We start from the raw sequence: 57,671 nt of genomic DNA on the forward strand, positions 1-57,671 counted from the left end.
AGAGGGGCAAACTGCTCCAGAAAGGAAGCAGCAAAAAGCACCGCTTTTGCCGCGCTCAAGATAAAAGCCGTCGTTGGTTGCCTCGAAAACAATGAGATAGGCTTCGAGCAGGTGCGTATGAGCCTGTTCAGGCAGGCGAGGAGCTTCCATGAACCTGACCGTCCTGAGTGACGACAAGCAGGTGGTCGCCCACCCATTCTGCCAGAAAGACAGTCTCCAGATCATGCACGCTCATCGAGCCCAGCTCGGCTTTGAGCCAGTTTTCGTCGCGTTCGAGGATCTTGAGTTCTTCTTCCAGAATTTCGCCGCGAAGAACCAGGAAGCGTGAGGGTTTTTTAGCCTCTTCCTTCATGATGACGCTGACATGGCCTGTGGTTTCGATCTGGGCAAAGTCGATATTGTCGAAGCTGAAGATATTCTGCATACGCAAAGCCGTTGCGATGTCCTTCATGTCGATACGGCTGGCGTTTTCCTTGAAATTGTCGACCAGAAAACGCCCGTTGCGAATAATGGTAATGGGCTCGCCAATAGTGCGTTTGCGCAGGCCCGGAATTTTGCGCGAAAGCCCGTTGAACAGCGCCATCAGGGCAATGCAGAGGATCAGCAGCGCGATGTAATGCAGGATGGGCAGCTTGTCGTTGTAGAGAATGCCCCCCACGACACCGCCCAGAATGAAATTCCCTACCAGATCGACCGAGGTCATCATGGCTATCTGGTTGCGCCCGGTGACATTCAGATAGGAAATGATCAGGGCAAACCCGATAACGAGCTTCAGAATGACCCAGAGATAGAGGGTGATCACGCGAATCCGGTCCTTTTCATTGGCGGTATGACGACTTCAACAGCCTCGGCCAGATCGGGTTGCTAGTGAATACGTTACATTAAAAAACAGGTATCGAAAGAGCCTGATTGCTTGTCAGCTCTTCAGGCAACGTCCTGATTTCAAAAAACAACCCGATCACCCTTTGGCATCCTTTGCTGCACCTCATGGTGAAACCGCCTTATCGAATGGTTGTTCCTGTTTTGTTCTTATGATACGGGCAAAATTGAAAGGGGGGATCACCATGAAAGACAGACCGGGCATGGCCATGCTGCGCGACCGCGTGGCACGTATCGAGCAGCGCTATCACAAGCCATTGGCGGCTCTTTATCTGAAGACGGGTCTGCCCCTTGTCGATGAGGCCCTCAAAGGCGGCCTGCGTCGTGGCGCGATTCATGAGTTCATGGGGGAGGGGCATGATCAGATGCTTTGCGCCCGTCCCACACAATTCGTGGCAAAAATCCTGGCGCAGGTGACCGGCCCAGTGATCTGGGTGATGCCGCCGGATGCGGCTCCGCTGCTGGCGGGGCTGCAGCAGACGGGTCTTTCGGCTGAGCGTCTGCTCTGCATTGAGGTGCATCCGGCGCGTATGGCGGCCACGATAGAAGACGTGTTGCGCAGTCAGGGCGTGGCGGCGGTTGTGGCAGATCTTTCGACCCCACTCTCCCTGACGGCCTCGCGTCGTCTGGCTCTGGCTGCCGAGCCCTCCGGGGTGACCGGTTTTCTGCTGCATCGTCATCAGCAATTCGTGCCGCCCAGCGCCTGCTGGACGCGCTGGCGTGTGGGCGCCGTGGCGTCTCCCCCGATCAGAATGGGGCAACGCGCCCTTTTATCCTTTGCCGAGAATTTCTCGCTGGCCCTGTTGCGCCACCGGGGTGGCGATGCCCTGAACTGGAGGATCGGAACGGATCATGTCCCGCCGTCTTCTTTCTCTCTGGCTGCCGTATTGGCGCACGACGCTCTGGCACAAGGCGCACCCGCAGCGCGATCCGGCCTTGCCGCTGGTTCTGTATGGCCGGGAAAAGCAGGAGCGGAAAATCGTGTCTGCCAATGAAGCGGCTCTTCTTTGCGGCATTCAGCCGGGGCAGATGCTGGCCATGGCGCGTAGTCTCGTTCCCGATCTCGCATCAGAGCCTGTGGCGCCGGAGCGCGATGCGCAGGCGCTGCGTCGGCTGGCTGAGTGGTGCCGCCGCTTTTCGCCGCTTGTCGCGGTCGATGCTGCGGATGGGTTATGGATCGATACGACCGGCTGTGCCCATCTGTTCGAGGGAGAAAGCGCCATGCTGGTGGCCATGGAAGCGACCCTGGCGGCTCATGGTCATCAAATACGGGCTGCTATCGCCGATACGGCAGGGGCAGCCCATGCTCTGGCCCGTTTCGGGTCCGAGACGCTTACGGTTCTGTCTGGGGAACATCTTGTTCAGGCGCTCGATCCGTTGCCCATAGCGGCGCTGCGTCTGACACGCGAAGAAAATGACCGCCTGCATGGGTTGGGCATCACACGGATTGCCGATCTGCGTGACGTCCCACGTGCGGCCCTGACGCGTCGCTTCGGTGTGGAACCGGCGCGGCAGCTCGATTATGCGCTGGGCCGACAGAAAGAACCGCTACGCTTCGACCATCCGGTCGTGGCGCTGCAGGCAACGCGCCATCTGCTTGAGCCGATCGGTACGGCAGAGAGTATCATGCAGGTGATGCAGGTACTGACGCAGGAAATTGCCTCTTTGCTGCAGAAGAAAGGGCTGGGTGCGCGGCGGTTCGATCTGGTCTGTTATCGTGTCGATGATATGACGCAGGCGACCCGTATCGGGACCTCTGCGCCGGTCAATGATCCTGAACGTCTGTATCGACTGCTGCAGGAACGGGTTGAGACGATTGACCCCGGTTTTGGCATAGAGCGTATGAGCCTGCTTGCAGAGCAGGCCGAGCGCTGCGTGCCGGTGCCAGTAGCGGGCGATCTGGCCGGGTCAGGACAGGAAGAAAAAACACAGATTCTCGACTTGCTGGCAGAACGTCTGCGCAACAGGGCTGGCCTGCATGCCGTTTATTATCTGGGCGAGAGCGATGCCCCCTTTCCTGAAGCGGCGCAGCAGCGTCTCGCTGCGCCGTCAGACATGAAAACTCCCTCGCTCTGGCCGCGTCCGACAAGGGTTTTTACCCAGCCTTGCCCGATTGTTCCACCAGATCTGGCAGAGGATTTCAGCCCGAAACGCTTCAGATGGTACGGAAAGACACTGTCAGTATGCGGGGCAGATGGGCCCGAACGGCTTCATGGTGCCTGGTGGCAAAACCCGTCACAGGCTGGCGCCATACGCGATTACTGGATTGTCGAAGTCGAAAGCGGCGAGCGCTTTTGGCTTTTTCGCAATGGCGATGGGGTGCATCGCTGGTCTGGTGACGGGGCGTGGTTTGTCCACGGATTATTCTGATGACGTGGGAAAGCCTGCCCCCCGACGACGCCCTGCGTCCCGCTGATACCGCAGATATTGCCGAAGCCCTGATCCATGCATTGCGCTTTGACGGTCGCCGCCGTGTGCATGATGCGGATGAGTTGATGGCAGGTGTTGTGGCGGCGCGTCTGGTAGCGCATCTGGTGCGCTGCGGCTTTGTGCTTATGAAGCGTGGCGCCATTGCCCCCCATGACACAAGCAATCATCGGCACCCGCTGGCCACCGATGAAGTGTCATGACCACCCCGCTGCATGTCACCTCCTATTATTCGTTTCTAAGAGGGGTGAGTGCGCCTCATGAGCTGTTTTCCGTCGCTCATGCGCAAGGGCATCATGCGCTCGCCCTGACTGATCGCCATTCCGTAGCCGGAATGGTACGTGCGCATGATGCAGCCAGACAAAGCGGCGTCAGACTGATTCCCGGCTGCCGTCTGGATCTGACGGATGGTACCATTCTGTTGGCCTACCCGATGGACCGCATTGGCTGGGGGCAGCTTTGCCGTTTGCTGACCCTTGGTCACAGGCGCGGGCAGCGTGAGGTCTTTTCTCTCGCCTGGCAGGATATCGAGGAGGCAAGCGACCGGCTTGTCTTTATCCTGCTGCCGGATCTGCCCGATGCAAAGGTTCGGTCAGCCCTGCGTCGTCTGGGCCGTCTGACTGGCAGGCGTGTCTATTGTGGCCTGTCACGCCGCAGTCAGGCCGCAGACTGGCAGCGTCTGGGCGCCTTGCAGGATCTGGCAGCCGAGGCAGGGATCGCCACGGTCGTGACGGGAGATGTGCTGTATCACGAGGCGCGTTGTCATGTGTTGCAGGATGTCGTGACGGCAATCCGTGAAAACTGCACGCTTGAAGGTCTGGGCGCCCGACGCGAGAAACATGAAAGCCGCATGCTGTGTTCTCCCGCGCAGATCGCAGCCTCATATGAGGCCTTTCCCGATGCGCTGGGCCGCATTGCTGAGATCGAGGCGCAATGCCGCTTTTCGATGGATGATCTGTGTTATCAATACCCCCGTGAAACCGACAGGCCAGACGAAACCCCGCAACAGACCCTGACCCGACTGGTACGCACGGCTCTGCCACGCCGCTACCCCGCTGGTGTCAAGGAAGCGGTGCAAAAGCAGATTGCCCATGAGCTCGATCTCATCGCCTCTCTGGATTATGCGCCTTACTTCCTGACCGTGCACAGCATCGTGCAGCATGCGCGCGAGTTGGGTATTGTCTGTCAGGGGCGAGGATCGGCAGCCAATTCTGCCATCTGTTATGTGCTGGGCATTACAGCCATCGATCCGCTTCGGTCGGGCTTGCTGTTTGAGCGCTTTATCTCGGCTGAACGGCGTGAGCCCCCCGATATTGACGTCGATTTTGAAAGCGACCGGCGCGAAGAGATCATCCAGTGGATCTATCGTCGCTACGGGCGTGGCCATTCCGCCCTTTGTGCCACGCTGATGCGCTATCGCCCCAAAGGCGCGCTGCGCGAAGTCGGCAAGGTGCTCGGCCTTTCCGACGATGTGCTGGGGCTTGTTTCGAAATATCTTGCCTCGTCTCTGGGTGACCCCGTCTTGCTCAAGGCGCGGGCCGCCGAGCTGAATCTCTCCCTGTCAGACAGGGCGCTGGCACTCACCTTGCGTCTTGCGGGCGAACTGGTGGGCATCCCCAGGCAGCTTGGCACCCATCCGGGTGGTTTCGTGCTGACGCGTGATCGCCTTGATGAACTGGTGCCCATTCAGCCAGCCGCCAAGGAGGATCGTCAGATTATCGTCTGGGACAAGGACGATATCGATATCCTGCGTTTCATGAAGGTAGATGTGCTGGGGCTGGGCATGCTTGGCTGCCTGCGTCGTGGCTTCGACATGCTGAAGGATTATCGCATTCGGCATCTGGACATGAGCTCCGTCCCGCCTGAAGACTCCGAGACTTATGCCATGATCCGGCGTGCCGACACGCTCGGCACGTTCCAGATCGAGAGCCGTGCCCAGATGTCTATGCTGCCACGCCTCAAACCCAGGACATTCTATGATCTGGTGGTGCAGGTCGCCATCGTTCGTCCCGGCCCCATTCAGGGGGACATGGTGCATCCCTATCTTCGCCGCCGCGAGGGGATCGAGACGGTGGATTATCCGCAGCCGGCGTTGGAGGAAATTCTAGGCAAGACGCTTGGCGTGCCGCTGTTTCAGGAACAGGCCATGCAGGTAGCCATCAAATGCGCGGGCTTCACGCCCGGTGAGGCCGACCAGCTGAGACGTTCCATGGCGACATTTAAATTCACGGGTGGCGTTTCGCATTTCAGGACCAAGCTGATCGAAGGTATGGTTGCCAATCACTATGATCGCGATTTTGCTGAACGGACGTTCCGTCAGCTTGAAGGCTTCGGCTCCTATGGTTTTCCTGAAAGCCACGCGGCGAGTTTTGCGCTGATTGCCTATGTCTCGAATTATCTGAAATGCCACCATCCCGATGTGTTCTGTGCAGCATTGCTCAATTCGCAGCCCATGGGATTTTATGCGCCTGCCCAGGTGGTGCGTGATGCGCGCGAGCATGGTGTGACCGTCCATGCCATCGACATCAATGCCTCGCGCTGGGACTGTTGTCTCGAACCTGACCGGGGCAAGTCGACGCTTGCCGTGCGTCTGGGGTTTCGCTTTGTGAAGGGCCTTTCGAACGAGCATGCGGCGAGACTGATTGCCAATCGCTTTCCGGCTTATGATTCACTCGATGATGTCTGGCGACGTGCCGATATTCCGGTTTCCGCCCTTGAGGCTTTGGCAGCGGCCGATGTTTTTCGTGCGCTTGGCCTCGACCGGCGGGCTGCTTTCTGGGCCATAAAAGGATTGGCCGATACGGTATTGCCGCTTTTTGCCGCAGCAGATCGCAAGCTGAACCGCCCGGGACCGGAGGTGGTCGAGCCCGATTATACGCCTCGCCCCATGAGTGAGGGCCGTGAGGTTGTCGAAGACTATAATATTCTGGGCCTGACTTTGCGCCAGCATCCGATGGCGTTTCTGCGCGCGCAACTGGCAGCGCGTGGCATGATCACCTGCGCTGATCTGCGCGTTCTGCGCGATGGCAGCCGCGTGGTGGTGCCGGGTCTGGTGCTCATGCGACAGCGCCCTGGCACGGCCCATGGTGTGATGTTCATGACGCTGGAGGATGAGACCGGTACAGCCAATATCATCATCTGGAAAGACCGCGCCGAAGCCCAGCGTCGCATCGTGATTGGCGTCAATGCCGTGGCCTGCCATGGGCTCCTGCAACGTGAAGGAGAAGTCATTCATGTGGTGATGCAGCGTCTGGAAGATCTGACCCCTCTGATGCGTGATATTGCGGCATCAGAAAATGAAGTGGGTGCAGTGGCCCCCAGATTGAAAGCGCGTGATTTTCATTGAGATGGCGGCAGGAGAAATAATGACCTGACCAGCTTCGAACCTGCTGGCTCAAAAGAGCCAGGCAATCGTGACGATCATCAATGACCATCTCGAAATGGCTCAGGATCGTCGCGCCAGAGCGCCCTGAGTTCCGGTTGCGATATGCTGCACATACTCGCTGATGCTGATGAATTGATGAAGGTTCTGGCGAGTAGAAGCGGGCGCGGTGCAAGGGAGAAGGTGCTGGCTTCTCAGTCATGAGGGAAGTGGTGAAGGGGAGGCTCCAAACCTTCAATACAGCCTGTTTTTGCAGGGTCTTGCACAAGAGCACCCTGTGCAGGCACTGTCATGCCATGCGCTTTTTCCTGCCTTCCCTGACACTTCTTTTTCCCGGTCTGGCAATTGCCGCCGCGGTGCCGAGTCCTGCCGAAATTGTTGTCCAGGCACCCGACTCTGCCTGGCATGATGTGTCGCCAGAGCGTCTTCTGGTCATGAAAATGGGTGATGGCGGCCGGGTCGTGATCGAGCTTGCGCCTGAATTTGCCCCCGTACATGTCGCCAATGTCGTGCGTCTTGCCCGGTCACATCAGTGGGACCGGGGCGCCATTATTCGTGTGCAGGATAATTACGTGGTGCAGTGGCGTGTGCACGATGAGGCTGCGCCTTTACCCAAGGGGTTTGTTACGCAGCCGGCTGCTGAATATGAGCGCCCTCTGGCCGGGCTTGATTACATGACTCTGCCTTACCCTGATCCCTATGCCGCACAATCTGGCATTGCTTCCGGCTGGCTTGTCGGGCGCGAGGGCGAGGAAATCTGGCCAGCCCATTGCTATGGCGTAGTCGGTGTCGGTCGGGAGATGCCCCCTGACACCGGAGACGGGCGTGAACTCTACGTGGTCAATGGCGAAGCACCCCGCCAGCTGGATCGCAATCTGGCCGTTGTCGGACGCGTGCTTGAGGGCATGGAGCATCTGGGCGCGCTACCTCGCGGGACAGGGCCGCTCGGGTTTTATGCTGATCCGCGCCAGAACGTTACGATCGAGAGCGTGACACTTGCGGCCGACCTCCCGGCATCTCTCCGGCCTGTCATGCAGGTCATGCGAACGGACAGCCCGTCTTTTCATGATTATCTGGCAGCCCGCGCCGCACGGCGTGATTCCTTTTTCGTCCGTCCGGCAAAAGGCGTAGCGCTCTGCAATATGCCTGTTCCGGCACGGGAGAAAAAATAAGCTTTGCTCCTGCAAAATCGCTTCGACAGAGGATGTCACGCAAAATCGGGTCGTATGGGATGAGATGCTTCTCGCTGACATGATGAGGGCAAAGTGCTTGCCTTGTGCCGTCTGACCAAAGCCCTCAGCCTCTGGAGGCGGCAGAGAAAAGCGAGGGTAATGAGAGGGCCACATTTTACGAAGGTTTAAAGCATCAGCGTGAGGTCTCGTGGGCAGAACATGATGGCTGTGGCCAAACTGATAGCCGAGAAATACACGGGTGGGCTTCGAGCCTGGCGTGTCGCGACACGGTGCCGTCTCCTGTCTCTGTGCTTGTCACAGCTCAGGCTTGTTGTGAGGAATTATTGGCCCGGCATGTAAAACATGGCCCCTTTTTCCAAATACTTCGAAAAAGCTGAGTCAGTTTTCTCCTTTTGGGGGCAGAACTTTGCAAGCTGGCCTCGCAGCACGTGATTCACGCAAGAAGTTATACTGGATATGAAGCCACTCTTCTGGGTAGGGTTCAAAATCCTCGGGGTGATGAGAGGTATAGGCTTCACAGCCCAGGAATTCGTGGTATCTCACCATGGTTTCAAAATGACTGCGGCCTTTTATCTCGGAAATCTTTATAGCGCTTTCATCAAGAAGGGCTCTGAAAGCATCACCCATGGGGCCACAAAGACAGAGGCCTGGAAGCATCTGTCCATTCTCATCAGGTTCGAGCCATATTTCGTGGACAAGCGACATGTCTGTGCCTGTAATAGGTACAGAATGAGTGCTATCGGCCGCATCCTTTTCGATTTCGGACTCTTTGTCGGTATTGTCGAGCGGGAAGGTCAATACAGATATCTCCTGTGAAGAAGAAATTCCATGCAATACCCGACTATTGCGTGGCCGCAAACTCTACGCTTCCTTGCTTGAGAACGATGTACGGGACGACGGGTGAACTGCGCCGAATGGCACAGTCCGTGCTCTCACGCCTGGTCAACCCTCCGAAATCTTTGCCGACGATCCAGGCACCGATCAAAGTGGTAAGCCACTGATGCAATGGTCGAAGCGGTTGTCGCCTTTAGGTCAGCCTCCGCTGAAAACCGGAACGGAAGGACGCGTGCGGTGGGCTGCCGAGAACGGTATCATGCGGCATGCCGTCTCATCCCATAATGTATGGCGAAAAAGCTCTCTGAAGGCTTCGCGCAAACCCAGAATCTTGACGTCGTGAAAGACTCCATGGGCGTCATGGCATGCGGCAAGACGATAATTGGGAATGCCGGGGGCAGCGTGATGGATGTGGTGCAGCCCGATATTACCGGAAAACCAGTTCAGCCAGCCCGGCAGCCGAAGGAAAGAGCATCCCGTCAGCGCGGCTTCGAATGCACTCCACTGTTCATCCCGCTCCCAGTGAACCCCTTCGAATTTGTGCTGGACCAGAAAAAGCGCGACGCCGATGATTGCTGCCGGATAAATGACACCAAACGTCAGCAGGGCCGTCAGGGTGATACTGAAATGCCAGGCCAGCCCACCGTAGAGAAAGAGAATACAGAGATTGGTTGTGTGCACCCCCAACCGTTCGATCCGCCATGATCGAGGCGTGTCGAACGGAATGCGATAGACAAGAAAGAAAATGACAGGCGGCATGACAAGAAGCGTGAAAACCGGGTGTTTCGACAGGCGATAGGCGAGCCGCTTTCCGGCTGACATCGCGTAATATTCCCGCACGGTTGTGCAGTCCGAATAGATGTCGGAAAGGCGCCCCCGGCTTTCGATATTGTTCCAGTCGCCGTGATGGGCGGCATGGTGGCGGCGCCAGTGATCGAATGGGGTAAAGGTCAGAAGGGAGCATAATCTCCCTACGGCCCGATTGGCCCGGCCGGATCGAAACAGGGAGCCGTGTCCACAATCATGCTGCAGGGCAAAGCTGCGTATCGCCAGCCCACTCGCCAGAGGCAAAAGCAGCAATACCAGATAGAAACCATGCGCGACGCCGAGATACAAAGCCGCATAGCACGCGATCAACCCACCGATCGTCGATACGGATTGGAAGGCGCTGATCCTGTGATCAGGGGACTGGAATGTCTTGATTGAGCGGATATCAGCCGCGCGGCAGGGGAGGAGGGTCGTTTCTGAAGCGATCGATTGCGTCATGGGGCTCGGAATGATGATTTTGCGAAGAGCCCCAGACTGCCTCAGACAGGCATGAGATCACAGACCCGTGATTGTTAAAAAAGACCAATCCAGTCTCATTTATGTAACCGGAATGGGTCATTTATATGAAATATGGAAAAATCGGGTCGCAGGATCCGCTCCGGGGGGATCCTGCTGGGCTGATCCGCTGCCTTACGCCCTGCGCTGGTTATAGACATCCACACAGACGGCACCGAGCAGAACGAGCCCTTTCAGAACCTGCTGATAATCGATGCCAATGCCCAGAATGGACATGCCGTTATTCATGAGCCCCATGATCAGGGCACCGATCACGGCACCGCCCACGCGTCCGACGCCGCCATAGGCTGACGCGCCACCGATGAAGCAGGCCGCAATGACGTCAAGTTCGAAGCCGAGCCCGGCCTTGGGGGTGGCGGTGTTCAGACGGGCAGCAAAAATCAGGCCACCCAGAGCCGCCAGTACGCCCATATTGACGAAGGTCAGGAAGGTGAGACGTTCGGTACGAATTCCAGAGAGTTTGGCTGCGCGCACATTGCCGCCCACAGCGTAGATCTGCCGCCCGATCGTCGTTCTGCTGGTCACGAAGCTGTAGATGCCAATCAAGAGCGCCATGATGATCAGCACATTCGGCAGGCCGCGATAGCTGGCGATGAGTGTTGCAAGATAAACGATGATACCGAAAACGGCGATATTCTTGCCGATGAAAAGTGGCATCGGTTCGACTTCGATGTCATTGCGCTGATAGCGCGTGCGGCTGCGCAGCGACGCCATGACCATCGCGCCTCCTACAGCGATGCCGAGAAGGAGGGAGGTCAGGTTGTAATGACCCAGTTTTGGCAGGAATTCGGGAATGAAGCCGGATGAGAGCTTCTGGAAGACTGTCGAGAAGGGGCCAAGAGACTGACCGCCCAGCAGCGCCAGAGCCAGCCCCTTGAAGACGAGCATGCCCGCCAGGGTAACGATGAAGGAAGGGATCTTGAAATAGGCAATCCAGTAGCCCTGCGCTGCGCCGATCAGCGCACCTGTCGCAAGGCAGGTCAAGGTGGTCACCAGAAAATTGCAGTGCAGCTGCACCATCAGCACTGCGGCGACCGCGCCGGTAAATCCGGCCACGGAGCCGACAGACAGATCGATATGGCCTGACACGATCACCAGCAACATGCCAAGCGCCATGACCACGATATAGCTGTTCTGAAGCACCAGATTGGTGAGGTTGAGCGGGCGCAGCAATGTCCCGTTGGTCATGATCTCGAAAAACAGGCTGATCGCGACCAGCGAGATGAACATGCCATAATCGCGCAGATTATTGCGTATGAAACGCCCCATGGCGCCATGGCTGCCGCCCGGTGTCTGGCCACTGGGTGCATTGCCGGAGGGTTTGTCTTTGCCGGGGGCGGTATAACCGCCCGGAGTCAGAACGTGTTCGCTCATCTGGGTCACACTCCCATGGCGAGGTTGGTCGCCTCGCTGGGTATGGAGGAAATGGGGAGGGGTGTGCTGGTGCTGCGGATAATGGCGCGCATGATCTTTTCCTGCGTGGCGTCTTCACGGGTGAATTCACCGACAAAGCGCCCTTCATTCATGACGCAGATGCGGTCGCAGATACCGAGTAGTTCAGGCATTTCCGAAGAGATCACCACGCAGCCACGACCGCTATCGGCCATCTGCTGGATCAGGGCATAGATTTCGTATTTGGCCCCGACGTCGATCCCGCGTGTTGGCTCGTCGAGAATGAGCACATCAGGATTGGTAAAGAGCCATTTCGAGAGGACGACTTTCTGCTGATTGCCGCCCGAAAGTCTGCCAGCCGCCTGCTGCACGTCGGGCGAACGGATGCGCATCTTGTCACGATAATCCTGGGCGATGCGCAGTTCAGCAATTTCGTCGATCACCCCGTTTTTTGCGATACCACGCAATTCGGCAAGCGAGATGTTGTGGCGAATTTCATTGTTCAGATGCAGACCCAGCTCTTTGCGGTCTTCGGTCACGTAAGCGAGGCCCGCCCTGATGGCCCGGCTGACTGTCGAAACATCGACAGGCTTGTCGTGCATCGTCACCCTGCCGCTGATGCGGGTACCGTATGAGCGGCCGAACAGACTCATGGCAAATTCCGTACGCCCCGCGCCCATCAGCCCCGCAATGCCGACGATTTCTCCGGCGCTGACATGGAAATCGACATGGCGAATGACCTGCCTGTCAGGATGGAGCGGGTGCCATACCGACCAGTCTTCAACCGTCATCAGCTTCTCACCGATCTGCGGTGTATGGGCAGGATAGCGATGTTCGAGATCGCGATTGACCATCAGCCGGATGATCTGATCCTCATCGGCAGGGCCATTGCGGCAGTCGATCGTGCCCACACTGCGCCCGTCGCGTAGCACTGTGATGCGGTCTGCAACGCGGGAAATCTCGTTGAGCTTGTGAGAGATCAGGATGGAGGAAAGCCCTTCCGCCTTGAAGGCCAGAAGCAGGTCGAGCAGAGCCGCACTGTCGCGTTCATTGAGGCTGGCGGTCGGCTCGTCGAGGATGAGCAGGCGCACTTTTTTCGAGAGCGCCTTGGCGATTTCGACAAGCTGCTGTTTGGCTACCCCGAGATGGGTGACAAGGGTTTCGGGGTCTTCGGTAAGACCGACCTGACGCATCAGATCCCGGGCGCGGGTTCTTGCCGTATCGCGATCAATCACGCCGTAACGGCCCGGCGGATGGGTGATGAAAATGTTTTCCTGCACGGAAAGAAGCGGGATCAGCGCCAGTTCCTGATGAATGATGATGATGCCAAGTGCTTCGGAACTGTTGATATCGGCAAAGCGGCGTTCTTCACCGTCAAAGACAATTTGGCCGTCATAACTCCCGGCGGGGTAGACCCCGCTCAGGATTTTCATAAGTGTCGATTTGCCGGCGCCGTTTTCACCGCATAGCGCATGAATTTCGCCCGGTTCGACGGAAAAGCTGACATCACTCAAAGCTGTAACGGGGCCGAACCGTTTCGCGATGGTCTTCATTTCAAGGATCGGGTTCATGGCGCTACTCGATCTGGCTGGCGGTATAGTAACCGCTATCGATCAGGGTGGGGCGGATATTGGTCTTGGTCACCACAACCGGGGTGAGCAGATAGGCTGGTACGATCTTGACGCCGTTATTATAGGATTTCGTGTCGTTCACCGGCACGGTCTTGCCTGCAAGCATGGCATCGACCATGTCAGCGGTTACGGCAGCGAGTTTGCGCGTATCCTTGAATATCGAGGAATACTGGTCGCCTGCCATGATCGATTTGACTGACGGAATTTCGCAGTCCTGGCCGCTGACATAGGCCATTTTCGTGTCGCCGCTGCCATAGCCTACCCCTTTGAGCGACGAGATGATGCCGATTGAAATGCCATCATAGGGCGACAGAACGGCGTCAAGATGACGGTCGGTGTAATAGGCGCTCAGCAGATTATCCATACGCGCCTGAGCAGTTGAGCCATCCCAGCGCAGGGTAGAGACTTTCTCCATGGTTTTCTGACCGGAGGGAATGACAAGCTTGCCGCTGTCCAGATAGGGTTTGAGCACCGACATTGCGCCGTTGAAGAAGAAATAGGCGTTGTTATCGTCGGGTGAGCCGCCAAAAAGCTCGATATTGAATGGCCCCTTTGCCTCTGGCAGGCCAAGAGCCTTGGTGAGTGAACTGGCCTGCAGCACGCCGACCTGAAAATTATCGAATGTGGCGTAATTGCTTACATCGGGTGAATTGCGGATGAGACGGTCATAGGCCACTACCCTGACGCCGCGCTGCGCTGCCTTGTGCAATGTGTCTGAAAGGGTCGTGCCATCGATGGCGGCAATCACGAGCACCTTGTCGCCTTTGGCAACCATGTTCTCGACCTGGGAGACCTGATTGGGAATATCGTCATCAGCATATTGCAGATCGGTACGATAGCCGCGCGATTGTAGGGTCTTCACGATGTTATTGCCGTCGGCAATCCAGCGGGCCGAAGATTTGGTGGGCATGGCAATGCCGACAACCGGCTTTTCTTCAGCCGATACCGTATCAGGTGTTACGATACCGAAAAGACAGGTCGTGGCCAGAGATAAGCAGACAAGGCCAGTACGGATTTTGGTCATGGCGCGAAATGTCCAGGTAACGGTCTGCCGCGTGATCATGTCGCCGCAGGAGCCGATTGAGGGTTTGTGCCGCGAGTGTCGGTTTGTGCAGACACTTCGGCGGGGGAGAACAGCCGGATGACAGCCATCATCGGCAGATAGGCGTCGAATGTTCCTCCAGAACGTCTCGTCACGCAGGGGCGCAGGGTTTCGCCCGAATCGTCACATATCATGATATAATCATCTCATTGTTGTGTGATAAATAACGAAATGAAACGTTGTCGAAAACGTGATTAACGTTTCGTAGGGCTCTGCCAAAGAGGCGCGATCACAGCGCGCGTCCGGAATTACCGCAGATCCAAAGAGGCGGCTCTCTGTAAGGCGCGTTCTGCTATCCGGGTAGAAGAGCGAAGGCTCGTATGCTTTGGCACAAGCTATTGGCGACACGTCGGGTCGAAAATCACGCGAATCGAATTTCCACGAAAAATGATCGGTGTTGGCTTGCGTTTTGCAAACAACTCGCCGTGATCTCTGTTTCAGGAATTTCACTGAAAAACCCACAATATGAATAAGTAATGAAAAGTAATCTAGTTTTATTGTTTATTAACATTTTTTGATGTGTTGCCTATTTTATGGGCGTTTGTTCCGATATTTTTAGCGAATTAGACAACTCTTGAAATGGTTAACGAATGGTGTCAGCAAGGTGTCGATTTTACCAATTTTTCCTTTTGCAAACTCTCTTCATATACTTGATCGTATTGATCTGTATTCCGGGAGTGCAATGACCTAAGGAGCGGATGTCGAGAAATGGCTGCAGATCCTCACACAGCGACACAGCGCTATACGCAGGTGGCTCTCAACGGCGAGGTATGGAGCGCCGTCAATGTCAGCGGGGTGACGCGCTACCAGAGCGGGGCCGTCGTCGTGGATGGGCCGATCGTTCTGGGGGGGGCGACCACGCTCATTGTTACAGCCGGCGCAACGGCATCAGGCGTTCTTGGCGCGGGTACGGGAGGAAGCCCCACAGTGGTCGTAATGAGCGGTGGCACGCTCACAAACTCGACCATCAATAGGGGGAGCGTCACTGTCAGCAGTGGGGGCGTGACCAGCGGCAATGCATTCAGCGGCGATAGCGTGATGCTTGCCGCCGGCGGCAGTTCTGTCGCGGATGATTATTATGCCACAGGGGGAGCGACCGGTGTGGTATCCGCTCTTGCCGGTGCACAGATGACCAATGTCACCTTCACCTCCGGCATGACGCTGAGCGCTTTTGCCGGTGCGACCCTGTCTGACATCAAGGCCGATGCTTCCGCTGTGGTCCTCTCAGGGGGCAAGGCGGTCAATTTCACGACCAGCAACATCACCATCAGTGACTCGGTAGTCACCAGCCATGGTGTGGCAACAGGTGCACTGATCACAGGCGGTGTCTGGAATGCCGTCAATAGTGGCGGTGTTACCTATTATCAGAGTGGCAGTGTATCGATTTCCGGTCCGGTCTTCTTCGATAATGGAACGTTGAATGTCACGTCCGGTGCGGTCGTTGATGGCCTTCTTCAGGGCCAGAACGGAAATCCGACGGTCAACGTGCTTGCCGGTGGGAAGCTGATCAACTCCACGCTGAACAATGGTTATCTCATCGTTCAGTCCGGTGGTTATACCTCCGGCAATAACGGCAACTCGGAACAGACAACGATTTCGGCGGGCGGCAGCTCCGTAAACGATAATTTCTATACGAATTATGGTGGAAATGACTCGGTAACGGTTCTGAGCGGTGGCAGTATTACAGGGGTAAATGTCTCCAACACGACCCTGACGGTATCGAGCGGTGCGACATTGGGGTCATTCCACAACCTTTCAGGTGGTACGATCCAGATACAGCCCGGGGCCAATGTCGGTTCTGCAACAACCATCACCTCCAATCCGGCCACAGCCGACCAGCGCTACAAGCAGGTAACGCTCGGCGGAGAAGTCTGGAGCGCCGTCAATGTCGGCGGCCAGACAGTCTATCAAAGCGGTACGGTCACGGTCAGCGGCCCCATCGTCATGGGTGAGACATCCACCCTCGTCATCACCTCAGGGGCAACAGTTTCGGGTCTGCTTGCTGGTGCTGCCGGCGGTACGCCGACCATCACCGTCATGAATGGCGGCAAGCTGATCAACTCGACGGTAAATTGGGGGAATCTGACGGTTGCCGCGGGGGGATATACCTCCGGCAATGCGTTCAATGCCGATAAGGCGACCTATGCCTCGGGCGCCCAGTCTATCAATGACGATTTCTATGCGACCAATGGGCACACGGCTGTCATTTCTGCTGCCGCCGGCGCCACTCTGACTGGCAGTACGGTCACGTCAGGCATGACCTTGAGCGCCCTCACAGGGTCGCTGCTCACCGGCATCAAGGCCGATCAGCTGGGTGTCGTGATGTCGGGCAACAAGCAGGTCAATTTCACCACCAGCAATATCACGATCGATTCAGGCGTCGTGACCTCGCATTCACTGTCGACAGGGGCCTATCTGACAGGAGGCATCTGGTCTGCCGTCAATAGTGGTGGCGTCACCTATTACCAGAGCGGCAGCGTATCGATCTCCGGTCCGGTTTATCTCGAAAATGCGACGCTCAACGTTATGTCAGGAGCTGTGGTCGATGGTCTTCTGGCCGGGCGTACCGGCTGGCCTGTCGTCAACGTCATGGCAGGCGGCGTGCTCCAGAACTCTACCCTGAACAACGGCTATCTGAACGTAGCGTCCGGGGGTGTCACGTCCAATAATTATGGCAACTCCGAAGCAACGACTATTTCTTCGGGTGGCAAATCCGTCAATGACACGTTCTATACGACCTATAACGGCAATGATTACGTTACAGTTCTGGGCGGGGGATCGATCTCGGGGGTCAATCTCTCGAACACAACCCTCACCGTTTCCAGTGGTGCGACCCTCGTGCCGCCCCTCAATCTGGGCAGCGGTGCAACGGTCACGATCTACGGTGCGGCAGATGTCTGCTTCCTTGCAGGTACGATGATCCGTACGGCAGAGGGTGAAACGCCAGTCGAGGATATCAGGATCGGCGATGAGATCCTGACTTTCGATCCGCAGACACAGGAGGCTGTTCTGCGCTGCGTTACCTGGGTGGGCGAAAAGGAGAAGACGGTCGGCCACAGCCTGTCAGCCAATCTTGCCGATTATCCTGTCCGCATTCTCAGGAATGCTCTGGCCGAGAACATGCCGCACAAGGACCTTCTCGTGACGGCAGAGCATTGCCTGTATCTCGGTGGTGGTTTTGTGCCGGTGCGTATGCTGGTCAATGGGCGCACCATTTTCATCGATACCAGCATCACGACCTATCATTACTATCATATCGAAACCGAGCATCATGCTGTCATCTGGGCTGACGGTGCCCTGACGGAGAGCTATCTCGATACCGGCAATGCCCGGACCTTTGCCCAGCCCGGTGCTGTCAAACGTCTCCCGGGTCAGGCAAAGACATGGGAGCAGGACGCCGCGGCACCGCTGCTTGTTGCTCGTGATGCGGTTGAGCCCCTGTTCAACGACCTGCTTGCACGTGCCATCCATCTCGGGACGGAAAGCCGCGTGGCGACACCGGAAATGACGATGGATGCCGATCTCCATCTCATGACCGAGAAAGGTAAGATCATCCGCAAGCTACGCGAGAACAAGGACCAGGTGACGTTCATGATCCCGCCCGGTACGCAAAGCGTGCGGCTGTGCTCGCGGGCAAGCCGCCCCTGTGACGCGATTGGTCCCTATGTGGATGATCGTCGTCTGCTGGGCGTTCTGGTCGGCAGCATCACGCTGTTCGATGCCACGGAGACGGTGGAACTGACCCGACATCTCTCCGGCGAGGCGCTGGATGGCTGGCTCGGAAGCGACGCCTGCCCCTGCCGCTGGACCAACGGCAATGCCTTGCTCGAGCTCGATCTTGGGGCAAGAGACACGGTCTCCATGCTCGCGATCCAGATTGTGGAGGGCGGCCCCTATCTGGTCGACGCAGATGCCCGGGATCAGGAAATGAGCCTGAGCGCCTGATCGGGAAACGGGGTCTCTTTCCGTGCAAAGAGAGACCCCGGATTATCATGCATTCATTCACCGCCCTCAGGCGGGCGAGGGGTGAAAACCAGCGCGAGGCAGGTTTCGATGGCCATCAGCGCATGGCGATCGACAAACAGACCGAGCAGGGGCCAGTGGCGGCGCAGGGTGAGGCGAAAAGGGCTCATGAGGGGCTTTTTCCTCCGACATAGGCAGGAGAGGCAGAGGCCAGACCCGTCTTGAGCACCTCCTCTTTCATCAGCAGGGCCGCCAGATGGAAGGCGCGTCGTGCATGGGCATAGGGCAGCCACTGGCCGACCATGTTCCACGGCATCCCGTTATTATAGGTCGCGATGGCCAGAACCGGCGCGCCGGTTGCGGCATCAGTGGCGATCAGTTCCTCACTTGCTCCGCCGGGAGCCGGCGGTGGAATGGGCGGCAGGCCGCCGCCCGCTGCACCGGCAGCAAATCCGGCCACGATCGGCAGGGCATTATAATACCATTTGCTGCGGCGCAGATTGGTGATGGCCGCGCTGATCCGCAGAGTGCCGGGTGGCATCATGGCGACAGGGCCTGCAGGCAGGATCTGGAAATCTTCGCCGAGAGTCTTGCGTAGTTCGGCTTCGAAGGCACCCGTCATACGGGCCTGTATGTCGGGCTTGAGCACCGGAGCATTGCGCACGGGGTGCCACAGAACCGGATCAATCACCGCATAACGATAGCCCCCCGGATGCAGGCCGGGCGCAATATAGACAAGATCGTCCGTATGGCCCTTGGGGTGAGTCATCTGCCCGTAGGTTTCCGGTGCGATAAAACCGGTCCGGGTTGTTTTCTGCCCGGCGCAGCCCGCCAGAAGCAGGACGCCGGTGCAGGAGAAGAGCAGGGACACAAGGCGTTGCGCCGGAAGGCGGCAAGAAAGCTGAGGGGGCATGGCGAGTGTTACCTGAGAGAGGGAAAACGAAGCCCCGCATGAAGGCTGCGTCTGATCAGCCTCTGATGCCCGCGTGATTTTTCAGGGTGATGTCCCGACTATATGAAAGCTGAAACAAAGGGCGAATTAACGGGGCCCCGGCAGGAAAACACAGACATCGAGCCCACCTTGCTTACGATTGGTCATGGCAATATCGCCCCCCAGCGCGCGTATGATCGTGCGGGCAGAGGTCAGGCCAAGTCCCACGCCACCGGTCTGGCGATTGCGCGATTTATCAAGACGGAAATAGGGTTCGAAGACAGTCTGCAGAGCCGCTTCCGGCAAGCCCGGCCCGTTATCCCTCACGATGATCGTCGCACTGCCATCCGGCGCCGGTGAAAGCACGATCTGCGGCGCGGTGGCATATTTGATGGCATTCTCGACAAGATTGGAAAATACACGACGCAGCGCATAAGGCGGGCCGTTATATCCCGTTCTGTCTGGTCCGATGAAGCGCACGTCATGACCCTGATCAGTGTAGTCATAGGCGATTGTCTGAAGCAGGTTCGACAGATCGAACATCGTGTTTTCCTCGCGTGAAGCATCGTCACGGAAGAAGGACAAGGCGCCGTCGATCATGGCCTGCATTTCATCGACATCGCGAAACAGCAGCCTCTGCTGGTCCGTATCGTCGATGAATTCACCGCGCAGCCGGATACGGGTGAGCGGGGTCCGCAGATCATGGGAAATGGCTGCGAGCATGGTGGTGCGGTCGGTAACGAATTTGCGTATCTGCGCCTGCATTGCGTTGATCGTTTCCACCACCAGCCGGATTTCACGTGGGCCTTCTTCACTGAGCGGCATCAGGCGGGGCTGTGCACCCAGATTGCGCACGCCATAGGCCAGATGTTCGATCGGGCGTGAGAGCTGGCGCGAAGCGATGGCGGAAACAGCGATGATCCACAGCGTCAGCAGCACGGCTTCGAGACAGAAACGTTCAAAGGCATAGAGACCCCAGAAACGCTGCAGCGCGATACACAGGATCCAGCTTCCGTCGTCGCATTGCAGTGCCGCAAAATAGGACTCGTGAAAAACCGAGCGATCATAAGGCATGCCGGGCAATTGCGAGACCGGATTGTCTTCCTGAAAGACGGCAAGCCTCTCTGGCCGGTGCGCCAGATAGGGTTTGAGAAAATCCCAGCCCTGTTCGATCTCGGCGGGTCGGTACTGTCCATGCAGCAAAGCCGTGGCAATGGCCGAGCCGGAGGGATACCAGCCAAAACGCAGCTGGTCGGTCGCCGCAGCCTGTGTCAGGGCCTGTCGTGACGCGGCAGGGGCAGCCTGGGTCATGCGGATGACGGTGGCTACCTGGGCGGGGAGCCCGGTCTCCTGGATATCCGGTTTGGTCCAGCGGCCGCCAAACAGGAAGAAGAGTTCAATCAACAGCAGGGTGACCCCGGCAGCCAGCGCCACGGTCACGATCAGACGACGCGTGATCGTGTCGTCCAGAAACAGGGTTCGGCTCATGCGCGTCTGACCGTCGTGGCAAACATGTAGCCGCCATTGCGCACGGTGCGAATGAGGCTCGGATTTTTCGGATCGGTCTCGAGCTTGTGGCGTAACCGGCTGACCTGAACATCGATACTGCGGTCAAAGGCGGCATGATCGGGGCCGCGCGCCATGTCCATCAGCTGGTCGCGTGTCAGCACACGCTGGGGATGCTCGGCAAAGGAAAGCAGCAGGTCGAACTCGCCGCCTGACAGCATGACGAGTGCGTTTTCGCTCGACCGCAACTCACGGCGGGCCACATCAAGCTGCCACCCCCCGAAGCACAGGACCGGTCGCGTCGATGGAGAGCTGGGGGCAACCGGGTCCACGGTGCGCCGCAGCACGGCCTTGACGCGGGCCAGCAGCTCGCGCTGGTCGAAAGGCTTGGTCAGATAGTCATCAGCACCGATTTCGAGCCCCACCACGCGATCGGTATGGTCAGCCATCGCCGACAGCATGATGACCGGCAGGCGCGATGTTGTCCGCAGGCGCTGGCAGAGGCTGAACCCGTCTTCGTTGCGCAGCATGATATCGAGAATCACGAGATCGACCGGCTGGGCCTCCAGCAGGGCGAACATGGCCTCACCATCTTCCGCCGTCGAGACGCGGTACTGGTGCTTGCGCAGAAAGCTGGTCAATAGCGTCAGGATATCCTGATCGTCATCGACAACGAGAAGATGCGGCATGGGGGTCATCCCTCGTTCGTATCATGGAGCCAGACCGCCATGATGTCGGGAGCAGACATGATGTTTCAAGATGGAAATAATGCATCGACCGGCAGGGCCTCGTGCTTTGCATGGCGCGTTCGAAACCTGCTAGGACAGGCGTGACGGTGCCTCGCAAGGGGTGAAAAGGGAAGCGGGTCCGGGCAGAGATGCCCCAGTCCCGCGCTGCCCCCGCAACTGTAGGTGATGTCAAACCCCTGCCACGATCCCACTGGAGCTCTTCCGGGAAGGGGGCAGGGATTTCGGGAGACCGGCATCACAAGCCAGGAGACCTGCCGTCATTTCGCTGATTTCATGGACCGGCGGGGTGCCCGGATCGTGACGGATTGCATTTTGTCGAATGCGTCAGGTCGGTGCATGCGCCGGCAATCATCACTGCGCCTTGTTTTCGGCCCCTGTTGCGGGGATGAGCAAAAAGCCCGGATTGTCATGAACGCGCAGCCCAAACCCGTTTTTCATGTCTGTCAGACCTGCGCCTCAGGCGGGCAGGCCCTGCATGATGCCCTGACCGAACTGGCAGATCCTGCTCTGGTCGCGGTCGAGAGCGTGCGCTGTCTCGCTGCCTGCCGGCAGGGCTGCACCGCGACCCTCTCCATGCCGGGAAAATGGTCATGGCTGCTTGGTCAGCTGAGTCCTGAACTCGCGCCAGACCTGCTTGTCTATGCGCAGGCCTATGGTCGCTCGGCATCAGGCACGGTCATGCCCTCCAGACGCCCTGATTCGCTGCGCGATATCATTCTGGGGCGTTTTCCTGCCCAGAATCCTGCTGCTCCTGCCCCACAACATGCCGTTCCGGAAAGCGTCTCATGAGCAAGATTCCTGTCACCATCATCACCGGCTTTCTTGGCGCCGGAAAGACCACGCTGCTGCGCCATCTGATCGCGCAGTCCAATGGTCGTCGCATCGCCATCGTCGTCAACGAATTCGGCTCGCTTGGCATTGATGGCGAGACCCTGCGTGGATGCAGCATTCCGAACTGCCCGGAAGAAGATATCGTCGAACTCACCAATGGCTGCCTTTGCTGCACCGTGGCGGATGATTTCATCCCGACCATGGAGGCGCTGCTCGATCGGCCGCAGCCGCCAGAGCATATCGTGATCGAGACATCGGGCCTTGCCTTGCCCAAGCCTCTGCTCAAGGCGTTCGGCTGGCCGAGCGTGCGCACGCGCATGACGGTCGATGGTGTCATTACCGTTGTCGATGGTCCGGCGGTTGCCGCAGGACGTTTTGCCGATGACCCTGAGGCCGTGGCGAAGCAGCGCGAGGAAGACGAGTCACTCGATCACGACAATCCGCTTGAGGAAGTCTATGAGGATCAGCTCGATTCCGCCGATCTGGTCGTGCTGAACAAGACCGATCTTCTCGATGAGGCGGCACTTGCCAGCGTGGAGGCTGCTCTCGCTGGTCGCAAGCGCCGCGTGCGTGTGATCCGCGCCCGTGAAGGTCAGGTCGATCCCGCCGTGCTGCTCGGCCTTTCTGCCGCTGCCGAAGATGATCTGGCTGCACGCCCGTCCCATCATGATGGCGCTGACGAACACGAGCATGACGATTTCACGAGCTTTGTTCTGCCCATCAGGGAGCAGGAAACTGTCGAGCGTTTCATTGCCCGCCTCGAGCATGTGGCGCTGACGCATGATGTGCTGCGCATGAAGGGCTATGCGCCCATCGCCGGGAAATCGCTGCGTCTGGGTGTGCAGGCAGTCGGCAGTCGCATCCGCCATGCCTTCGAACCATGGGGCAATGCTGCGCAGGGCGAGGGCAGGCTGGTCGTGATCGGGTTGCATGGGCTCGATCCGGTTGCTGTACAGAACAGCTTCGACGCTGGCTGAGCCATGCATCTTCTCTTTCGGGAAACGCATGATCTGGACGGGCAGGCCATGGCCGAGGATCTCGGTCATGAGCCCGCCGATCTCGTTCTGCTGTCTTTTTCCGAAAGTGACCTGCTTGGGCTGAGTGCTGTGCATGGCGCGCAGGACCCCAGCCTGCGCGTGGCCACATTGTCTCGCCTGCGCCACCCGATGTCGGTCGATCTCTATCTTGAACAGACCATTTCCCGGACACGCTGCGTGGTGGTGCGTCTTCTGGGGGGCACCGAATACTGGCGTTATGGTGTGGATGAACTGCGCGCCCTTTGTCGTGCACGGTCCATTCCTCTGGCGTTCATAACGGGAGAGGCCACGCCCAACCCCGCGCTGAAAGCCCTGTCGAACGTCGATACTGCGCAATGGGAGCGTCTCGACGGACTGTTTCGTGAGGGGGGCGCCCGCAATCTGCGATGCGCCCTGACCCTTATGGCCAGCCTTGCCGGGCTGGCGCCGGATGATGGCGCCATTGCCGAGGCCCTGCCGCCCGCCGGTGTCTATCGTCGGCTTGGCACAGAGCGGACAAGCCGGGTTCTGCTGGTATTCTATCGCGCTCACCTGCTCGCGGCCGATCTCGACGGGGTCGATGCCCTTGCCGAGGCGCTTTACGAATCCGGCCTTGGCGTTGACCTGATCTACGTGGCCTCGCTCCGCGCGCCGAGCGTCCTGCCTTTTGTCGATCGCTGGATGATGGAAGAGCCGCCCGAGATCATTCTCAATGCGACCTTCTTCGCTGCGCGTGGCGATGACGGCACCCCATCCCTACTTGAGGCGGCGCAGGTGCCGGTGGTGCAGATCCTGCAGCCGAGTGCGACCTTGGGCGCCTGGCAGAAATCAGGCCGTGGCCTGTCGCAATCGGATCTGGCGATGCAATGCGTGTTGCCTGAACTCGATGGCCGCCTGACCGGCACTCCGATTTCGTTTCGCGACGAGGCAGCACCCGGCCTGCCTGCAAGACGCGTTGCCCATGCACCCGGCATTGCGCTCATGGTGCAGCAGGTGCAGGGCTGGCTTCGTCTGGCGCGTCAAAGCCCGGCGGAACGGCGTCTCGCGCTCGTTCTGTCCGATTATCCCGGTGCAGAAGGCCAGGCGGCCCATGCGGTCGGTCTCGACGGGTTTGCAAGTGTCGAGGCTATCGCGACACTGCTGCGAGACGCTGGTTATGCCATTACCTCTGTCGAGGCGTCCGCCCTGCCCGAGGCGCTTTGTCAGGCGCCGATGCAGCGTATTCTCGAAGCAGGAGCGTACCGCCTTTTATTCGAGGCTCTGCCCGAGGGGTTTCGTGAGAAGGTCATCGCGGCCTGGGGCGCTCCGGATCAGCCCATCGAGGCCCGGTTCGTCGAACTGGGCACTCTGGTGGTGGCGTTGCAACCGGGGCGGGGCAGGGCGAGCGAGCGCAAGGCGCAGTATCACGATCCTGATGTGCCCCCCTGTCATGCCTATATCGGTTTCTATCTCTGGCTGCGCGCAACACGCGCAATTTCGGCCATGATCCATCTCGGCACGCATGGCACGCTGGAATGGCTGCCGGGCAAATCTGTCGCGTTGTCCGAAAGCTGCGCGCCCCCTGTGCTGCTTGGGGGTGTGCCTGTCATCTATCCTTTCATCGTCAATAATCCGGGCGAGGCTTCTGCGGCCAAAAGACGTCTTGGCGCGGTCATGATCGGCCATATGACGCCACCCGTTCAGCGCGCCGGGCTCGATAGCGCCATGGTCGATCTTGAAAGGCTGATCGACGAATATGCCGAAGCCGATGGGTTGGATCGTCGGCGCGGGGCATTGCTGCGGCGCCAGATCCTTGATCGGGCCGCCGATCTCGGCGTGCTGGCAGAAAGCGGTGTGGCTGGCGGCGAGACGGATGAGGCCGAAGCTCTGGCCCGTCTCGACGCCTATCTGTGCGATGTGAAGGATCTCCAGATACGTGACGGGTTGCATGTGTTCGGCTGTCAGCCGCCCCGTCACGGCGCGCTGGTCGAGATGCTGGCAGAATCCGCTCAAGTAGCCTCTGATATCGTCACCTCCCGCCTCGATGCCTGCCCTCAGGCCGAGCGACAGGCGCTGCTTGCCGCACTGGACGGGCGTTTCGTGCCGCCCGGTCCTGCGGGGGCGCCTACGCGCGGGCGTCTGGATGTGCTGCCGACAGGACGTAATCTCACCACCATCGACCCGCGCCTGCTGCCAAGCCGCGCTGCGCTGATTCTGGCGCACAAGACCGCCGATCTGCTGCTGACGCGCCATCTTCAGGAAGAAGGCGAGAATCTGCGTCATCTCGTGCTCGATCTCTGGGGCAGCGCCACATTGCGCACAGGGGGCGAGGATATGGCGCTCGCCTTTCTGCTTATGGGCGTGCAGCCGCTCTGGGATGCGACAAGCGGGCGGATTTCCGGCTTCGAGATCGTGCCGCTCACGACACTTGACCGCCCCCGCGTGGATGTGACCCTGCGTATTTCAGGCCTGTTTCGCGATGCCTTTCCGGGATTGATCGCGCTTTTCGATCAGGCCGCCCGCGCCGTTGCGGCCCGTGCGGAAGACGAGGCATGGAACCCGCTCACCCGTGATCCCGATGCCTCCCGCATTTTTGGCGCGGCGCCCGGCGCTTATGGCACCGGGGTCGAGGCCGCGCTGGCCGAGGGCAGCTGGCAGACCCGCGATGAACTGGGCCAGCTTTATCTCGACGGGTCGCAATGGAGTTATGGCGGCGACCGCGAGGCAGTAGTTGATGCCGAGGGGTTGCGCGCGCGTCTGGGGCGCGCCGAGATGGTGCTGCATATCCAGGACCATGCAGAAACCGATCTGCTTGATGGTGTCGACACTGCCGCGCATGAGGGAGGCCTTGCTGCTGCTGCTGCGATGCTGGGCAACACGCCAAAGCTGCTCCATGGCGATACCAGCCAGCCGGAAACGCCGAAACTGCGCGACGTGTCGCAGGAAGTGGCGCGCATCACCCGTGGCAGACTCGCCAACCCGCGCTGGATTGCGGGTATGATGCGCCACGGCTACCGCGGCGCGGCAGAAATGGCCCGTGGCGTGATGGCTCTTGAGGGCTATGCTTCTACCCTGTCCGTGCGCTTTGACCGACAGATCGATCTGGCTTTTGCCGCCCTGCTTGAAAATGACGATCTGCTGGCATTCTTTGAGACGCATAACCCGCAAGCACTGTCGGATATGAAAAGGCGTTTCGCCTCGTTGCGCGATCGCGGCCTCTGGCAGCCGCGCCGCAATGTCGTTGCGCAGATACTGGAGTCATGAGGCCCCGCAGGAGGAGAGACACGTCATGAGCCGTGTGTTGATGGTGGCAGCGCCCCGCTCGGGTTCAGGCAAGACGACCATGACGCTGGCGCTTCTGAGCGCCTTCCGGCGTCGCGGTCTGTTGGTGCGGGCGTTGAAGACAGGGCCGGATTATATCGACCCAGCCTTTCATCAGGAGGCTTCCGGCGTGCCCTGCGCCAATCTCGATAGCTGGGCCATGTCCGGGCCGGCACTGGAATCCCGTCTTGCCCGCGCCGGGGAGGGTGTCGATCTGGTGATCGTGGAATCCTCGATGGGGCTGTTCGACGGGCTTGCGTTGCCGGATGGGCAGCGCGGTGCGGCCTCCGATATTGCCGCGCATTTTGCCATGCCGGTTCTGCTTGTGCTGGATGCGAGCGGGCAGGGGCAGAGCGTGGGGGCCGTCGCGCAGGGGCTGTCGCAATGGGACGAGAAAGTTACTGTCGCAGGCGTCATTCTGAACAACATCGCGTCTGACCGTCACGAAAAACTCTGTCGCGCCGCGCTGAGAGAGCCTTTATGCGGCGTGTTCAGGCGTGATCGATCAATCGTGTTGCCAGAGCGCCATCTGGGTCTGGTTCAGGCCCGTGAACGGGGTGATCTGGCAGGGTTTTTCGACTCCCTTGCCAGCAAGGCGGAAGCTGAACTCGATCTGGATGCCATTTTCGCCCTGTCGCGTCCGATCGCTGCAACCGGCGTCAAAGGGGCCTCACTCGTGAATCCGCCGGGGCAGCGCATAGCGCTGGCTGACGACGCCGCCTTCTCCTTTCTTTATGCGCATCTGGCGGAAGAGTGGCGTGAAGCAGGAGCCGAGATCCTCCCGTTCTCGCCGCTGCGTAATGAGAGGCCGGATGAGAGCGCCGATTGCTGCTGGCTGCCAGGAGGTTATCCCGAACTGCATGCCGCAGCCCTGGCCGCGGCCACTTCATTTCATGAGGGCATGCACCGCTTCGCGCTGACGCGACCCATCCATGGAGAGTGCGGTGGGTTCATGGTGCTGGGGGCCGGTCTGGAAGACTGCGCAGGCACGACTCATGCCATGCTCGGGCTTCTGTCTCACGAGACATCCTTTGCCAGACGCAAGATGGCGCTCGGTTATCGTCAGGCCCGGCTTTTGCAGCCTTCCGTTCTGGGGCCGGAAGGGACGAGGCTGCGCGGGCATGAGTTTCATTATGCCCGAGTGACCGACCCCGGCAGCGATGCCGCTTTTGCCCGGTTGCAGGATGGCGAAGGCAACGATCTCGGCGTGGCGGGCGCGCAGCGCGGTCAGGTGTCAGGCACGTTTTTTCATGTGCTGTCTCGATGGGGCTAGAACCGTCTTTCTCGGTTCTGCTGGCGCGTCATCCGCCCGTTCTTGTGGCTGAAGGGCAGTGCTACGGGAGGCGTGACGTGCCGCTCGCACCGGGCTGGGAGCGCTTGGTCACAAGATGGGGCGGGCAGGGGGCTGTTTATGCCTCACCCGCGCAGCGCTGTCAGCACGCAGCCACCTTTCTGGCGGGTGGGGCGCCTGTTCAGACCGATGCGCGGTTGCTCGAAATGGATTTCGGCGCATGGGAGGGGCAGAACTGGTCTGTCATCCCGCGAGAAGCGCTCGATGACTGGGCCGCTGATCCGTTCGGCTACCAACCGGGCGGAGGAGAAAATGTCGAGGCGCTCATCGCGCGTGTCACGGCTTTCTGGCGCGATCTCCTGTCCAGGGCGGAAAACTGCCGCGTGGTGACCCATGGCGGGCCGTTGCGCGTCATGAAGGCACTGGCAGAAAACCGGGCGTTTCAGATGGAAGACCCGGCGCCCCCGCAGGGCGAAACAATTCTGTTGCATTTTTTCAACAATAACGGCGCGTTTGTTGCGCAAAACCACCCACTCCGTTGACAATATGCAACAGACCAATGAGGAGTAGGCCAATCCTGAATCATTGGTAAGGTTTATCATGTTGGTACGCTCCCGGTCTCTCCTGCCATCAGTTGCACGCAAGGGGATCCTGTCCCTCATTGCCACGACGTGCCTGATGTCCTGCGGGGCCGAGGCATTGGCGCAGACAACAGCAGGAAACGCGACTGACAGCGTCAATCATCCCGCCGCAAACAAATACCAGCCTGCCAAGGCGGCAAAACCAGCAGCCAGGAGCAAGGCGCTGCGCACGCGCCAGTCTGCGCCGGTTACGGCGGGCGACGCCGATGGCGGCAGTGAAGCCATCGTCGTGACCGGTACGCGTGAAATCGGCAAGAAGGCGCGCGATGCCATTGCGCCGCTTGATATCATTTCGCACAAGCAGATTGCGGCAACAGGTCAGGGTACGCTGCGCGATGCGCTTGCGTTGCTGCTGCCCTCGCTCACCACACCGACAGCCGGTTTCGATGCCGGTGCCATGACGGACACGATCAGCCTTCGTGGCCTCAACCCGAACGAGACGCTCGTTCTGGTCGATGGCAAGCGCCGCCACAACACGGCCAATATCTATTCCAACCCCGGCCCGCAGCAGGGGTCGACGGCATCCGATATCGACATGATTCCGATGTCGGCCATTGATCATGTCGAGGTGCTGCGTGACGGCGCGTCGGCCCAATATGGCTCGGACGCCGTGGCCGGTGTGGTCAATATCATTCTCAAGAAACAGGCGCGCGGCTTTCACGCCCAGAATATCACCGGCATCACTTCCGAAGGCGATGGCTTTCAGCAGGGTGTCTATCTCGATGGCGGCGCAAGCCTAGGGTCGCGGGGCTTTGTGCATGTCAGCGGCGATTTCGTGCATCAGGATCACACCTATCGCAGCGCTGCCGATAACCGCACGGGTACCTATCAGAACAACATCCTGAGCCAGCCCGAGCAGACGCGCGAGAGTGTTGCGGTCAATGCCGGCTATGATCTGACAGATAACATCCAGCTTTATGCTCTGGGCACCTATGCCCATCGCCATGCCGAATCCTATCAGAACTATCGTCTGGCCTCGTCGCTGAACGCCTATCCCGGTTATCAGGCGATCTACCCCTGGGGGTATTCGCCGGTCGAGACGCTGAACGAGAATGATTTCGAGCTCAAGGCCGGTGTGAAGGGCGATTTCCGGGGCTGGCACTGGGACGTTTCGAGCGTCTATGGCCGCGATTACGACGATATCGGTCTGATCAACTCTGTGAATCTCTCGATCAACAAGGCGACGGGCCGTACGCCCACCTCGTTTGATGTGCAGGGCTTCAATAACCAGCAATGGACGAATGATTTCGATTTCAGCCGCAAATTCGAGTTCAGTGGCTGGCCGCACAGCGTGAATTTCGCCGGTGGCGCGTCCTATCGCTATGAGGGCTATTCGGTCGGTACGGGCTCGCCGGATTCACTCTATGGCAACGGCTCGGATGCTCTGGCAGGCACGAATCCCGGCAATGCAGGCAATTACAGCCGCGACGTGGCCGCAGGCTATCTCGATATCTCGACCTATCTGGCCAAGGGGCTGCAGCTCGATCTGGCAGGTCGTTACGAGCATTACACCGATGTGGGCAACACCCAGAACGGCAAGGTCTCGCTGCGCTATGACATCACGCGCCGTATCGCCCTGCGTGGAACGATCAGCAACGGGTTTCATGCGCCGACGCTCGCCCAGAAATACTACTCGGCACTCAATATCTCGCCGACTGCCGCACGTGGCCTGATCGGCGCGGGCTCGCCCGGTGCGCTGGCCAACGGCTCATCGGGCCTCAAGCCCGAGCGCTCGACCAATGCGGAAGGCGGATTCATTGTCGAGCCGATCCGCAACCTGCATGTCACGACCGATATCTATCAGATCAACATGCGCGACCGGATCATGCCGGGCGGTAATATCTCGGGTGCGACGGCAATCAAGGCCATGCAGCTCAATGGTTTTGCGCTACCGTCCGATATCAGCACGTGGAACCAGAGCGCTATCACCGCCAACTGGTTCGGCAATGTGGCCAGCACCCGCACGCAGGGTCTGGATATCACTGTCACCTATCTGACCAAGCTCGGCGCTTTCGGGCGTATCGACTGGGATGCGGCGATCAACCTCAACCGTACCCGCCTGTCGCATCAGGCCACGAACCCGCTTACGGGCGCGCCACTGCTCAATGCGGCCTCAATCGCCTATCTGACCACGGCCTATCCGCGCAGCAAGATCATCTTCGGTGGCAACTGGACCCATGCGAAGTGGATCATCGGGCTGCACGAGATCCGCTGGGGCCAGACGACCAACCAGCTCACTTATTATGCGCCCGGCCCCTATCAGTTCAGCACGACGCATTTTCTGGAATACCAGAACAAGCCGAAATGGACGACCAATCTGGACGTGAGCTACCGGATCACCCCCCGCTGGACGGCCACGATCGGCGGCAACAACATCTTCTCGGCCTATCCCACCCGCGTGCCTGACGGAAACCGCTATCTCGGCGCGCCGCAATATTACATGAGCACCTCGCAGCTCGGCATTAACGGTGGCTACTACTATTTCCGCGTGAACTACGATCTCTAAGCGGAAAATTAACGAGGCTCCTTCCAGGCTGTGATCGGTTCTGCCGATCCAGCAATGATTTGTCATGATCGCTTGACGTCAGATTTAACGGTGTTTTTTCCGCTTCCATGAGTAGCTGATCACGGATACGGCATAAAAACACGACCGGCAGGGTCCAAAAAACCTGTCGGTTTTCTTAAAAGACGGTCATCCACTCACAGGGAGCTTGAGCCAGACATTGACCCCTTCCGTCTTGCGTCTCTTTTCCGCCTGTCTTGCCATGCCGTTCATGGCCGCCACTGCCTATGCGCAGGGGTCTCCGTCCCCCGTGGTCGCCAATGCCACCTATGGCGCCGTCAATGCCGGCCAGCAGCCCTCGGCCCTGACCCAAGCCTCTCTGTCGGAGGTGCAGAAGGATACGTCCGTTGCCCCGCTGCCGAAGCCGGAGGCCTTGTTCGTCAATCCATTCGGGGTGAATGCCTGGCTGCGTGAGCATGGCATTGCCATATTGCTCGATAACACCAACGAAATGTCGGGCATGATCACGGCCCCGACCAAGGGGCTCGGTCTGCGCCAGGGGGCGAGCAATACCGGTCAGTATTCGATGGAAAACGACATCGACTGGGAGCGTCTGGCGGGCTGGACCGGGTTTTCGACCCATGATGTGATGGTTGGCCGTTACGGCATTCCCGTGAGCCGCATGTTTGGCGACAACCTCAACCCCAGCCAGGAAATCTATGGCAGTGGCGGCAACGTGGTCGTCCATCTTGTCTATGCCTATGGTGAAGAAACGCTGTTCAATGACCGTTTCAATGTGGCGGCAGGGCGCATGTCCTTCCTGTCCGATTTCTCGGCCAATCCGCTCTACTGTAACTTCATGAACAATGCCTTCTGCGGTAACCCGAAGGCCTCGAGTGACAATACGGCTCACGCCTCCTATCCCGATGCCAACTGGGCGGCGCGGTTCCGGATCAGGCCGAGCGAGAACACCATCCTGCAATTCGGTGTCTATTTCACCCAGACCCAGGCCATTTATGGCAATGCCCAGATGCGTACGGGCTTCAAGTTCAACGGCGCGACGATCGATGGTGAGGCCATGCCGGTCGAATTCATCTGGGAGCCGCGCTTTGGTCACGATCATTCGCTGCCCGGCCATTACAAGGCAGGTTTTGCGTATGATACGGCAGACCACAAGGACAACTACTATGACGGCAATGGCGACGCCTTTGCGCTGAGCGGCCTCAAGCCGCGCAACGTGCATGGCGCCTGGGCAGCCTGGGGGCTGGTGGATCAGATGGTCTATCATCACCCCGGCCAGGCCCCCGATGCCGGCGTCACCCTGATCGGTGCGGCCTATTTCAACAAGGCACAGACCGCGACGCGCGCAGACCAGCTCTCGATCGGTGTGCTTGATCGCGGGTTCTGGAAGTCGCGCCCGCTCGATGGCGTTGGCGTCAATTTCTCATGGACTCATGTGTCTGACGACCTGACGCGTTCGCAGCGCCTCTATGCCATGCAGGGCCTGCCGATCCCCAACGGGTCGCTCTTTCCCCAGACCAGCGCCTATGTAGTGGAAGCCACCTATCAGATTCATGTGCTGCGCGGTGTCACCTTCGCGCCTGACTTCCAGTATTATTTCAACCCCGGTGGTCAGAAACAGCTTAACAATCAGGCACTTCTCGGCTTCAAGAGCCACATAGAAATCTTCTGAAAAACTGGCGGGAGAAACCCGCCCCCTCTCTCGATTGTTGCATCTGCCCCGGCGACAAGCTGAGCCGACAGATCGAGAGAGGCGCCCATGACGCATACGATACCCGCCCTTGCCCGGGCGCTCTCGCCTGAAGGCCCGCTCGACGGGTTCTGGCCCATTGAGGATTATGCGGCCCTCGGCGATGGCCGATGTGTGGCTCTGCTGGCGCCCGATGGCAGTGTCGACTGGCTTTGCGTGCCCAATATCGATTCTCCGCCCATGTTCGACCGCCTGCTGCATCGCCCGGGTGGTTTTTTCCAGATACGCCCTGTCGGGGCCTATACCGCAACACGCCGCTATCGCGAGGACAGCAATGTTCTCGAGACCCTGATCGAGACCGAACACGGCACGGCTCGGCTGACGGACTCTCTGAACAGCACACTCGCCGGGCGCCTGCCCTGGACGGAATTCGCTCGACGGATCGAAGGCGTTTCGGGTCGTATGACCTTCATCGTGCGTTTTCGCCTTGGGACACGCTGCGGCACCGTAGCGCCCTGGATACAGGAGACCGAAAACGGGTCGATCTTCCATGTTGGTTCGGTTCTGGCGCATCTGGTGCATACAGAGAACATGCGCCTGACCCGCGAGGAAGATGACGCCATAGAGGCCGAGATCGTGGTGGGGGAGAAGACCCGAGCGCTCATAGCCCTGGTCGCCACAGAAAACGAACCTCTTGCCGTGCCATCCGTGGAAGAGATCGATGCCCGCATCGAGACGAGCGATTCCGCGTGGCGCAACTGGGCCAATGACCTGCATTATGACGGCCCCTATCGCGAACAGGTGCGTCGCAGTGCGCTCGCCCTGAAGCTGCTGCTCTATTCATCGAGCGGCGCTATTGCGGCGGCAGCCACCACATCGCTGCCCGAGCGTCTGCGCGATGGCAAGAACTGGGATTATCGCTTTGCGTGGATACGCGACGCTGCCTATGTCGCGAATGCCTTCCTGCGACTGGGGGCTGTGGCAGAGGTGAAGGCGGCGCTGGCCTGGCTGGTGCATCATCTGGGCGAAGAGGGGCCTCTCGTCATGTATGGCCTGTCTGGCCAGCGCGTCGAGGACGAAACGCGTTACGACGAGGTCGAGGGCTATCGTGGGGTCAAGCCGGTCGTCAGCGGCAATAGGGCGTCGGGTCAGCATCAGCATGGCATCTATGGTGATATTTTCGAGACCGCAGCCTTGTTCGTCTCACGCGGTAACCTGCTCGACCAGAAGACGGCCCAGCTTCTGGCCGATCTCGCGGATCGCTGTGCCGATCACTGGCGACAGAAAGATGCCGGTATCTGGGAACTCACTGAAGACCAGCATTACACCATGTCGAAGATCAGCTGCTGGCAGGCGCTTGATCGTGCCTGCCAGATGGCGGCACGTGGCCATCTGGCAAAAGATCGCGCCCCGCGCTGGGCCCGTGAAAAAGAGCGGATCATGGCGTGGATAGACAGCGAATGCTGGTCGGAAAAACGTCAGGCCTATCTGTTCTATCCTGGCTCTGATGCGCTGGATGCGTCCATCGCCCTGGCTGTGCCGTTCGGCTTTGACCGTGACAAGCGTATGCGCGCGACGCTGCACGCGATCCGCGCGGAGCTGGGAAGCGGGCCATTTCTGTATCGCTATACCGGCATGCAGTCTGAAGAGGGGGCGTTTCTTGCCTGCTCCTGCTGGATGGTCGAGGCTCTGGCCCTGCTGGGTGAAAAAGAAGAAGCCGATACGCTGTTCGCAGAGTTTTTGGCGCGGCTGCCACGCAATACCGGGGTCATTGCCGAGATGATCGACCCGCAGACCGGCATGTATCTGGGCAATACACCGCAAGGGCTGAGCCATCTCGGCGTCGTGCATGCGGCCTGCGCCCTGGCAGGGAACAGGATGAAAGCCTTCGATCTGTCCTGAGGGGCGACGCGATGGCGTGAGCTTTATTATCAGTTGTTAATGCTTGATCTCGATCAAAAACCACAGGATCGAGATGCGGCATAACCAGTGCCGAGCCAAGCCTGACGGAAGAAGCAGGCAGCTCATGCGGCGCCCCAAGGGGCCGGGACGCATGACCGGTCAGGCTCCCCGCGAGCGCGCCTGTTTTGACCAGGCCTCCTCGGCAAGACTCAGGAGAAAAATCATGAAGCCACCGAGCGACAGGGCCAGTCCGACCCAGCCGACAGAGGTCCAGCCCAGATCATGGGCGATGGCAAGTCCTCCGAGCCACGGCCCGATAGCATTGGCTGTGTTGAAGGCGCTTTGATTGAGCGCGGCAGCCAGGCCTTCAGATCCGGTTGCGACACTCAGCAGGCGCGACTGCACGACCGTGGAAAGCCCGCCACTGGCGCCGATAAGGAAAATCACGACTGTCAGAGGGATGACGGCTTTGGCAGCAAACGGGAAAGCCGCCATGGCGACAGCGCCTGTCAAAAGAACGCCCCCCATTGTGGGCATCATTCTGTGATCTGCCAGCCAGCCGCAAAGCAGTGTTCCGGCGGTCATGCCAATACCGAAAACAGCCAGCATCGGGGGCACGGCACTCTCCGGCAGATGAGTGACATGATCCATGATCGAGGCAAGATAGGTATAGACGCAAAAGATCCCGCCAAATCCGATCACACCTATCCCGAGGGTGAGCCAGACCTGCTTCACCCGCAGGGCATTCAGTTCTGCCCTTATTGTGGCGTCGGGGCAGGGGGGCTGATGCGGTACCAGAAAACGGATGAGGCACAGGGTCAGAAGTGCCAGGGCGGCAATGCTCACGAAAGTCCATCGCCACCCGACGTAGAGACCGATCATGTTGGCCATGGGAACGCCGGCGATGGTGGCAATGGTCAGACCGAGTATGACCCGGCTTACCGCCTGAGACCTCTTGCTGGCCGGAACCAGCGAGGCCGCGACAAGCCCTGCCACGCCAAAATACGCGCCATGAGGCAGACCCGTGATGAAGCGAAAGACGAGCAATGCGTAAAAGCTTGTTGCCAGGGCGCTCAAGGCGTTCCCGGCCGCGTAGAGCAGCATCATGCCGATAAGGAGGGTCTTGCGGCTGAAACGCGCACCGAAGACCGCAAGGAGCGGCGCGCCTATACTGACGCCTGCCGCATAGGCAACAATTGTATACCCTGCCTGGGGCTCGGAGATGCCAAGAGAACGGGAAATCATGGGCACGAGGCTCATCGCGGCAAATTCTGCCGTCCCAATCGCGAAGGTCCCCAGCGCCAGTATGATGAATATGGCTGTTGTCATTATGCCTGAAGCGCGAGGCGCACTCTGGTTTACGGTCATGCTCGGTGTCAGTTCTTCTGTGTCTGGTTTGCCCGGTCCTGCCTGCTGGAAGTCACTGGTCTTTGAGGGATGGATAATCGGTGTAGCCCCGGTCATCGCCGGTATAGAAAGTCGTCGGATCGGGCGTGTTGAGCGATGTTCCGTTTTTCAGTCGTTCGACGAGATCCGGGTTGGCGATGAAAAGACGACCGAAAGCAATGGCATCTGCCTGATGGCTCTCGATGGCCTGGGCACCTTGTTCCGGTGAGAAGTCGTCATTGGCTATGACGGGACCACCAAAGAGTGTCCTGAGGTTGGAAAGCTGGCTGTCGGCTCCCTGACTCTCCCGGATGAACAGGAACCCGACCTTCCTTTTACGCAGCTCCGTTACGACATGAGTAAAGAGGGCAACGGCATTGCTGTCGCCCATGTCGTGCTCTTCGCCGCGAGGGCGCAAATGGACGCCGATACGGTTTTCGCCCCAGATTTCGGTAATTGCATCGACGATCTCGAGCAGAAAGCGTGCCCGGTTTTCGATCGTGCCCCCATAGGAGTCGGTTCTCCGGTTGGTACTGTCCTGCAGGAACTGATCAATGAGATAGCCATTCGCAGCGTGGATATGCACAGTGTCAAAGCCTGCCTCGCGGGCGTTGAGGGCAGCCTTGCGATAGTCATCGACGATTCCGCTTATTTCGTCAGTGCGCAGGGCGCGAGGTGTTGGGTAGGGGCGCTTCGGGCGCAACAGCCGGACATGTCCCTCGGCCGCAATGGCGCTGGGGGCGACGGGCAGATTTCCTTCCAGATATACCGGGTCGGAAATGCGCCCCACATGCCAGAGCTGTGCGGCAATGCGGCCGCCAGCAGCGTGCACGGCCTGTGTCACTTTCCGCCATCCCTGTATCTGGGTATCGGACCAGAGGCCGGGTGTGCGTGGATAGCCCACGCCCTGCGGTGAGATGCTCGTCGCCTCACTGATGATCAGACCGGCCTGTGCGCGCTGGGCATAATATGTGGCCATCAGATCTGTCGGAACGCGGTCATCACTGGCGCGGCTTCTTGTCAAAGGCGCCATGACAATACGATTGGGCAGGGTCAGCGCGCCGAGGCGCAAAGGTGTAAAGGGAGTTGTCATGATTTTCCCCGGAAGTGTTTCAGACACTGAAAGGGAGAGAGTAATTGTCCGGCAATCTGACGTAAGTGTCGTAAATGTCGTCCTGGGGTAGAGAATTTGTCTGCAAACTTTATGGGAGATCCGTTCTCTGGCGTCAGGATCTTTGTCATGGCGGTGCAGGAGGGGAGCTTCAGCAAAGCCGCAATGCGTCTGGGTCTGAGCAAATCGGCAATCGGCAAAAGTCTTCAGCGTCTTGAAGCCCGGCTTGGTGCGGAGCTTCTCCAGAGATCGTCCAAGGGGATCACGCTCACTCCGGATGGTGAGCGTTACTACGCGAGATGCCGCATCGCTTTCGATGAACTTGAACAGGGTGAGCAGGAGGTGCGGCTCAATGAGAACGAACCTGTCGGTACGGTTCGTATCGACATGCCGGCCTCATATGGCCGAAATGTCGTGCTGCCCATCCTGCTGGAGCAGATGGCCCGTTATCCCGGTCTGAAGCTGGTGATGAGCTTCAATGACAGGATCGTCGACCCGATAGAGAGCAGGAGCAATCTCTCCATCCGTTTCGGGCCGATAAGGGATACTCACGAGATCATGGCGCGGCGACTCTCAATGCAGAAGCTGCTTTTCTGTGCCAGTCCCGGATATTTCGAGGCCTGTGGAATTCCTGACACGCTGGCAGCGCTCAGCCGGCACAGATGCCTTGTCGGATTTTCAGATCAGGCGCCGCCGCGCTGGGCGGTCAGACTTGAGGATGGCGAGTCGGGTTATATCATGCCGCCAGCGACGCATCAGATTGGTGATGGCGATGCGATTGTCCGGGCAGCGCGAGCCGGATGTGGGATCTGCCAGCTTCCGGAGTTCATGGTGAGCGAGCCCATTCGCGATGGTTTGCTCACTTCCGCGCTGAGCCAGCATACAATTTCCACCCCGGTGACGCTTCTCTGGCCCGCGACATGTCGCCTGCCACACCGGGTGCGTCATCTCATCGACGTTCTGAAGGAACGCCTCGGGTAGGAAGGGTCAGCCCAGACCGGCACGCCTGGCTGCTTCCCGCGCCAGATCAAGGGCGTGAAGGCGAGGGGCGAGATCGTAGATCGGCAGGGCCATCATGATTTCGTCGAGGCGGTGGCGCTCCACATAGTGGCTCAGCCCTGCAGCAACGTCATCGACCGTGCCAACGAAGCTTGTCGACAGGACTTCGTCGAACTGACGGCTGATCTCCGGTCCCCAAGGCAGGTTCTGAACCGCGACCGGGTGAGGAAAACGCCCCGGCGTTCCCTGACGCAGCGCTGCCATGTAGAGGCGTCGCGACGTCGCCAGATAATCGGCTTCTTCATGGGTATCGGCCGCAACGATGTTCATCGCGAGCATGACATGAGGCGCCGCAAGACGCGATGAGGGGCGGAATCGCTCCCGATAGAGCGCGATGGCCTCTTCCATCATCTGGGGGGCAAAATGCGACGCAAAGGCGAAGGGAAGGCCGAGGGCTGCGGCGAGTTCGGCCGAGAAAAGCGAGGAGCCCAGTAGCCAGATGGGGATATCGGCGCCTGCGCCCGGTGTCGCCAGAATGCCGGTCTGGCTGTCATCTCCGGCGAAATAGGCCATGAGTTCCAGCACTTCCTGCGGAAAGCGTTCTGCCCCCTCGCGGTTGCGTCGTAGCGCGCGCAGGGTTCTCTGATCAGACCCCGGGGCGCGGCCCAGTCCGAGATCGATGCGACCCGGATAGAGCGCATCCAGCGTGCCGAATTGTTCGGCGATGACCAGAGGCGCATGGTTCGGCAGCATGATGCCGCCAGCCCCCACACGGATACGGGATGTCGCTGCGGCAAGGGCGCCGATCACAACGCTGGTTGCCGCCGAAGCGATGCCGGGCATGCCATGATGCTCTGCCACCCAGTAGCGTTGAAAGCCGAGCATTTCGGCCTTCTGCGCCAGCAGGCGTGAATCCGAGAGGGCGTCGGCAGCGCTGCCGGTTTCACGGATGAGGGACAGATCGAGAATGGAAAGCGGTGTCATTCTCCCGATATGGGGAGGGGTTCCGCCGCTTGAAAGATCAGTCCTTCTTCTCGACCTGCTCTGCGAGGGTCTCGACCGCAGGAGCCGCCGAACTGCGCGTATAGATGGGGGCAGGGGTCGCGCTATGGGCAGCTTCCATGAAGCGGTCGGCGAGAGCGCCGTAAAGCGCGTGTTTGCAGATCATGCGCGACACACCGAAAGCCAGGAAGGAGGTCGCCATCAGCGCAAGGGTTACCTGCTGGTTGTCGCACATTTCCATGACGATGACGGTCGCGGTCAGCGGCGCCTGCACCACGGCCGAGAAATAGGCCACCGTGCCAAGAAGAACGACAGCGCCCGGTGTCGTATGGGGAAGATATTGCTCGATCCAGCCGCCGATGCCGGCGCCGACCGAGAGCGACGGGGCGAACAGGCCCCCCGGAATTCCCGAGCAATAGGACACGACAGTGGCAATGAATTTCAGCACGAAGAACGAGGCGGGATAATGCTCCGATCCGTCGATGATGGCACGTGCCTGCATATAGCCTGTGCCATAGGTCGCGCCATGCGAGACAAGGCCCAGCAGAGCCAGAACAAAACCGCAAAGGGCGGCAAAGGCCACAGGGCGCGCCTTGATGAGCGCACCGATACGCCCCGGTACGCCCTTCGAAAAGCGGATAAGAAGCGCAGAGAAACTGCCGCCTGCAATGCCGCCGACGATGCCGCAGGTCAGTACCGCAATCCAGGCTGTGCCCAGCGGGACGTCGACATCGGTGTGACCGAAATAGGAGTAGTTGCCGACCAGTGCGATGGCCGTCACACCTGACAGCACGACCCCTGTCAGCATCGTGCCGGAAGTTTTCTGTTCGAAGGAATGCGAGAGTTCCTCGATGGCGAAGACGATTCCCGCCAGCGGGGTGTTGAAGGCAGCCGAGACGCCTGCCGCACCACCCGCCAGAATGGCGCCGCGTCGGGCTGAAACGCTCGCCGTGCCCAGCAGGCGCGAGAAGCCATGCATGATGGCCGCACCGACCTGTACGGTCGGGCCCTCACGGCCGATCGAGGCGCCGACCATGAGACCAAAACAGGTCAGAACGATCTTGGCGAAGGCGATCCTCAGCGAGAGCACACGATTGACGATCGAGAAATTCTCGATGTGCAAGGTTGCGATGGTTTGCGGAATGCCGCTTCCCTGGGCGCCCGAAAAGAAGCGTCGTGTCACCCAGGTCGAAAAGGCGAGCCCGGCGGGAACGACAACCAGCATCACGTAAGGGTCCCAGTGCAGCAGGCGCCCGCGCGCGCGCGCGGCCCAGTCTGCCGTGCCGGCAAAGCCGACAGCCACCACGCCCACCAGAACGGCACCAAGCCAGTAGGTGAGGGTACGACGCCATTGCGACGTCGTTCTACGCGCGGAACGGCGGAGATGCTGGATGCGGTTCTTTTGCCGCAGAGCGGTGCTTGGGCGCATGAATGCTCGCCTGTCTGGAGATCGGGAGGCACCGACCGGTGTGGAACGCTCCTGCCAGCACCGCGGGCGACAGGTCAAGAAACTCTCGTCTCAAAAACCTAACGACGCTGCGAGCATCCGGTTCTGTCCTGAAACGATCTTATGCCAGTACCGGGATGCCCGTCTGCTTCGCCTTTTCCTCGGGTTCGACATGAATATGGATGAGGGCCCGCCCCAGATGGCGTCTGAGCGCGTGCTCGACCCGATCGCAGATGTCATGGGCATCGGACACGCTCATGGCGCCGGGCACGACGAGGTGAAATTCGATGAAGCTGACACTGCCTGCCGTACGCACACGGATATCATGCGCTTCTATCGCGCCGGTGGCGTGTTCCGAAATCACGACGCGGATCATCTGCAATGTGTCCGAATCGGGGGCTTCATCCATCAACCCGGCTATGGAGTGCTTCATCATGTCAAAGCCCACGCGCAGGACATTCAGGGCGACGAGGCCGGAAAGCAGGGCGTCGAGACGGGCATAACCGGTGAGCGGAATGAGCGCGATACCGACCACCAGCACGACAGTGGTCCAGACATCGGAAATGACGTGGCGGCCATTGGCGGTAAGGGCTGGCGAGCGTTTGAGGCGCCCCTGACGCACAAGAACGAGCCCCCAGACGAGATTCACCACCCCGCCCAGCGCATTGAACACGATGCCACGCCAGGGGGCGATGTCGGTATTGGGAAGAAGCCAGCTCTTCCATGCAACCCAGGCGATACCGATTGCGGTCAGCACCACAAGGACAGCTTCGGTCACGGCGGAAAGATATTCGGCCTTGTCGTGCCCGTAGGTGTGATTGTCATCGGCCGGTCGCTGGGCAACGCTGAGCGCCCAGAGCGCGCCGATGGCAGCGGCGACGTTGATGATGGTCTCGAGCGCATCCGACAACAGGGCCGCGCTGCCGCTCACGCGCCAGGCAATGTATTTCAGCCCGAGCGCGATCAGGCTGACGAAGAGCGAGACCCAGCCGAAAACGATCTTTTCGGGTTGCTTCAGCATGAGATGCCGCTGCCGCCGGGAGAGGTGCTGCAAGGCGCCGTGCCGCATGGATAGGCACTGCCGGGGGCCTCGATCTGGAATGTGGCGTGGCCAATACGGAAACGCTTTGCGAGCATGATCGATGCCTCGCGCAGGAGCGCATCTTGGCCACCGGCAGGGGCGGCACTGACCAGATGGACAGTCAGGGCCGTATCGGTCGTGCTGAGCGACCAGACATGAAGATGATGCAGGTCTTCAACGCCTGGCAGGGCGCGCAGGCTCGTGGCGACCTGCTCGAGGTCGATACGCTCCGGCACGCCGTCCAGTGCCATGTCGAGTGAGGCGCGCAGCAGCGACCAGGTGCCGAAGATGATCGAGATACAGACAACCAGGCTCACGATGGGATCGAGGATCGTCCACCCCGTCAGCATGATGATCAGACCGGTAATCACGACTGCAAGCGACATGACGGCATCTGCCGCCATATGCAGGAAGGCGCCGCGTAGATTGAGATCGTCCTTGCCACCCTTCATGAAGAGCAACGCCGTCGCCCCGTTCACCACGATGCCGCCAAGGGCCACCAGCATGACGACGCGGCCTGCGACCTCGCCGGGATGAATGAGCCGGGTGATGGCCTCCCAGACGATACCGCCTGTCACCAGCAGCAGAAGCACGGCATTGCTCAGGGCAGAAAGTATGGTCGAGCGCTTGAGACCGTAGGTGAAACGCGCGGTGGGCGCCCGCTTTGCGAGGCTGTGGGCAAGCCATGCCGCGCCCAGCCCCAGCACATCGGAGAGGTTATGCCCGGCATCGGAAAGCAGGGAGAGCGAATGGGCCAGAAGCCCCCAGACCGTTTCGGCAACGATATAGGCGACGTTCAGCGTGACGCCGATCAGAAAGGCCGCGCCATAGCTGGCAGGCTCGTGAACATGCCCGTGCCCGTGGTGATGGCCATGATGATGCCCGGCATGATCGTCATGGTCATGGTCATGGTCATGGTCATGGTCATGGTCATGGTCATGGTCATGAGCGTGGTCGTGATCATGGGAGCAGCCCTGATTGGGCGCGTGAGGATCATGACCCGCATGATGGGCATGGTCGCAGGGCGTTTCGGCCATGGGGCACTTTCCGTAAATCTCGCGAGACCGCTCCTATACGGCATCAGCATGGCTCAAGCCAACATGAACCATGCAGGGTTATGGCAAGACCCCGTGAATTATCGTCTGCGCGTCATCGAGGGAAAATAACGTGGCAGCATCGGGGGTAATTACGATGTTACAGAGTTGTTTCCAAATATTGGTGGATCGATCTGATTATTCTCACTTTATTCTTTCGATGGCTTCGTGAGTTTTGTTTCAGTCGGGCAAATAAGGAAGGCAGAAAGGGTTTGTCATCAAAAACGTCAATTTCGTCGTTGAATTATTGGCTCTGGTGGGGTGGTATGCGGGGGCCGTGCATAACGGGTTGAATGTTAACTATTTTATAACGATTTCAGGGGCTTTGGCGACTTGCCCCGTATCGGTGGTTCCGGTTTGATCTCTCTTCCATCCCGCTCGCGTGTTTCCAGGCTTCGCCTTTTGGAAGGACCGATCATGAAACCTTGTCTGACCGCTCTGGCTCAGCCGGTTTTCCGCGATGCCGGTGCGGCGCTGTGACACTAACCGGTTTGCGCAATATCGGTCCGGCGGCGCTCAAGGATCTCGCATTGCTCGGCATTACGACACGCGAGCAACTCGCATCCTGTGACCCCGATATTCTCTATCAGCGCCTGTGTGTTCAGACAGGCCAGCATCACGATCCCTGTGTTCATGATATCTTTTCTGCCGCCATTCATCAGTGCCGCACGGGTGAGGCGCTCGATTGGTGGCATTTCTCGGCCGCACGCAAAGCAAGACAAAGAAACGGCGTCTTCGTCGCCACGACAATAAAGACAAGGAAATAACAATGCGATCAGCCCGTATCTCAGCCACGGCCATCCTGTCGATGCTCGGGTTGCTCGGATCTTCTGCCCTGGCGGCTGATCCCCTTGTCTATGCCCCGATGGACCCTGTCCGCATGTCGGAGGTGATCAAGACCCTGGCGTCTGATCCGTTCGAGGGGCGTGCTCCCGGAACGATCGGAGCCATCAAGACGGTGAATTATCTGGTGGCGCAGTTTCAGGCGATCGGGCTGCAGCCCGCCGGTGAGAACGGCGGCTGGACCCAGGAAGTCCCGATGGTTCACACGAAGATTGCGCCTGAGAGCGTGGTCCAGTTCCGGGTGGGGCAATCAGAACCCGTAATATACAGGCAGTTGCAGGAAATCTACCTGACGACGAATATGCCCTCGTCGCAGATCAAGATCACCGATGCCCCTCTTGTTTTCGTCGGTTACGGCGTGGACGCGCCTGCGCGTGACTGGGATGATTTCAAGGGTGTCGATCTCAAGGGCAAGATTGCGGTCATCCTGATCAACGATCCCGATTTCCGCGCCAAGCCGGGCGAGGCTGTTTTCGACCGTTTCGGCGGTCGGACCATGACGTATTACGGGCGATGGACATACAAGTTCGAGGAGGCAGCCCGGCGGGGAGCGATCGGTGCCCTGGTTGTTCATGATACCGAGGCTGCAAGCTATCCCTGGAGCACGGTCACTGCGCCGGGCGGCGAAAATTTTGCACTCGAGAAGCAGGGTGCGCCAGACTCGTTGCTGTTGCAGGGCTGGATCGAGGGCAAGGCCGCTCATGAGCTGTTTGCGCGGGCCGGGCTGGACCTGGACGCGTTGAGCGAAGCAGCACGTCGCCCTGATTTCCGCCCTGTAACTCTTCCTTCTACCAGCCTGACGACGAGCTTTGATGTGGCGACCACCCACCTTCAGAGCCGCAATGTCCTCGCCAAATTGCCGGGCACAACTCATCCTGATGAGACGATCATGTATGGCGCCCATTGGGATGCGTTTGGCAAGGGCAAGGGGCCTCATGGAGAGGCTATGATCCGCCGTGGGGCGATCGATGACGCCTCGGGTGTGGCTGCGGTGTTCGAAATTGCCCGCGCCTTCAAGGAAGGGCCGGCACCGGAAAGAACAATCGTATTTGCGGCCTGGACGGCGGAAGAGCGTGGCCTTCTGGGCTCGACCTATTATGTCGAACATCCCCTCGTCTCCCTCGAAAAGACGGTGGCCAATTTCACCATCGACGTCTTGCAGATGGGGGGGCTGTCTCACAACGCCTTCATCGTCGGCGCCGGACAGAATAGCCTGCAGGACGATTTTTCGACCATTGCATCGTCTCAGGGGCGCGTGACCCAGAACGAGGTTCTGCCTGAGCGCGGCGCTTTCTATCGCGCCGATCATCTCCCTTTCGCCCGGGCGGGCGTGCCGGTTCTGCCGATCATGGATTTGGCGGGTTACCCTGACCTGCTCAAAGGCGGTGTGCCTGCCGGGCGCAAATGGCTCGAGGGCTACATGGCCTGCTATCACCAGCCCTGCGATGCCTGGAATGCGAGTTGGGATCTCAGCGGTGCGGCAGAAGATGCGGCCGCCCTGTATGAAGTCGGTCGTAGCCTTGCCTTCTCGCGTATGTGGCCGAGCTGGAAGCAGGGGTCGGAATTCAAGGCCGTTCGTGACCGCACCGAGGCACAACGCCCTGCACTTTGAAAAACAGGAGACAGATTGCCTTTCCTGACGGGCGGGAGAGGCAACAGGGGTCTTGGCTGCTGGTTGAGGCAGCCTATTCTTTTCTTGACAAAGCCCCTCTCTCCATGACTTCCAGCCGACATGATCCGGCTTACCGAACTCAGGCTTCCCCTCGACCACTCGACCGATGCGTTGCGCGAGGCGATTCTCGCCCGGCTGAACATCGATAGCGCAGCGCTGCGAGATTTTACGGTCGCGCGTCGCGGCTATGATGCGCGCAAGCGCGGGCGCATCGTGCTTGTCTACAGCGTTGATTGCACGATCAACGATGAAGCGGCGGTTCTCGCCGCTCATGAAAACACGCCTTCAGTCATGCCGACCCCGGATACGTCTTACGTTCTCCCGACCGTCACGTCGGAAGGGGCGGGCGGGCCTCGCCCCGTCGTGATCGGTGCAGGCCCTTGCGGTGTGATGGCGGCACTCATTCTGGCCCAGGCGGGACTGCGTCCGATCGTGATCGAGCGTGGCAAGATCGTCCGTGAGCGTACGGTCGATACCTTCGCCTTGTGGCGCCGGTCGGAATTGACCCCTGAGAGCAATGTGCAGTTTGGCGAGGGCGGTGCCGGGACATTTTCCGACGGCAAGCTCTATAGCGGCGTCAGTGACCCACGCCATCTGGGCCGCAAGGTCATGGAGGAGTTCGTCAAGGCAGGCGCGCCGGAGGAAATTCTCTACGTTTCCAAGCCCCATATCGGCACGTTCCGGCTCGTTTCCATGGTCGAGCATATCCGCGGGGAAATCGAGCGTCTGGGGGGCAGCTATCGCTTCGGGGTGCGCGTTGACGGGCTGATCACCGAGGGTTCGCCCCGTCGGATGAAGGGGCTACGCCTCTCTGACGGCACAACACTCGAGACGGATCACGCCATTCTTGCGGTCGGGCACAGCGCACGCGACACGTTCGAAATGCTGCGAGAGGCTCAGGTGCCGATGGTGGCCAAACCCTTCTCGATCGGGGTGCGGATCGAGCATCCGCAATCGCTGATCGATTGCGCCCGTTTTGGCGATCAGGGTGGCCACCCGCTTCTGGGGGCGGCCGATTACAAGCTGGTGCATCACGCGAAGAATGGCCGGGCCGTCTATTCCTTCTGCATGTGTCCCGGGGGCACGGTCGTAGCGGCCACCTCCGAACCCAATCAGGTCGTGACCAACGGCATGAGCCAGTATTCCCGTGCCGAGCGTAATGCGAATGCCGGTATCGTGGTCGATGTCTCGCCAGAGCGCGATTATCCCGACGATGTGCTGGGAGGTGTCGCTTTCCAGCGTCACTGGGAGCGTGCGGCTTTCGTTGCGGGTGGCGGGGATTACAAGGCGCCGGCCCAGCGGGTGGAAGACTTCCTTGCCGGGCGTCCTTCGACGACGCTTGGCGATGTCGTGCCCTCATACAAGCCGGGCGTGACGCCGACCGATCTGTCTCTTTGTCTGCCGGATTTTGCTGTTGAGGCGATCCGGGAGGCGCTCCCCGCTTTCGGGCGCAAGCTCAAGGGGTTCTCGATGGGGGATGCCGTTCTGACTGGCGTCGAGACCCGCACGTCATCACCGATCAGAATGCCGCGCGGGGCAGATGGTCAAAGCCCGGGCATTGCAGGGCTTTTCCCAGCGGGTGAGGGGGCAGGTTATGCCGGGGGCATTCTCTCAGCGGGTATAGACGGCATTCGCGCAGCGGAATGGGTCATCCATGCCCTCACGGGCAGTCCCGTCTGAGAGGCACCGCATTCAGCCGGGATCAATGCCTGCGTTGAATGACAGGATGTCTGCCGCTCCTCGGCAAGCGCACCGCGCGGCAGGCCTGTCCGACTGTCCGATCTGCTGTCGTGCCTGCCGGATCGGGCGTCAGCGGCGTATCTCCTGGGGCAGAAAGCGACTCTTGACCCGGGATGCTTCCAAAAAATGGTTATCAACCGTCAATAAATGTAAACTTTCTCGCTAAACGTTATTTATTTTTGCCACTGCTAACAATGCCTTTCCAATTTACCCACATAATGTGCCATTGAGACGCTAATAACAGATAATCTGACCCTGGCAGCCCGTTATGCGCGGCCTGTCAATTTCGCGGAAGACGCGGGTGAAATCGGATGCACAGAGGGATGAATAACGGCGAGATGGGCAATGGCGACGCAGATTAGCGGTAACTGGGTGGCCAGTAACGTTGGTGGTCAAACCGTTTATGTCAGCAACGGCGTCACTATCAGCGGCCCTGTGTTGTTCACCGGAGGGGGAACGCTCACGGTTGCGAGCGGTGCTACCGTGTCTGGCCTTTCAGCCGTAGCTTCAGGTGGTTACCCAACCGTCGTCGTATCTGGTGGCTCATTGATCGATTCCACCGTCGATAACGGTTACCTTCGTGTGTCAAACGGTGGTGTTACGAGTAATGTAAGCGGGATCTCGACTGAGACCAACTACTATTCGGGTTCCACGTCCCTCGATGAGACCTATTCCTGGGTCTCGCCTTATGATCACAGCCCGGTCAGATTTTCTTCAGGCGCGGTGGCGAGCAATGCGCATATTTCCAATGGCGTGAATGTGTATGTGAGTTCGGGAGCGACCGTTAATGGTCTCGAAGTAACATCGGGCGCATCTGTGCTTGTCAGCTCCGGTGCCGTGCTGAGCAGCTTGTCGATCACCGCAGGCGGCTCTGCTACTATTCTCGCTGATTACGGTGCGCCCAGACCCTTGACGACAACGCCCACGAGTAATGTCTCTGTTCTCCGCGGCACCTGGTCAGCAGTCAATTCCGGAGGGGTAACCGTTTATGTAAGCGGTAATGTTGTCAGCCAGGGCCCGGTACGAATGAGCGGAGGAACCCTGATCGTGATGAGCGGCGCCACCGCCTCAGGGGTCAGCGGATCCAACCAGGGAGGATATCCGGTCGTCTCTGTCATGTCTGGCGGTACCTTGCTGAGTTCGGTCATTACCAACGGGTATCTCTATATGTCTTCGGGCGGAGCGAGCGTTGGAAATTCCTATAATTCGCTCGTTGCGACGATCAGCGCCGGGGCGACGTCAATCAATGACATCTATTACAATTCCGGCTTTACCAATGACACGATCTATGTTGCCAGCGGGGCGACGATGTATGGTGCTGAAGTCGCCAGTGGCGTCCTGATTTACGCCTCGAGCGGTTCGACGCTCAAGGATCCGGTGGTTGTATCCGGTGGCAGTCTGACCATAGCGGGCGGTACGGTTATCACGTGTTTTTTGGCCGGTTCACTGATTGAGACCGAAGCTGGCGAGAAGGCAATTGAGGATTTCACCAAAGGTGATCTGGTAACCGTCTATCGTCATGGAATGCCCGGATCCGAGCCGGTCATTCATCTGGTCAAAGACCGGGTTATGGTTCGCCGTCATCTCCCCGATGATGAGGCAGGCTACCCTGTGCGTATTGCCGCCGGCGCGTTCGGACCGGGGCAGCCCTATCAGGATCTGCTGGTGACAGCCGAGCATTGCTTCTTTTTCGAAGGGGCCTTTGTACCGATACGCATGCTCGTCAACGGGGTGAGCATTGCCTATGACCGCAGCTTCGACTCCTATGAATATTATCACATTGGCACGGCAGAGCATGGGATCATCCGTGCCAATGGCGTGTTGTCTGAAACGCTGCTTGATGGTGAAAATCCGGCTCTTTCAGGACGCGCCGATATCAAGGTCTATTATCGTGCCTGGGCGCAGGATGCCGCCGCTCCCTTGCGCACGGATCGGGAGTTCGTCGCGCCGATCTACGAGGCGATCTCTGCGAGAATTGGCGATGGAGCGATCATCCGTCGCGATATGGTGCTGGAGCATGATCCGGGCCTCCACCTTGTGACAGAGGGAGGGCTGCGTATCCCGTGTGCGCGCAAACAGGGCGAAAACGCCATGTTCCTGATCCCGCCCGACGTGCGTGAGGTATGCATTGCGTCCCGTGTGGCCAGACCCGTTGATATTGAGGGGCCCTGCCGTGACGATCGGCGTAAGCTTGGGGTTCTTGTCGGGGATGTCACGCTATATTCCGCGACAGAAACCAGACGCCTTGAAGATCATCTCCGCGCCCTCGATATCGAGGGCTGGGCGCCTCTGGAGACGTCGGAACATCGTTGGACGACAGGTGAGGCCGCAATATTGCTTGGCGACCGCAAGGAGGAGGAGCCTGCCGTACTTAGCGTCACAATACGCGCTGGTGGCCCCTATCTGCCTGACACCGGCAAGGAAGGTCAGCGTTTCAAATTCTAGGGCGATGCGTTTCTGTTCAGAATTGCGGCAATCTTCTGCGTGGGAGATCGCTCAGCTCTGGACAATCAGACGAATTTCCGGTCTCGGCACAGAGGCGGTCCGTACAGGGGCCTCGAGCGGCTTGTGCATCTCGCCTCGTTTTCAACCCCATGACGGCAAGCGGTAGACCACGGTCATTGTCGCTACGATAACCGTCACAGCAGAACTCCCGGCGAGTGCTCGTACAGGGCCGCGGAATGAGGGCAAAACATCACCCCATCATGTGCCTCTGATTACCCAGTACCCAGAGCGTTCCTCCCACCATGAGGGCCACAATCAGGAGCGAAAACAGGATCAGCTGCAGATCGTCACGATGCGAGCGTGACAGATCAATATGCAGGAAAAACCGGAAATGAACGATGACCTGACACAACGCGGCTATGGCGATCAGCCAGAGGAGTGACGCTTTCGGCAACAGCCCGAGCATGACCCCTCCGAAAGGGAGGGCAGAAAGTACGACGGCCAGAATGAGGCCAATCACGTAGCCATGCAGTTCCTGTCGGCGCTCCGCTTCGTGGTGATCGCTCATGACAGCACTCCAAGCAGATAGACAATCGAGAAGATCCCGATCCAGACGATATCGAGAAAATGCCAGAACAGGGCGAGGCGCATGAAGCGTGTCTGCACCAGCGGGTCGAGACCGAACCGGGCTGTCTGTGCAAACATGACAAGCATCCAGAGACAGCCGCTCGTGACATGCAGCCCATGCGTACCGATCAGGGCCCAGCTGGCAGAAAGCCAGCCCGACCGTGAGGGAACGCCCCCTTTCGCCGCCATGGTCATGAAATCATGCAGCTCGAGCGACAGGAAGGCGAGGCCAAGCAGCAGCGTAATGGCAAACCAGAAAAGCGTCTTCTTGACGGAGCGATCATAGCGCATCGCCAGAGTGGCCAGCCCGCAGGTGAAGCTGCTTGCGAGCAGAGCGACCGTTTCCCATGCGGCGGAAGAAAGATCGAACAGTTCATGAGGGCCGGGACCACCCGCGAGGGAGTGGCCCATCGTCGCATAGGTGACGAACAGCATTGAGAAAATGATGAGATCGCTCATCAGGAAGACCCAGAAGCCGAACAATGCCTCCTCGGCCTGTGAACGGGCTTCTTCCTGATGCGAGGCGGGAGCGGCATTGCTCAGACGGATGCCGATATGACTTGGCCCCTTGCCCTGTACGGTTTGCGCCATCAGATCGGCTCCTTGACCAGGCCGTTATTGGCGGTCGTGAACATGGCATCGTCGTCGATGAAAGCGGTCTCGCGCAGCGTGAGCAGCCAGCGCTCTTCATTTTCCCTGATCTCGGAAGCCGGGACGATATAGGTCGTATTGCGATTGAAGCTGCGCAGGATGATCGCGCCGAAAAACACGGCGGCGCCCAGAATGACCGCCCACCAGATATGCCAGGTCAGGGCAAAGCCGAACACACCACCTGCCACGCAGCAGACAAAGCCAACCGGTGTGTTCGAGGGCAGCTCGATATCGAAATAATGTTCCGGCGCCCGCCAGGCATCGCGATGTTTTTTTGCTTCGTGAAAAGCATCGACACAGTCGATTTTCGGGATCAGGGCAAAATTATACTCTGGCGGCGGAGCTGCAATCGACCACTCCAGAGTGCGTCCGTTCCAGGGGTCGCCTACGGGCACGGCAAGGGCCTTGCGGTTTTTGATGCTTGTCCAGAGCTGAATGACCATGCTGACCAAAGCGCCGAGCACCAGAAACGCACCGCAGAGGGCAACCCAGAGATAGGGGCGATAAACGGCTTCGAAAAATTCCTGGCTGCGTCGCGGCATGCCCAGCGCGCCGACGATATAGAGCGGCATGAAAGCCAGAATGAAGCCGCCCACCCAGCAACCGAAAACAATACGTCCCCAGCCTTCATGAAGGCGAAACCCGAAAGCCTTGGGAAACCAGTAGTGATAGGCGCTGAGCATGCCGAAAAGCAGGCCGGGGATGAGCATGTTATGAAAATGCGCAACCAGGAAAAGCGTATTATGCACCTGATAATCGAAGCCGGGATTGGCCAGCATGACCCCGGTGGCGCCCCCCACGACAAACAGCATCATGAACGCGCAGGCATAGAGCATGGGCACGCTAACCCTGATACGCCCGCGTACCATGGTCAGCAGCCAGTCATAGACTTTCACGCCGGTAGGGATGGCAATCAGCATGGTGGCAATGCCGAAGACGGCGTTCACATTGCCGTCCTGCCCCATGGTGAAGAAATGGTGCAGCCAGACCGTAAAGGACAGGACCGCGATCGAAACAGTCGCCCAGACGAGCGAGGTGTAGCCGTAAAGCCGTTTATTGGAAAAAGTGGCGATGGTTTCGGAATAGACGCCAAAAGCAGGCAATATCAGAATGTAGACCTCAGGATGGCCAAAGAGCCAGAACATGTTGATGTAATTCATCATGTTCCCACCAAGCTCATTGGTGAAGAAATGCATATCCAGATAGCGATCCATGGCCAGCATCAGCGTCGCCACGGTCAGGGGCGGCATGGCAAAAATCATCAGGATCGAGATGCACAGAGCGGTCCAGGCGAAAAGCGGCATACGGAAAAGCGTCATGCCCGGCGCGCGCTTCTTGTAGATTGTGACGGCAAAATTGATGCCGGTCATGGTGTTGCCGACCGAGCTCAATGTCAGCGCCCATATCCAGTAATCCACCCCCACGCCGGGGCTGAATGACAACTCCGTATAGGGCGGATATCCGGTCCAGCCCCCTGTCGAGAACTTGCCGATGCAGAGCGAGATCATCAGAAGCACGGCACCCGCGCTGGTCAGACCGAGGCTGATCGAGTTCATGACCGGAAAGGAGACGTCACGCGCACCGATCTGGAGCGGCAGAACGAAATTATAGATGCCGATCAGAAACGGCATGGCCATGAAGAAAATCATGATCGTGCCGTGGGTCGTGAAGAGCTGGGCAAAATGCTCGGGCGGAATGAAGCCGGGGTTCTGATACGCCACGGCCTGCTGCGACCGCATGACAACCGCCTCGACCACAGCGCGGGCCAGCATCACGAAAGACACCACAACATACATGATGCCGATTTTCTTGTGGTCCACGCTTGTCAGCCAGTCCGACCAGAGCGCGCGCCATCCTTTCAGCCAGGTGACGAATACCAGCACGGCCACGGCGCCCAGAACCACGATCGAGGCGGCAAAGGTGGCGATGAGGCTGTAGAAGGGCAGGGCATCATAGCCAAGCGAGCCGAGCAGGAAGTGACGCAAAGGCTGATCTCCGGTCTTTTGGGCGTCGCGATAGCGACAGCAGGGTTAGGCTCGATCAGCCGGAATGAGGGAGCATCGAGGCGTCGTAATGCATCACGATGCCTTGGAAGAAACGGTCTGGAACCGAAGAGAAAACCGCATCCGAGGCCTTTGGGTCGTGCAGAAGGGTCTGAGCCGATTTGCGGCCGGTTTCCTGTCTACGCAGGACGTCATAGCTCTGTGTATCGAGCTGCAGGGGGCTCGAGCCGGCCTTTGTCAGCCACTGCGCAAACTGATCGGCAGAAACGATATCGACAGGGAATTTCTGATCCTGAAATCCCATGCCGTTGAACTGCGTGTTCTCGCCGAGCAGGCGACCTGTTCGGTCTGCCTGAAGATGGAGATGCGTCACCATGCCCGCCATGGCGTAGATCTGGCTGCCGAGTGAGGGGATCAGGAAAGACTGCATCGTGGCGTCCGAGGTCAGGTGGAATTCGACCTCCCGCTCTTGCGGCAGCACGAGGTGATCGAGGCTTGCCACATGCGCTTCAGGGTAGATGAAAAGCCATTTCCAGTTCAGGGCCACCACCTCGACTTGCAGCGGCGGGGCATCACCAATGGCACGCTCGGGGCTGAAGCGTCGCTCGGGCCCCCAGACCAGGAGCGAGAAGGCAATGACGACAACTGCAGGAAAGCCCCAGACCAGAAATTCGAGTGGAAGGGCGAAATCCCAGTCCGGCAGAAACCGTGCCTTGCGATTGGAGGCGCGGTAATGCCAGAGGCAGAGCGGAACACCGATCAGCACGGGCAGGATCACCAGAAGCAGCCCGCCTGACAGCAGAAGAAACCAATGTTTCTGAAGTGCCGCGATCGGCCCGGCCGGATCGAGAAAGGAGATGTGGTCTGCCTGACACCCGCCAAGAAGCAAGGCAGGAAGAAGCAGCGCAAATCGGCCATGGCGCAGGGCCGAAGCGATCGGTCGGGTTCTCGTCACGTTCGGTCTGTTCCATGAGCAAGGGTCGGGTTTAACAACTCGAAACCGTGATCAGCGTTTCCCCTTCTGTTTCATAAAATGTCTTTTCATTTGTCCGCAGCATGCCCGTGTGATCAGCGAGACGCGATGAAGTGGCCGATTTGCAGGGGGCTGTTTCAGGCGTAAGGTGAGGCACAGGCAACTCATGCAGCGCTGTGACGTCTGAACAGCAAGCCTGATCGAACAAGAAGGAGGCGAAGGTCATGTTCCCACGTTCTTTTGCGGCTTTTGCCGCGTCCCTGTCCCTTTGCCTCGTCCCCCTGACGGCTTCGGCTGCGACGAACCCGGCGTCTGGCATGGCTGCCAAGCCGCCTGTGCCGGGCACGTCAGCGTCTTCTGCTGCCCCTGCGGCGACACCTGCCACGCAATCGACAATCAGCTTCACGCTCAAGGAAGTCGGTGGCGGGCTGGGGTATGAATGGGGCAAGGGCGTCTTGCATCATAACGGCAGGGATATCCCCTTCGAGATCGGCGGGGGCGGCATCGCTTCTCTTGGCTACATCACGGTCAAGGGCACGGGCACCGTCAAGGATCTGGCACGTCTCGATCAGTTCGATGGCACCTACTGGACCGTCAAGGCAGATGCCGCCATTGGCTCGGGTGTCGGGGCAGCCGTGCTTGAAAACCAGTATGGCGTGAAGCTTGATCTCAAGATGAACATCTCCGGTGCCCATGTAGGGGCCTCGGTGATGCGCCTGCGCTTCAGGCTTCTGCCCGAGAAAACCGAAAAGCTCGTAGCGCAATAAACCGTCCTGCGACGCAAGACGCTGGGATAAGGGTCTGCTTTCATGGAAATGACCGGCTGGCGCCTGACTGGCGCCTTGCTGAGCTTCGCCGTTCAGGTGGTGTTCATCGGGCGCGCCTTGTTGCGTCCCCATCGGCAACCGGCTTCCCGTGTGGCCTGGGTGGCCATCATCGCAGCTCTGCCTGTGCTGGGAACGCTCGCCTACCTCATGCTGGGCGAGACCAATATGGGGCGCCGCCTCGTGGCGCGCATCACGGAAGCCCGCAAAACCCTACATGTGCCGGGCAAGAGCAGCGAAGACCTGATCGATGCCGAGGGTAAATACCATCTGCCGCCGCGTCTGGCGCCCTTGTTTCGTGTCGGCCAGTCCGCCAGCGGCTATCCGCCTGAGGCAGGCAACCGGGCGCGTCTTCTGCCCGATTCCAATACAGCCATCGATTCCATGGTGCGCGATATCGATGCGGCGCAAGACCATGTGCATATCTGCTTCTATATCTGGCTGACGGATCATAACGGCACAAAAATAATCGACGCCATCTGCCGGGCGGCCTCGCGTGGCGTGACCTGCCGCGTAATGGCTGACGATCTTGGCTCGCGCCGCCTGATCGCTCACCCGTCATGGAAGAAAATGCAGGAGGCGGGTGCCCATCTGGTGCGGGCCATGCCTATGGGCAATATCCTCACCTGGCCGCTTCATGGGCGCATGGATATGCGCAATCACCGCAAGATCGTGGTGATCGATAATCGCCTTACCTATTGCGGCAGTCAGAACTGCGCCGACCCGGAATTTCGCGTCAAGGCGCGCTTCGCGCCCTGGGTTGATCTCATGACGCGTTTCGAAGGGCCTGTGGTACTGCAGAACCAGCATCTTTTCGCCACTGACTGGATGGCACACACCGATGAGGATCTCGGTGCGCTTCTCGCATCCGCTCCGGTCATTGAAGATCGCGAGGGCTTCGTGGCGCAGGTCATCGGGACCAGCGCGGCCCTGCGTTATGCTGCGATGCCTGAGGTATTTACCTCGCTGATGAATGCCTCGGCAGAAGAGCTGACAATCACCACGCCCTATTATGTGCCGGATGAGCCTATCCAGGCAGCGCTTTGTGCGGCAGCCCGGCGCGGCGTGCGTGTGACGATGACCGTACCCACGCGCAATGACTCATGGATCGTAGCGGGCGCAAGCCGCAGCTATTATGAGGAATTGCTGGAAGCAGGCGTGCGTATCTTCGAATACCCGCTTGGCCTCCTTCATACCAAAGCGCTTACGCTCGATGGGCGCATGGGCATGATCGGCTCTGCCAATCTCGACCGGCGCAGCTTCGACCTCAATTTCGAGAATAATATCCTGTTCAGCGATCGTGATTTCACTGCCGAAATCCGGGCGCGGCAGCAGAGTTACACTGATGTCTCCAACGAAATCACGCTCGAGGCGGTTCGCGCCTGGCCGTGGTCTCGTCGCCTCTGGCACAACACCCTGGCGATGATTGGGCCCGTGCTCTGAGTTGAGTTTCTGTCTGGTAGCGATTTCTTGTCATCGTCGCCATGAGGTCCATACTGCGAGTGCGGTCGTTGCGCGGGGCAGTCCCGTCGGGGCTTTGATAAAATCCATACGTTTCTCTAGCCCGCCAGCCCGGTTGTCGTGTCCTGTCGTCGGGCAGGCGAGGCGTGTTTCAGAATGAATTTCCGTTGGGGGCTTTGTCGGTTGTCCGGGGAAACAGGGCATCTCTCAGACGCGCTGTCCAGCGTGCCTCCTGCCTGAGCTGAGTTGATCCAACGGCGCTGATCTCTCTCAGGGACAGGCTGTTGATCAGCCAGGCGGCGTCTGCCTGCAGCAATGTATCGAGGTTGAGGCGCGCCTCTGAGCAAAGTCCTGCCGAGACAAGTGTCGCACGCGCCGTGCCAGCCAGGGCGCCATCTTCCAGCCGCGGCGTCTGCAGGTTTCCGCCACTCAGCACGATCAGGGTAGAGGCGCTGGCCTCTGCAACATGCACACCGTCGGCCGAGAGAAGCAGGGCATCGTCATAGCCTGCCTGATCGGCTTCGAGGCGCGACAGGATTTGCGGCAGATAATTCAGATGCTTTATCCGGCTTAGGGGCGACGCGCCATCGCGCCGGTAGCGGCTGACCTGTAGGCGGCAGGGGCCAGGGGCCGCCATAGGCAGGGCCTGGGTGATGAGCAGAGTCGGATGGGGTGAGGGCGGCGGCAGAAGGCCGCGCGGTCCCACGCCACGGGTGAGTGTCAGCCTCAGCGAGCCGGACACGTGTCCATTGGCCTTGATGAGGCTCTCCAGCGCATGATGCAGCCGGTCTTCCTCCGGGAGCGGGATCTGAAGCAGCGCGGCGCCCTCGGCCAGGCGCCTGAGATGCGCGTCCAGCCGGACAGGAACGCCGTCATGCAGCCGCATGGTTTCGAACACGCCATCGCCCAGCAGAAACCCCCGATCGGCACAATCGAGGGAAGCGTTTTCCGATGGGGCCAATCGGTCATTGAGCCAGACATATTTCATGGCTTGAAGAGCCCCAGCAGGGGAGCGGCCTTGAGGCACAGCTCGTCATATTCTCGCTCAGGGTCCGAAAGCGTGGTGATGCCGCACCCGGCCCCCAATGTCAGGCTGCCGGGTTTGAGCACGAGGCTGCGGATGATCACGCTGCTATCGAGGGCGCCATCGGCGCCAATGCGAAACAGCGAACCGCAATAGGCGCCACGGGCGCTGCGCTCGGTCGCATCGATCACTTTCAACGCCTGATGTTTGGGCGCCCCGGTCACCGAGCCGGGCGGCAGGGTGGCGCGCAGCAGATCTAGCGCCGTGAGCCCGTTTTCGAGCAATCCGGTGACGGCAGAGACAAGATGATGCACATGGGTGAAGCGCTCGACTGCGCAAAGCGCCGGTACGTTTACCGATCCGAGTTGCGCGACGCGACCGATATCGTTGCGCATGAGATCGGTGATCATCAGGTTTTCGGCATATTCCTTTTCATCCGCTCGCAGAGCCTTGGCGATCAGCGCATTTTCGGCAGGCGTGGCGCCGAGGGGGGCTGTGCCCTTGATCGGCCGCGTCTCGATACGCCCCTGAGCATCCATGCTGATAAACCGTTCGACCGAGGCGCTGAGCAGGGCGAAGGCCGGCGTATTGAAAAAGGTCCCGAAGGGAGAAGGGGAGGCGTGGCGCACCCGGCGATAGACAGCACTGGCAGCGAGAGCCGGTGCGATGCTGGCACGAAACTGCGTCGTCAGATTGGCCTGAAACAGCTCACCGTTATTGATGCGCGAGACGATGGCGCGCAAAGCTGCGCAGAATTCCC

The 57,671-nt window shown here is 59.3% G+C and carries 43 protein-coding genes and 1 riboswitch (1 of these 44 running past the window's edge); of the genes, 21 read left to right on the top strand and 22 right to left on the bottom strand.

The window, feature by feature from the left end:
* Positions 1-127: 127 nt before the first annotated feature.
* A complete protein-coding gene (locus AA105894_RS13810; protein WP_267312273.1) occupies positions 128-802 on the bottom strand; it encodes a DUF421 domain-containing protein in 675 nt (224 codons plus the stop codon).
* Between the two features lie 262 nt (positions 803-1,064).
* On the opposite strand from AA105894_RS13810, the gene AA105894_RS13815 reads away from it, so the two are divergent.
* The 5 genes from AA105894_RS13815 (at position 1,065) to AA105894_RS13835 (ending at position 7,860) form a co-directional block, all read left to right on the top strand.
* Positions 1,065-1,874: an ImuA family protein gene (locus tag AA105894_RS13815; protein WP_267312274.1), complete on the top strand. Its 810-nt coding sequence runs from the start codon at positions 1,065-1,067 to the stop codon at positions 1,872-1,874.
* Positions 1,861-3,249 carry a Y-family DNA polymerase gene (locus AA105894_RS13820; RefSeq protein WP_267312379.1) on the top strand — a complete coding sequence of 463 codons (1,389 nt, stop codon included), beginning with the start codon at positions 1,861-1,863 and terminating at the stop codon, positions 3,247-3,249. The genes AA105894_RS13815 and AA105894_RS13820 overlap by 14 nt, the downstream gene beginning before the upstream one ends.
* Complete coding sequence (locus tag AA105894_RS13825; RefSeq protein WP_267312275.1) at positions 3,249-3,509, top strand: hypothetical protein; 261 nt, start codon at positions 3,249-3,251, stop codon at positions 3,507-3,509. Before AA105894_RS13820 ends, AA105894_RS13825 begins: the two co-directional genes overlap by 1 nt.
* Positions 3,506-6,652, top strand: coding sequence for an error-prone DNA polymerase (locus AA105894_RS13830; RefSeq protein WP_267312276.1), 3,147 nt, complete (start codon positions 3,506-3,508; stop codon positions 6,650-6,652). The genes AA105894_RS13825 and AA105894_RS13830 overlap by 4 nt, the downstream gene beginning before the upstream one ends.
* Positions 6,653-6,984: 332 nt before the next feature.
* Positions 6,985-7,860, top strand: a complete 876-nt coding sequence (locus tag AA105894_RS13835) for a peptidylprolyl isomerase (RefSeq protein WP_267312277.1) — start codon at positions 6,985-6,987, stop codon at positions 7,858-7,860.
* A 399-nt stretch (positions 7,861-8,259) separates the two neighbouring features.
* Here AA105894_RS13835 and AA105894_RS13840 read toward each other — a convergent pair whose 3' ends face one another.
* From AA105894_RS13840 to chvE, 5 genes are all read right to left on the bottom strand, one after another.
* Positions 8,260-8,679 (bottom strand): hypothetical protein, encoded by a 420-nt coding sequence (locus AA105894_RS13840; protein WP_267312278.1) that lies wholly within the window; start codon positions 8,677-8,679, stop codon positions 8,260-8,262.
* A gap of 234 nt (positions 8,680-8,913) precedes the next feature.
* The gene (locus tag AA105894_RS13845) at positions 8,914-9,981 is read right to left on the bottom strand and encodes a fatty acid desaturase (RefSeq protein WP_267312279.1); all 1,068 of its coding nucleotides are present in this window, start codon (positions 9,979-9,981) and stop codon (positions 8,914-8,916) included.
* 192 nt (positions 9,982-10,173) lie between these two features.
* Positions 10,174-11,433: a multiple monosaccharide ABC transporter permease gene (gene mmsB / locus AA105894_RS13850; protein WP_306414316.1), complete on the bottom strand. Its 1,260-nt coding sequence runs from the start codon at positions 11,431-11,433 to the stop codon at positions 10,174-10,176.
* 5 nt (positions 11,434-11,438) lie between these two features.
* Positions 11,439-13,022 carry a multiple monosaccharide ABC transporter ATP-binding protein gene (mmsA, locus tag AA105894_RS13855; RefSeq protein ID WP_267312280.1) on the bottom strand — a complete coding sequence of 528 codons (1,584 nt, stop codon included), beginning with the start codon at positions 13,020-13,022 and terminating at the stop codon, positions 11,439-11,441.
* Between the two features lie 4 nt (positions 13,023-13,026).
* Positions 13,027-14,106: a multiple monosaccharide ABC transporter substrate-binding protein gene (chvE, locus tag AA105894_RS13860; protein WP_304500475.1), complete on the bottom strand. Its 1,080-nt coding sequence runs from the start codon at positions 14,104-14,106 to the stop codon at positions 13,027-13,029.
* A gap of 786 nt (positions 14,107-14,892) precedes the next feature.
* Here chvE and AA105894_RS13865 point away from each other — a divergent pair.
* Positions 14,893-18,129, top strand: coding sequence for a Hint domain-containing protein (locus AA105894_RS13865; protein ID WP_267312281.1), 3,237 nt, complete (start codon positions 14,893-14,895; stop codon positions 18,127-18,129).
* Between the two features lie 53 nt (positions 18,130-18,182).
* Here AA105894_RS13865 and AA105894_RS13870 read toward each other — a convergent pair whose 3' ends face one another.
* From AA105894_RS13870 to AA105894_RS13885, 4 genes are all read right to left on the bottom strand, one after another.
* Positions 18,183-18,317, bottom strand: coding sequence for a hypothetical protein (locus tag AA105894_RS13870; RefSeq protein WP_264784125.1), 135 nt, complete (start codon positions 18,315-18,317; stop codon positions 18,183-18,185).
* Entirely contained in the window at positions 18,314-19,060 is a 747-nt protein-coding gene (locus AA105894_RS13875; RefSeq protein WP_267312282.1) for a DUF3313 domain-containing protein, read from the bottom strand. The genes AA105894_RS13870 and AA105894_RS13875 overlap by 4 nt, the downstream gene beginning before the upstream one ends.
* Positions 19,061-19,186: 126 nt before the next feature.
* Positions 19,187-20,566 (bottom strand): ATP-binding protein, encoded by a 1,380-nt coding sequence (locus AA105894_RS13880; RefSeq protein WP_267312283.1) that lies wholly within the window; start codon positions 20,564-20,566, stop codon positions 19,187-19,189.
* Positions 20,563-21,282, bottom strand: coding sequence for a response regulator (locus AA105894_RS13885; protein WP_267312284.1), 720 nt, complete (start codon positions 21,280-21,282; stop codon positions 20,563-20,565). The genes AA105894_RS13880 and AA105894_RS13885 overlap by 4 nt, the downstream gene beginning before the upstream one ends.
* A gap of 118 nt (positions 21,283-21,400) precedes the next feature.
* Positions 21,401-21,606: riboswitch (cobalamin riboswitch) on the top strand.
* Positions 21,607-21,741: 135 nt separating this feature from the next.
* On the opposite strand from AA105894_RS13885, the gene AA105894_RS13890 reads away from it, so the two are divergent.
* The 8 genes from AA105894_RS13890 to AA105894_RS13925 all read left to right on the top strand — a co-directional run bounded on the left by AA105894_RS13890 (position 21,742) and on the right by AA105894_RS13925 (position 34,528).
* Positions 21,742-22,122 (top strand): DUF1636 domain-containing protein, encoded by a 381-nt coding sequence (locus tag AA105894_RS13890; RefSeq protein ID WP_267312285.1) that lies wholly within the window; start codon positions 21,742-21,744, stop codon positions 22,120-22,122.
* Positions 22,119-23,141 carry a cobalamin biosynthesis protein CobW gene (cobW, locus tag AA105894_RS13895; RefSeq protein ID WP_267312286.1) on the top strand — a complete coding sequence of 341 codons (1,023 nt, stop codon included), beginning with the start codon at positions 22,119-22,121 and terminating at the stop codon, positions 23,139-23,141. The genes AA105894_RS13890 and cobW overlap by 4 nt, the downstream gene beginning before the upstream one ends.
* A 3-nt stretch (positions 23,142-23,144) precedes the next feature.
* Positions 23,145-26,423, top strand: a complete 3,279-nt coding sequence (gene cobN / locus AA105894_RS13900) for a cobaltochelatase subunit CobN (RefSeq protein WP_267312287.1) — start codon at positions 23,145-23,147, stop codon at positions 26,421-26,423.
* Between the two features lie 25 nt (positions 26,424-26,448).
* The gene (locus AA105894_RS13905; protein WP_267312288.1) at positions 26,449-27,753 is read left to right on the top strand and encodes a cobyrinate a,c-diamide synthase; all 1,305 of its coding nucleotides are present in this window, start codon (positions 26,449-26,451) and stop codon (positions 27,751-27,753) included.
* Entirely contained in the window at positions 27,744-28,313 is a 570-nt protein-coding gene (locus AA105894_RS13910; RefSeq protein WP_267312289.1) for a histidine phosphatase family protein, read from the top strand. Before AA105894_RS13905 ends, AA105894_RS13910 begins: the two co-directional genes overlap by 10 nt.
* A gap of 58 nt (positions 28,314-28,371) precedes the next feature.
* A complete protein-coding gene (locus AA105894_RS13915) occupies positions 28,372-30,918 on the top strand; it encodes a TonB-dependent receptor plug domain-containing protein (RefSeq protein ID WP_267312290.1) in 2,547 nt (848 codons plus the stop codon).
* Between the two features lie 205 nt (positions 30,919-31,123).
* Positions 31,124-32,608: a carbohydrate porin gene (locus AA105894_RS13920; protein ID WP_229719756.1), complete on the top strand. Its 1,485-nt coding sequence runs from the start codon at positions 31,124-31,126 to the stop codon at positions 32,606-32,608.
* 87 nt (positions 32,609-32,695) lie between these two features.
* Positions 32,696-34,528, top strand: coding sequence for a glycoside hydrolase family 15 protein (locus tag AA105894_RS13925; RefSeq protein WP_267312291.1), 1,833 nt, complete (start codon positions 32,696-32,698; stop codon positions 34,526-34,528).
* 159 nt (positions 34,529-34,687) lie between these two features.
* Here the strand turns inward: AA105894_RS13925 and AA105894_RS13930 are convergent, their stop codons facing one another.
* Positions 34,688-35,857, bottom strand: coding sequence for an MFS transporter (locus AA105894_RS13930; RefSeq protein ID WP_267312292.1), 1,170 nt, complete (start codon positions 35,855-35,857; stop codon positions 34,688-34,690).
* 91 nt (positions 35,858-35,948) lie between these two features.
* On the bottom strand, positions 35,949-37,007 hold the full coding sequence (locus tag AA105894_RS13935; protein ID WP_267312293.1) for an alkene reductase: 1,059 nt from the start codon (positions 37,005-37,007) through the stop codon (positions 35,949-35,951).
* Between the two features lie 111 nt (positions 37,008-37,118).
* Between AA105894_RS13935 and AA105894_RS13940 the strand changes: the two genes are divergently transcribed.
* Entirely contained in the window at positions 37,119-38,006 is an 888-nt protein-coding gene (locus AA105894_RS13940; protein ID WP_267312381.1) for a LysR family transcriptional regulator, read from the top strand.
* A gap of 6 nt (positions 38,007-38,012) precedes the next feature.
* Here the strand turns inward: AA105894_RS13940 and AA105894_RS13945 are convergent, their stop codons facing one another.
* From AA105894_RS13945 to AA105894_RS13960, 4 genes are all read right to left on the bottom strand, one after another.
* On the bottom strand, positions 38,013-39,008 hold the full coding sequence (locus AA105894_RS13945) for an LLM class flavin-dependent oxidoreductase (RefSeq protein ID WP_267312294.1): 996 nt from the start codon (positions 39,006-39,008) through the stop codon (positions 38,013-38,015).
* Positions 39,009-39,045: 37 nt separating this feature from the next.
* Complete coding sequence (locus AA105894_RS13950) at positions 39,046-40,455, bottom strand: chloride channel protein (RefSeq protein ID WP_267312295.1); 1,410 nt, start codon at positions 40,453-40,455, stop codon at positions 39,046-39,048.
* Positions 40,456-40,594: 139 nt separating this feature from the next.
* The gene (locus tag AA105894_RS13955; protein WP_267312296.1) at positions 40,595-41,494 is read right to left on the bottom strand and encodes a cation diffusion facilitator family transporter; all 900 of its coding nucleotides are present in this window, start codon (positions 41,492-41,494) and stop codon (positions 40,595-40,597) included.
* Positions 41,488-42,591, bottom strand: coding sequence for a cation diffusion facilitator family transporter (locus AA105894_RS13960; protein ID WP_267312297.1), 1,104 nt, complete (start codon positions 42,589-42,591; stop codon positions 41,488-41,490). The genes AA105894_RS13955 and AA105894_RS13960 overlap by 7 nt, the downstream gene beginning before the upstream one ends.
* Positions 42,592-43,124: 533 nt before the next feature.
* On the opposite strand from AA105894_RS13960, the gene AA105894_RS13965 reads away from it, so the two are divergent.
* The 4 genes from AA105894_RS13965 to AA105894_RS13980 all read left to right on the top strand — a co-directional run bounded on the left by AA105894_RS13965 (position 43,125) and on the right by AA105894_RS13980 (position 49,348).
* Positions 43,125-43,415 (top strand): helix-hairpin-helix domain-containing protein, encoded by a 291-nt coding sequence (locus AA105894_RS13965; RefSeq protein ID WP_267312298.1) that lies wholly within the window; start codon positions 43,125-43,127, stop codon positions 43,413-43,415.
* A 2-nt stretch (positions 43,416-43,417) separates the two neighbouring features.
* Positions 43,418-45,103 (top strand): M28 family metallopeptidase, encoded by a 1,686-nt coding sequence (locus AA105894_RS13970; RefSeq protein ID WP_306414317.1) that lies wholly within the window; start codon positions 43,418-43,420, stop codon positions 45,101-45,103.
* Positions 45,104-45,223: 120 nt separating this feature from the next.
* Positions 45,224-46,843, top strand: coding sequence for an NAD(P)/FAD-dependent oxidoreductase (locus AA105894_RS13975; RefSeq protein WP_267312299.1), 1,620 nt, complete (start codon positions 45,224-45,226; stop codon positions 46,841-46,843).
* 405 nt (positions 46,844-47,248) lie between these two features.
* Positions 47,249-49,348: a Hint domain-containing protein gene (locus tag AA105894_RS13980; RefSeq protein ID WP_267312300.1), complete on the top strand. Its 2,100-nt coding sequence runs from the start codon at positions 47,249-47,251 to the stop codon at positions 49,346-49,348.
* 250 nt (positions 49,349-49,598) lie between these two features.
* On the opposite strand, the gene cyoD is transcribed toward AA105894_RS13980, so the two are convergent.
* The 4 genes from cyoD to AA105894_RS14000 all read right to left on the bottom strand — a co-directional run bounded on the left by cyoD (position 49,599) and on the right by AA105894_RS14000 (position 53,584).
* A complete protein-coding gene (gene cyoD, locus AA105894_RS13985) occupies positions 49,599-49,916 on the bottom strand; it encodes a cytochrome o ubiquinol oxidase subunit IV (RefSeq protein WP_267312301.1) in 318 nt (105 codons plus the stop codon).
* The gene (locus tag AA105894_RS13990; RefSeq protein WP_267312302.1) at positions 49,913-50,566 is read right to left on the bottom strand and encodes a cytochrome c oxidase subunit 3; all 654 of its coding nucleotides are present in this window, start codon (positions 50,564-50,566) and stop codon (positions 49,913-49,915) included. Before AA105894_RS13990 ends, cyoD begins: the two co-directional genes overlap by 4 nt.
* Positions 50,566-52,599 carry a cbb3-type cytochrome c oxidase subunit I gene (locus AA105894_RS13995; protein WP_456304020.1) on the bottom strand — a complete coding sequence of 678 codons (2,034 nt, stop codon included), beginning with the start codon at positions 52,597-52,599 and terminating at the stop codon, positions 50,566-50,568. The genes AA105894_RS13990 and AA105894_RS13995 overlap by 1 nt, the downstream gene beginning before the upstream one ends.
* Before the next feature lie 67 nt (positions 52,600-52,666).
* On the bottom strand, positions 52,667-53,584 hold the full coding sequence (locus tag AA105894_RS14000; protein WP_267312304.1) for a cytochrome ubiquinol oxidase subunit II: 918 nt from the start codon (positions 53,582-53,584) through the stop codon (positions 52,667-52,669).
* 242 nt (positions 53,585-53,826) lie between these two features.
* On the opposite strand from AA105894_RS14000, the gene AA105894_RS14005 reads away from it, so the two are divergent.
* Positions 53,827-54,369, top strand: coding sequence for a hypothetical protein (locus AA105894_RS14005; RefSeq protein WP_188426186.1), 543 nt, complete (start codon positions 53,827-53,829; stop codon positions 54,367-54,369).
* Between the two features lie 42 nt (positions 54,370-54,411).
* Positions 54,412-55,869 carry a cardiolipin synthase gene (gene cls / locus AA105894_RS14010; RefSeq protein ID WP_267312305.1) on the top strand — a complete coding sequence of 486 codons (1,458 nt, stop codon included), beginning with the start codon at positions 54,412-54,414 and terminating at the stop codon, positions 55,867-55,869.
* Between the two features lie 169 nt (positions 55,870-56,038).
* Here cls and AA105894_RS14015 read toward each other — a convergent pair whose 3' ends face one another.
* Positions 56,039-56,875, bottom strand: coding sequence for an aminotransferase class IV (locus tag AA105894_RS14015; protein ID WP_267312306.1), 837 nt, complete (start codon positions 56,873-56,875; stop codon positions 56,039-56,041).
* On the bottom strand, positions 56,872-57,671 hold the 3' portion of the coding sequence (locus AA105894_RS14020) for an anthranilate synthase component I family protein (protein ID WP_267312307.1). It continues 478 nt past the right edge of the window; only the last 800 of its 1,278 coding nucleotides appear in the window; its start codon lies off the right edge, out of view — the gene reads right to left on this strand; its stop codon occupies positions 56,872-56,874. The genes AA105894_RS14015 and AA105894_RS14020 overlap by 4 nt, the downstream gene beginning before the upstream one ends.

The sequence above is a fragment of the Asaia spathodeae NBRC 105894 genome, assembly GCF_025994195.1.
Classification (GTDB): Bacteria; Pseudomonadota; Alphaproteobacteria; order Acetobacterales; family Acetobacteraceae; genus Asaia; species Asaia siamensis.

Excerpts from the sequence above, each read along its gene's own strand:
- AA105894_RS13815 (WP_267312274.1), top strand. The coding sequence starts at position 1,065 with ATGAAAGACAGACCGGGCATGGCCATGCTGCGCGACCGCGTGGCACGT.
- AA105894_RS13825 (WP_267312275.1), top strand. The coding sequence starts at position 3,249 with ATGACGTGGGAAAGCCTGCCCCCCGACGACGCCCTGCGTCCCGCTGAT.
- AA105894_RS13830 (WP_267312276.1), top strand. The coding sequence starts at position 3,506 with ATGACCACCCCGCTGCATGTCACCTCCTATTATTCGTTTCTAAGAGGG.
- AA105894_RS13835 (WP_267312277.1), top strand. The coding sequence starts at position 6,985 with ATGCGCTTTTTCCTGCCTTCCCTGACACTTCTTTTTCCCGGTCTGGCA.
- AA105894_RS13845 (WP_267312279.1), bottom strand. The coding sequence starts at position 9,981 with ATGACGCAATCGATCGCTTCAGAAACGACCCTCCTCCCCTGCCGCGCG.
- mmsB (WP_306414316.1), bottom strand. The coding sequence starts at position 11,433 with ATGAGCGAACACGTTCTGACTCCGGGCGGTTATACCGCCCCCGGCAAA.
- mmsA (WP_267312280.1), bottom strand. The coding sequence starts at position 13,022 with ATGAACCCGATCCTTGAAATGAAGACCATCGCGAAACGGTTCGGCCCC.
- chvE (WP_304500475.1), bottom strand. The coding sequence starts at position 14,106 with ATGACCAAAATCCGTACTGGCCTTGTCTGCTTATCTCTGGCCACGACC.
- AA105894_RS13865 (WP_267312281.1), top strand. The coding sequence starts at position 14,893 with ATGGCTGCAGATCCTCACACAGCGACACAGCGCTATACGCAGGTGGCT.
- AA105894_RS13870 (WP_264784125.1), bottom strand. The coding sequence starts at position 18,317 with ATGAGCCCTTTTCGCCTCACCCTGCGCCGCCACTGGCCCCTGCTCGGT.
- AA105894_RS13875 (WP_267312282.1), bottom strand. The coding sequence starts at position 19,060 with ATGCCCCCTCAGCTTTCTTGCCGCCTTCCGGCGCAACGCCTTGTGTCC.
- AA105894_RS13880 (WP_267312283.1), bottom strand. The coding sequence starts at position 20,566 with ATGAGCCGAACCCTGTTTCTGGACGACACGATCACGCGTCGTCTGATC.
- AA105894_RS13885 (WP_267312284.1), bottom strand. The coding sequence starts at position 21,282 with ATGACCCCCATGCCGCATCTTCTCGTTGTCGATGACGATCAGGATATC.
- AA105894_RS13890 (WP_267312285.1), top strand. The coding sequence starts at position 21,742 with ATGAACGCGCAGCCCAAACCCGTTTTTCATGTCTGTCAGACCTGCGCC.
- cobW (WP_267312286.1), top strand. The coding sequence starts at position 22,119 with ATGAGCAAGATTCCTGTCACCATCATCACCGGCTTTCTTGGCGCCGGA.
- cobN (WP_267312287.1), top strand. The coding sequence starts at position 23,145 with ATGCATCTTCTCTTTCGGGAAACGCATGATCTGGACGGGCAGGCCATG.
- AA105894_RS13905 (WP_267312288.1), top strand. The coding sequence starts at position 26,449 with ATGAGCCGTGTGTTGATGGTGGCAGCGCCCCGCTCGGGTTCAGGCAAG.
- AA105894_RS13910 (WP_267312289.1), top strand. The coding sequence starts at position 27,744 with ATGGGGCTAGAACCGTCTTTCTCGGTTCTGCTGGCGCGTCATCCGCCC.
- AA105894_RS13915 (WP_267312290.1), top strand. The coding sequence starts at position 28,372 with ATGTTGGTACGCTCCCGGTCTCTCCTGCCATCAGTTGCACGCAAGGGG.
- AA105894_RS13925 (WP_267312291.1), top strand. The coding sequence starts at position 32,696 with ATGACGCATACGATACCCGCCCTTGCCCGGGCGCTCTCGCCTGAAGGC.
- AA105894_RS13930 (WP_267312292.1), bottom strand. The coding sequence starts at position 35,857 with ATGACAACAGCCATATTCATCATACTGGCGCTGGGGACCTTCGCGATT.
- AA105894_RS13935 (WP_267312293.1), bottom strand. The coding sequence starts at position 37,007 with ATGACAACTCCCTTTACACCTTTGCGCCTCGGCGCGCTGACCCTGCCC.
- AA105894_RS13940 (WP_267312381.1), top strand. The coding sequence starts at position 37,119 with ATGGGAGATCCGTTCTCTGGCGTCAGGATCTTTGTCATGGCGGTGCAG.
- AA105894_RS13945 (WP_267312294.1), bottom strand. The coding sequence starts at position 39,008 with ATGACACCGCTTTCCATTCTCGATCTGTCCCTCATCCGTGAAACCGGC.
- AA105894_RS13950 (WP_267312295.1), bottom strand. The coding sequence starts at position 40,455 with ATGCGCCCAAGCACCGCTCTGCGGCAAAAGAACCGCATCCAGCATCTC.
- AA105894_RS13955 (WP_267312296.1), bottom strand. The coding sequence starts at position 41,494 with ATGCTGAAGCAACCCGAAAAGATCGTTTTCGGCTGGGTCTCGCTCTTC.
- AA105894_RS13960 (WP_267312297.1), bottom strand. The coding sequence starts at position 42,591 with ATGGCCGAAACGCCCTGCGACCATGCCCATCATGCGGGTCATGATCCT.
- AA105894_RS13970 (WP_306414317.1), top strand. The coding sequence starts at position 43,418 with ATGCGATCAGCCCGTATCTCAGCCACGGCCATCCTGTCGATGCTCGGG.
- AA105894_RS13975 (WP_267312299.1), top strand. The coding sequence starts at position 45,224 with ATGATCCGGCTTACCGAACTCAGGCTTCCCCTCGACCACTCGACCGAT.
- AA105894_RS13980 (WP_267312300.1), top strand. The coding sequence starts at position 47,249 with ATGGCGACGCAGATTAGCGGTAACTGGGTGGCCAGTAACGTTGGTGGT.
- cyoD (WP_267312301.1), bottom strand. The coding sequence starts at position 49,916 with ATGAGCGATCACCACGAAGCGGAGCGCCGACAGGAACTGCATGGCTAC.
- AA105894_RS13990 (WP_267312302.1), bottom strand. The coding sequence starts at position 50,566 with ATGGCGCAAACCGTACAGGGCAAGGGGCCAAGTCATATCGGCATCCGT.
- AA105894_RS14005 (WP_188426186.1), top strand. The coding sequence starts at position 53,827 with ATGTTCCCACGTTCTTTTGCGGCTTTTGCCGCGTCCCTGTCCCTTTGC.
- cls (WP_267312305.1), top strand. The coding sequence starts at position 54,412 with ATGGAAATGACCGGCTGGCGCCTGACTGGCGCCTTGCTGAGCTTCGCC.
- AA105894_RS14015 (WP_267312306.1), bottom strand. The coding sequence starts at position 56,875 with ATGAAATATGTCTGGCTCAATGACCGATTGGCCCCATCGGAAAACGCT.